Source organism: Albidovulum litorale (assembly GCF_025751495.1).
Classification (GTDB): Bacteria; Pseudomonadota; Alphaproteobacteria; order Rhodobacterales; family Rhodobacteraceae; genus Albidovulum; species Albidovulum litorale.
Genome location: NZ_JAOWKZ010000001.1, coordinates 255,920 through 309,847, shown reverse-complemented (window position 1 = coordinate 309,847; position 53,928 = coordinate 255,920). Strand labels below are relative to the sequence as shown.

Sequence of the window (53,928 nt, the reverse complement as noted above, 5' to 3'; positions counted from 1 at the left end):
GGGGCGCGAGAAATAGACATGCTCGAAGATACAGAACCGCGATTTGGCAGACCCGAAGGGGCGGGAGCTTTCGACCTTGCCCTTCGAGATGACGACCATCTCGCCCGGCTCGATCTCGCGCACAAACTCGGCGCCGATGATGTCGAGGCCGCATGTCTCGGACGACAGCGCATAGCCGTCGTCACCGACCTTGCCCAGAACCAGCGGTCGCACGCCGAGCGGGTCTCGCACGCCGATCAGCTTGGTGCGCGTCATGGCGATGACAGAGAACGCACCCTCAACGGCGCGAAGGGCGTCCTTCATCCGTTCGGGGATGTTCTTCTGGATCGACCGCGCCATCAGGTGGATGATGCATTCGCTGTCCGACGAGGACTGGAAGATCGAGCCACGCTCGATCAACTCCTTCCGGAGTTGCGTCGCGTTGGTCAGGTTGCCGTTATGGGCTACCGCGCAGCCGCCCATGGAGAACTCGCCGAAAAACGGCTGAACGTCGCGGATCGCAGTCGCGCCCTTCGACCCGGCCGTGGAATAGCGGACATGACCGATGGCGAGCGAACCGGGCAGTGTGGCCATCACGTCTGCCTTGGTGAAGTTGTCGCGCACATAGCCGAAACGGCGGGCATTGTTGAACCCGGTTTCGGGATCATAAGCGACGATGCCGCCCGCCTCCTGCCCGCGGTGCTGAAGCGCATGCATGCCAAGCGCCACGAAATTCGCGGCATCGGTCACGCCGATCACGCCGAACACACCGCACTCCTCCTTCAACTTGTCGTCGTCGAAGGGGTGGCTCAGGAATGGGCGCATGGGCCTTGTCTCCGAATCCGGTACAGGGGATTTGGCCCCCATTTAGAGGCTCGTGCCGCCTATGTCACGCCCATGTCACAAAAGACCGGGCGTGACAGGCCAGGATTCTCAGTTGGCGGTGGTCGGTGCCGTCTCGGTGGGCGCGCCGCATGCGCCGACAAGCTGCTGATAGCGCTCGGTGATCCAGCGCGGTGCGTCTTCCGGCATCTCCTCGTTCAGGCGATCCTGGAACGTGGCGAAAACTTCGGCGGAACGGGATTTGTCGACGACCGGGATGGTGGAGTCGACCAGAACCCGTTCATAAACCACGAAGGCGACAGCAACGAGGAGGATACCGCGCAGCACCCCGAAGAGGAAGCCAAGCCCCTGATCGAGGCCGCCAAGCGCCGAACGCTGGACCGCCGAGGAAAAGAGCGGCGTGAAGATCGACATGACGATCAGCGCCACCGCGAAGACACCGCCAAAGGCAGCGATGATCGACAGTTCGCAGCTGTCGCCGAGGAACTTGTCCAGAACCGGGATTTGCTGGATCAGCGGTTCTGCCTGGGGTGCGAAGATAAAAGCCACGACAGCCGCTGCGACCCAGCCTGCAATGGCCAGAACCTCGCGCACGAAACCACGCCCATAGGCGAGGATCGCGGATATGAGAATGATTGCCGCAACTACGGCATCAACGATCGTAAAGCCTTCCATGCCCTCGCTCCTTGCGTTCAGCCTGCCGCGAACATGTCGCCGACAAACGTTATGAGATCGGGCATCTTTCGTACCCGCATCCCGCCGCCCCCGGTGATCTTGCTTCTTTCTGGCGCGATCGCCTGTGAGAAACCAAGTTTTTTTGCTTCTTTCAATCTGTTTTCTGATTGTCCTACAGGACGCAGGGCTCCGGAAAGACTGATTTCACCAAAAATCACCATGTCTGGCGGAAGTGCAACATCTTCGCGCGCCGACAGAAGCGCCGCCGCGACCGCCAGATCAGCCGCCGGCTCGGTGCTGCGCATGCCGCCAGCGACGTTCAGAAAGACGTCGAGCCCGGCAAAGGGGATGCCGCAGCGTGCCTCCAGAACCGCGAGGATTGTGGAGATGCGGCCCGAATCGAGACCGACAACCGTTCGGCGCGGCGTGCCGAGCGGCGAGGGCGAGACCAGCGCCTGAATCTCCGTCAGAACCGGTCGCGTGCCTTCGATGCCGGCGAAGACCGCCGAGCCGGGGCTGGCCTGCCCACGGTCTGAGAGGAAGAGCGCGGAGGGGTTGGCAACCTCGGCCAGTCCGGCGCCAGTCATTTCGAAGACGCCGATTTCGTCGGCCGGGCCGAAGCGGTTCTTGACCGCGCGCAGGATGCGGAACTGGTGGCCGCGCTCGCCCTCGAAGTAAAGCACGGTATCGACCATATGTTCGACCACACGGGGGCCAGCGATCTGGCCTTCCTTGGTGACGTGGCCGACGAGGATAACAGAGGTGCCGCGTTTCTTGGCGAAACTCACCAACTCGTGGCAGGCGGCACGGACCTGCGCGACAGAGCCCGGAGCACTGTCCACGTTGTCCGCCCACATCGTCTGGATCGAATCGATGATCGCGAGGTCGGGCCTGACGGTGTCGAGTGTCGTCAGGATGTCGCGCAGGCTGGTCTCCGCGGCAAGCTGCACCGGCGCATCAGCCAGCCCCAGCCGCTGGGCGCGCATGCGGACCTGAGCCGATGCTTCCTCGCCCGAGACATAAAGACACGAAAGACCCTGCCGGGCGAAACTGGCGGCGGCCTGCAACAGAAGCGTCGATTTGCCTATGCCGGGATCGCCGCCGACAAGTATAGCGGAGGCGGGAACCAGCCCGCCGCCAAGCACGCGGTCCAGCTCGCCCAGACCCGATGCCGCGCGTGGCGGAGGAACCTCCTTGGTCGCGAGGGTGGTCAGTGCGATCTGCCGTCCACGCGCCGCGCCCAGCGTCTTCGATGTTGGACCGGCCGTAAGCGGCGTTTCCTCGACAATGGAATTCCACGCGCCGCAGGCATCGCAGCGCCCGGTCCATTTCTTGTGGACCGCGCCGCATTCGGTACAGGTGAAAGAGGGGCCTGATTTCGCCATGTGCATTACCTGCCCGAAGCTGCGTTACTCGGCAAGGCCGATAGAGGAACCCGCGTCAGCGGTTATTGGGCGGCATGCGTTCGTGTTCGGTCCGAAAAGAGATTGCCAAAGACGCCAGAATGCAGGCCGTAAAAAGATAAAGCCCCCAGGCGGTTTCGACCCGGCCCACGCCTACGCCCTTGGCCAGCACGATATAAAGCGAAATCAAAAAGATATCGGCCATTGCCAACCGTCCAAGCTGGTGCAGGACCCCGAGAATGCGCGGCGAGGCGAGGCGGAACTGTACAAGTGCGAGACCGATCGTTTTCATATAGGGCGCAAAGATTGCCAGGAAGGTGACGACGAGCGCCAGCACTACATCCTTCTCCCAGAGCGCTTGCAGCCCGGTCACGACCGAGATCGAGTCGAGGTCGAAGAACGGCAGCAGGCCTGCACGCAGAAGCGGCGCGAACCACGACACGGGAAACAGGACAAGCAAAGCAAGGTTGGCGGCACGGATCATGGCGCAATGGATACATGGCGTGTCACGGCGGACAAGGCCCAGTATTACCAATTCCGGTGCCGGGATCGCCGTTTCCGCAATATGACCATTGTCAACCAGAGCCAGAAGCATAGCCAGGCGAGGGCAGCGGCGACGACATGAATCAGGCCGAACTCGAATACGCCCCGAGCGATTCCGAGGATGGCACCGATTGTCACGCCGAGATTGAACAGAAATGCTGCCCCCGAGAATAGTGCGCCGACAAGGAAGAGGCTGCCACCGATCGACCGTTCGGTGGCTTGATGTGCCCGGCGCATACCGATCAACACACCAAGCAGGGGTGGGACGCAGAGGATAGCGAACAGGATGTAAAGGGCGCTTACCGCACCCTGAGCCGAAGTCATCACTGGTCTCCAGCCCTAAAAAGATTGAAAGGATAGGACCAGACTAGGTACAACCTGGGGGAGTGTCAAACCCGCCGATGGCAAACCGTATCAGCGTACGGCGGCAATAGGCCCTTCGGCGCGGCCGTGCGTGAACTGCTGCACGTAAGGGTCTGGTGTTGTCTCCATTTCCGCGATGGGTCCGGTCCATTGAATGACCCCGTCATGCAGCATCGCCACGCGGTCGGCAATGGCGCGGACCGAGGACATGTCATGGGTGATCGTCATCGCCGTCGCACCCATCTCGGTCACGATCTCGCGGATCAGTTCGTTGATTACGCCTGCCATGATCGGGTCGAGGCCCGTTGTCGGCTCGTCGAAGAAGATCACTTCGGGATCGGCAGCGATGGCGCGGGCAAGGCCCACACGTTTTTGCATGCCGCCCGAAAGTTCAGCCGGGAAAAGGTCGGCCACGTCCGGCTTCAGTCCGACGCGGCGTAGTTTCTCGATGGCAATCTCGCGCGCTTCATCCTTCGGTCGCTTCAGCGACCCGCGCAGCAGGCGGAAGGCGACGTTCTGCCAGACGGGCAGGCTGTCAAAGAGCGCACCCCCCTGAAAGAGCATGCCGAAGCGTGCGAGGAAAGCGTCGCGGGCGGCCTTTTCCACATCCTCGCCATCCAGGAGGATCGTGCCGCTGTCTGGATGAACAAGGCCAAGGATGCATTTGAGAAGAACCGATTTTCCGGTACCGGACCCGCCGATGATCACCATGCTTTCGCCCGAGGGCACGATCAGGTTCACCCCGCGCAGAACACGGTTCTTGCCGAAAGCCTTGTGGACGTCCTGAAGCTCGATCATGCGGAGAAAAAGACCTCCGTCAGGATGTAGTTGGTGGCAAGGATCAGGACGGAGGCCGCGACGACCGCGGCCTTGGTGGCCCGGCCCACGCCTTGTGCGCCACGGCCCGAATTCATGCCGTAATAGCAGCCCATGAGCGCCACGATGAAGCCGAAGGCGGCCCCCTTCCAGAGGCCCGAGACGATGTCCCAGACTTCCAGAAACTCGCGGGTATTCTTGAGGTAGGTGGCGGGGTTGAAACCCAGCCGGTTCACGCCGACCAGATAACCGCCGAATATGCCGATGCTGTCGCCGACTGCGACCAGAACCGGCACCGCTAGGGTGGCGGCCAGAACGCGCGGAACTGTTAGGTATTTCATGGGGTTGGTGGACAAAGTTGTCAAAGCGTCGATCTGCTCGGTCACCTTCATCGTGCCAATCTCGGCCGCGATGGACGACGCCACGCGCGCGGCCACCATCAGCCCGCCCAGCACCGGCCCCAGTTCTCGCACCATGCCGATGGCGACGATGGAGGGCACCACCGCCTCGGCCGAGAACCGCGCGCCGCCCGCGTAGATCTGCAGCGCCAGCGCACCACCCGTGAAGAGTGCTGTCATGCCTACGACAGGCAGGCTGAACCAGCCGATTTGCATCAAGGCCGCGAGGAACTCTTTCGGGTAAAAGGGTGGACGCACGAGGTGACTGAGCGTTTCCCCCGCAAAGATCGCCATCCGGCCGAGCATGGCCAGACTACTGAGTACGAGACGACCGAGAGCCGCGACAGGGGCGAGTATGCTCATGCGCCGGTGCCCGTGTAGCTGCGCTCGTACCGGTTGCCGAGAGAGGTCAGGATTTCATAGCCGATGGTCCCGGCGGCGTCCGCCAGTGTATCGACGCCCTGGGCGCGGCAGAGGATGTCCAGAACCTCCGGTGCCCGGTCCAGATGGGTGACATCTACCCCCATCATGTCCATCGACACACGGCCCACCAGCGGGCAAGGCGTATCGCCCGCGAAGACCCGCGCGCGGCCCGTCATGGCCCGGATCAGGCCATCGGCATAGCCGGCTGCCAGAGTGGCGATACGGGATGGTTCACTCGCGGTCCATGCGTTGCCATACCCCACTGTCTCGTCGGCCGCGACATCGCGGATCTGGATCACAGGCAGTGACAGGTGAACGACCGGCTGCGCACCCGCAAAGGGCAGGCCGCCATAAAGGCCGATACCTGGCCGGGTCATGTCGAAATGGTAATCAGGTCCAAGCAGGATTCCACCGGTCGCCGCCAGTGAGCGGGCCACACCCGTGTCGTCGGTCATGCGGCGGAAGGCGGCCAGTTGGGCTGCATTCATCGGGTGATCTGCCTCATCGGCGCAGGCGAGGTGCGACATGATCAGACGCGGTCCGTCGGCAATGAGGTCGGCGGACAAAGTCCGCCATTCCGCCTCTTCCATACCCAGCCGGTTCATGCCGGTATCGAGCTGGATGCCGAAGGGATGGCCGGGCAGGGCCGTCCGGTGCCGGGCAACCTGTTCAGGTGAGTTCAGGAGCGGGATGAGAGCATGATCCGCTATGGACGCCGTATCCCCCGCCATATGGCCTGAAAAGACGTAGATTTCAGGCCCCTGCCCAAGGGCCCTGCGCAGAATGGCGCCCTCTTCGGAAAGCGCCACGAAAAACCGGCGCGCGCCCGCCTTTGCAAGGGCCGGTCCCACCCGGCTCGCACCCAGCCCATAGGCATCGGCCTTGATGACCGCTCCGGCCTCGGTATGGCCTGACGCATGGGCGAGCGCCCGCCAGTTGGCGACAATCGCGTCGAGGTCGATGGTGAGTTTTGATCCGGCCATAGGCGACCTTTTCGCAGGCGCGCCGGAACGAGGCAAGCGCAGTTTCGCCCACCTCAGGGAATGTCTAAGTTTCGCCGGAGCCGCTGCCACATCTTCTCACCGATCAGGCAGTCATAAGGTGTGCTTGCTTGCGCGAGGATCAGCCGTTCGGGCGCAACGCCCGCGATTTCAAGCACAAGTTTGCGGGTCACGGCAGCGGCAAAGTCGGGCCAGTCGCGCACCGGCAGAACAAAAGCGCCCGGACCGCCGACGACGCATTCGGCGTAGTAGACGTCCAGATCGTCAATCCTCCACATCGCCGTGCCCGCATCAAAGGTCATCAGCGGCAATCCGTTGATGACGATGCCCGCGGCCAGAACCTCGTCCCGCGCCTTCGTCACCAGGCCGCCCTGATTGTTTGGCCCGTCGCCAGATATGTCGATGACGCGGCGCATCCCTTCAAACCGGTTCGTTTCGAGAAGGAAGACCCCGTGGCGCAGGGCTGAAGAGATTGACGTGCGACTTTGTGTTACCGTCTTTTGCTGTTCAAGTGTCGTTGCGAAAGCATCGAGATCGGCGCGGCTTTCGATAAGTGCCCAATCCTGCACTACGTTGTGGCGGTATTCCCCCGCCCATTCGACATAGGCCAGCGCAATCCGCCCGGTCAGCGACCGATTGAGGGCAGCGGCGACGCTGTCGCTGCGCAAGGCTTCGGCGTAACCACGCCGTTGCAGTTCCAGTTCGGCGGGCGACATGGAGCGGGAGACATCGACGAGGAGAAGAAGCTCAAGATCGACCTCCTCCGCCCAGGCGGGCAGGGCGAGGAGAAACAGGAGGAGGAAACAGCGCATGGGCAAGCGTCGCAAGGCGCCGCCTGCCTGTCCAGTCACAAACGGTTGGGTCAGAAATCGCCGCTGCCCTGCTGCCATGGCTTCACCAGATTGCCGAAGCGGGTGAAGCGGCCTTCGAAGCTGAGTTCCACCGTGCCGATCGGCCCGTGACGCTGCTTGCCGATGATGACCTCGGCCTTGCCATGGACCTGTTCCATGATCTCCTGCCAGGCGGCCATCTTCTCAAGCTCATGATCTCCGGGCTTTTCGCGTTCCTTGTAGTACTCGTCCCGGTAGACGAACATCACGACGTCCGCGTCCTGCTCGATGGAGCCGGATTCCCGCAGGTCCGACAGCTGCGGCCGTTTGTCGTCGCGGCTTTCAACCTGACGGCTGAGCTGCGACAGGGCCACGACAGGCACACTAAGCTCCTTCGCCAAAGCCTTGAGACCCATGGATATTTCGGCAATCTCCTGCACCCGGTTGTCGCCCTTGCCGGTGCCGCGCAGAAGCTGGAGATAATCGACCATTACAACGTCTAGCCCATGGGTCCGCTTCAGGCGGCGGCAGCGGGCGGTCACCTGACTGATCGGCAGGGCCGGCGTGTCGTCGATATAAAGCGGGCAGGTCTCCAGCGCCTTCGCAGCCTCGACGAAGCGGCGGAACTCGGCCTCGGTCATGTCGCCGCGGCGGATCTGTTCCGACGGCACTTCGGAGGCTTCCGACAGGATACGGGCGGCAAGCTGTTCGGCTGACATTTCCAGCGAGAAGAAGCCGACAACGCCACCCTGAACCGCGCCTTCGCTTCCATCGGGTTTCTTGCCCTTCTTGTAGGCCTTGGCGATGTTGAAGGCGATGTTGGTCGCGAGCGAGGTTTTCCCCATCGACGGGCGGCCCGCAAGGATCAGAAGGTCGGACGGGTGAAGACCGCCCAGCTTCTTGTCGAGATCGGCAAGGCCCGTGGAGACGCCCGAGAGCCCGCCATCCCGCTGATAGGCGGCGAGCGCCGACTGCACGGCCTCGGTCGTGGCCTTCAGGAAGGATACGAACCCTTTTTCGACCGTGCCCTGTTCGGCCAGCGTGTAAAGCCGCTGCTCGGCCTCGGTGATCTGGTCCTTCGGATCGTTGTCGACCTCGATCGTCTTGGCACGGTCGGTGATGTCCTGGCCAAGCCGCATCAGCTCGCGGCGGACGGCCAGTTCATAGATCATCTGCGCATAGTCGCGCGCGGCAAAGGCCGAGATGGCAGCGCCGGCGAGCCGGGCCAGATAGGCCGGCCCGCCAAGCGCCTTCAGCCCCTCGTCTTCCTCCAGAAAGCCCTTCAGCGTCACCGGCGAGGCGAGCGCGTTCTTCTGGATGCGCGCGACGGCGATCTCGAAGATGCGCTGATGGACAGGTTCGAAGAAATGCTCGGCCTTCACGAGCGCGGCGATCCGGTCGTAGATGTCGTTGTTGGTCAGGATCGCGCCAAGAAGCTGCTGCTCGGCCTCGATATTATGCGGAAGCGTATCGTTTTCCGGTTGCGGCCGCACCGCACGGATCGTCGCCACGTCGTTCATTTGGTCCCCCGTTTATGGCCAAGGGATATGCGCGATCGGAAACGGCCATGCAAATTGTATATTGCTGTGGATGGCCTGTGGAAAAGCGCTGCTCCCCTATATTCTGCGGCTATGGGGGCAAGGCTGTCAATATCTACGGTCGGTGCGCCGAAGGTTTGCGGCAACGTCTGGACGTTTCCGCTACGTCAGGCTTTCTTGCGCGCTTCCTGCCAGGGGCGGGGATTGGTGAGGAAGGCTTCGACCTCATCCATCGTCGCGGAATCGAAGCTGTTCGATTCGCGCGCCTCGGCCAGAACGTCCCACCAGGTGCAGAGATGATGCAACGAAACGCCGTGGTCGCCGAGCGTCTTTACCGTCTCGGGAAAGATGCCGTAATAGAAGATGACAGCGGTGTGAGCGCAGGTCGCACCAGTATCGCGGATCGCGTCGACGAAACTCAGTTTCGAGCCGCCATCGGTCGTCAGATCCTCCACCAGCAGCACCCGCTGGCCTTCGCTCATGGCACCCTCGATGCGCGCGTTGCGGCCGTAACCCTTGGGTTTCTTGCGCACATAGGTCATCGGCAGGGCCAGCCGCTCGGCGACCATGGCGGCAAAGGGAATGCCGGCCGTCTCGCCACCCGCAATGTTGTCGAACGCCTCAAATCCCGCCTCGCGCATCACCGTGACAGCGAGGAAATCCATCAGAGTGGAACGGATGCGGGGATAGGAAATCAGCTTGCGGCAGTCGATATAGGTGGGCGAAGGCAGGCCGGAGGCCAGAATGAAGGGCTCTGCCGCATTGAAATGCACCGCCTTGATTTCAAGAAGCATCCGCGCGGTCAGGCGGGCGATCTCGTCTTTCGGGGGGAAGGAGGAGGGGATCATGTCTGTCCTTTCGCGGGGCCCTCGTCGTGCGCCTGCGGCGTCTCCTCGGGTCCGACGAGTGCTGCAGGCGACGAGGAGGATGGTCAGGGCGCGATGCGCCAGTGGAGCGGGAAGCCGGGATCGAAGACGGTGACGGGTCCGGCACCGGTGTCGATCTTGGCGGGGTAGGTGACCGCGTCGCCCTTTTGCAGGGTGATACGGGTTTCGTTTGGGGCAATGCCATAGAAGGCAGCGCCATTCAGCGAGGTGAAGGCTTCGAGCCTGTCGAGCGCGCCTTCCTCCTCGAACACATGGGCGAGGATCGACATCGTGTTCGTCGCGGTAAAGCAGCCGGCGCAGCCGCAGGCATGTTCCTTCAGGTGATCGGCATGGGGAGCCGAGTCTGTGCCGAGGAAGAACCGCGCCTCGCCGCTCGTCGCCGCTTCGCGGAGTGCGAGGCGGTGATGCTCTCGCTTGGCAACCGGCAGGCAGTAATAATGCGGCTTGATGCCACCAGCGAGGATGTGGTTGCGGTTGATGATCAGGTGATGGGTGGTGATCGTAGCGCCAAGGTCGTCGCGCTGCGACCGCGCATAGTCCACGCCGTCCTTCGTTGTGATGTGTTCCATCACGACCCGCAGGCCCGGAGTGGCGCGGCGGATCGGGTCGAGGACGCGGTCGATGAACACCGCCTCGCGGTCGAAGATGTCGATGTCGCTGTCGGTCACCTCACCGTGGACGCAGAGCGGCAAGCCGATCTCGGCCATCTTTTCCAGCACCGCCCGAACCCTGTCGAAATCGCGAACGCCGGATTGCGAGTTGGTCGTGGCGCCTGCCGGGTAGAGCTTCACGGCTTTTACCAGACCGCTCGCATGGGCGGCGGCGACATCGGCCGGGTCGGTCGCCTCGGTCAGGTAGAGCGTCATCAGCGGCTCGAACGTCATGCCGTCGGGCAGGGCGACCATGATCCGGTCGCGATAGGCGGCGGCGTCCTTTGCCGTAACCACCGGCGGCACGAGGTTCGGCATGATGATCGCACGGGCGAAATGGCGTGCGGTTTCGGGCAGCACGGCCTTCAGCATCGCGCCATCGCGCAGGTGCAGGTGCATGTCGTCGGGACGGCGGAGCGTGAGTGTCGTGGTCATGGCCTGCCCCTACACTGTCATGCGGCCGGTTTCCACCATCTCGATACGGGCGCGCCGCAGATTCTTGACGTTTGCGGGATGGAGAGGCGCACGACACGCTCTCCGAAAGTTGTGCGGTTGGTGGGGCAGGCCGTGATATACTGATCGTGTCGGTGCCGCCCGGTTGTCCGGGGCGAGGCTGACGCGCTTCGGCGACCGACTGGCGCTGCCCGATGGCAACGCGGAGGAACGGCCATGACCAAGACGATTGGAAACCCCTTGTCCTGGGGGACGCGCATTCTTGGTGCAGCAGGGCATGACATCGGCGAGGTGGCGCGTGAACTGGGCGGGGCGCATGCCGCCGCGCCTCAGGTGCAGACCATCGGTGTCGAGGATATCCGCGCAGCGTTGCGGCAGGGCGTGTCGGACTTTGCCGCGCTGCGCACCGATGTCATCGGTGCCTGCCTTTTGTATCCGATCATCGGGGCCTGCCTGATCTGGGCGGCGTTTCACAACAGCATGCTGCCGCTGATCTTTCCGCTGGTCTCGGGATTCGCACTGGTCGGACCTGCCGCGGCAGTCGGGCTTTACGAGATGAGCCGCCAGCGGGAAGCCGGACGGCCGACGAGTTGGTCCGATGGGTTTGCCGTACTGCAATCCCCACGTTTCGGGGCGATCCTCGTGTTGGGCATCGCGCATTTCTTTGTCTTCTTTATGTGGATGCTGACCGCCTATTTCATCTTCCAGATGACGATGGGCCCGGACATTCCGGCCTCGGCGGGCACCTTCCTGTCCGAGGTCCTGACCACCGGTCCCGGCTGGGCGATGATTGCGCTTGGCCTGCCGATCGGGTTTCTCTTCGCGCTTCTCGTGCTTGCGACGAGCGTCGTCTCGTTTCCCCTGCTCATCGACCGTCCGGTCGGGCTGCCGGTCGCGGTTGTGACATCGGTCGAAGTTGCGAGAAAGAACCCAGTCACGGTCGCGGTCTGGGGCGGCATTGTTGCGGGGATGCTGGTTCTTGGTTCCATTCCCCTGCTTCTGGGTCTTGCCGTCGTGTTGCCCATTCTCGGCCATGCGACGTGGCACCTGTACCGGCGCGCAGTGTCTCCCGCCTGACCGGCAGGAGACTTTTCGCCGATAGAAGGGGCGGGTGCATCGTGGGCAGTTGCGCCCTGTCATGTCATGGCGCAGACTGCGATGGCAGGGGCACAGAATGATGCCTGGTATTGAGGCGCAGCCATGAAATCCATCGTTCCGCTTGTTTTTCTGATGCCGCTGGTGGCCTGCACACAGGACCCCGGCTTTACCGGCGTGTCGGGTGTGCGCGAGGCGACACCGGCAGAGGTCGCATCCTGCACCTATGTCTCGGACATCCGGTCTACACCCGGCGCCTATGGTGTGCTGGCCGGTCCGGCAGTCAAATATGCGCGCAACCGCATCCTGGCCGATGCGCGCGAGGCCGGGGCGAACACCGTCGTCTTTGACCCGGTATCGCCTGGAGCCGAGATATATCAACTCCACGCGGTCGCCTACCGGTGCTGACGAGAACCGGTTACTTGTTGACACCGGTTACTTGTTGACATGGGGCGCGGGCAGACGCAGGCCCGCGACCGCAAGATCCTGTTCCAGTTGCGCCGACCGGGACCGGAATTCGGGGGAGTTCAGCCGGATGGCTGCGTTGCGGCTCAGCAACGCCGCAAGGTAGATGCGTCCATCGGCAGTCAGCTTGCGGAAGAGGTTCTCCAGATAGGGCCGGTAGTTGCGGCGCGCCCGGTAGAAGATACGGAACAGGCGCTCGTCAAAGCTTCTGGTCGCCGCCGCCGCGAGGACCGAGGGTAGAATCCGCATCTCGACCAGCGACTGTCCGATATCGCGACCAAGGTTTCGGCAGGGCAGCAGCGTGACATGCGGACGCACGAAGAGGGCCGCATGCATCGCATCGAGGTTCTGTTCCGGGTCGTAGATGACAAAGACTGCGGCCGCGCCCTCGATCATGTTCGGCGCAAATCCGTAACGGTCGGTGAAGGATGTGCGCCACATATGCGGAAACCGCGGATCCCAGCCGGCAACACGCGGATCGAGTGTCGCCTGAGGCTGCACCGCGATGACGACAGCGCCAGGTGCTACGACAGAAAATGCCGCCGCCGCATACCCGGCCATTCCAGCGCCGTAAAAGACGACGTCATCGAACTGATCAAAGAAATCGCCGTCATCCAGTCGATCAAACAGCGCGAAGACAGAGGGGTCGCGATACCAGGTATCGCTTTTGGCGACGATGCACAGATGTGACCAACCGCGATCGCGCGCGACGTGATAACCAAGCGGCAATTGGTCGGCGTTCAGCCGGTTAATGTCGGTGATCGTTTCAAATGTCACTAAGAGCGTCGGGCCGTTATCCGTGAATATGGCGGCGTGAGAGGCGCCGAGTTTTTTAAAAAAACCGGCCCCTTCACCAAGAGTGCGCAACCGTCCAACCCAGTCGGCATGCGACTCGGACCGGGAATCACTCATATGAGTTCCGTCACTAGGAAAAGCCACTACAGTCACCCCACCAATGATTCGATATGGGAGCCGAACGGCTTTTCAGGCAAGATTTACGTAAGGGAAACGCTGATTTTGTTAATAATTTTCTGAATGACTGTTTCTGCGGCCGCGGTAATTTGGCGATGCGTTTTGAATCTGTTTCCCGTCCGTTCTGGTCGTCTGGCTGTTACGTGGTGCCGAAAAAGAATCGGTGACCATCTTGCCTGCGTATTCAGCCGAGAAATTTCGATCAATTTTACGTAGATTGCGTGCGTTAGCCGCTCTCTTATAAGGAGAGCTTTAAGGAGGTTGTGATCAAACGTCTTCTGAGATGTCCGCCGTTGCCGAGATCCGTGGCCAGAGGCTCTTCGCGGCCAGTACTGCGCCCGCCGCCAGCAAGCCCAGCATGACCGATGCCGTCGTCATCCCGGCCCAGGCACCCAGCCAACCGGCAAGCGGATAGGTGATCAGCCAGCAACCATGGGACAGGGCGAAATGCGCGGCAAAGAGCGCAGGCCGTTCCGGTGCCTCTGCCGAGCGGCGAAGAAGCCGACCGGTCGGTGTGAGGATTGCTGAATAGAGAAAACCGCTCGCTGCCATCCAGATCATGTAAAGGCCCCACGTGTCGGGCCCGAAGGCGGGGGCAAGTGCGAGGACGATAGCCCCGAAAATCAACGCTGCCGAAAGCCCGCCCGCGCCGGCCAGCATGACCGGCCGGTCGGGAAGCTGGTCCAGCACACGCGGCAGCACGATCGCCGCCAGTGCCGATCCGGCCCCGAACACCGCCATCGCGAGGGCGACGTCGGCCTTGCCGCGCCCGAACAGGTCCCCCACGATCACGGCGGTATTGACGATCATCATCGCGCCGCCCGCCGCTGCCGCAAGCGTGAGCGCCAGAAGCCCGCGCAGGCGTGGCGTGGCAAGATATGTCTCTATCCCGGTGAAGATCCGCCGCTGGGTGCTGGCCTCGGCCCGTTTGGCAGGGCGCGGCGGGTTCGCCCACCAGACGAGCGCGGCGGAGCCGAGAAAGCCGAGTGCGGTACCGAAGAAAAGCGTGTTGCTCGCGACGAGCATCAGAAGCACTGCAGCCAGCGCCGGGCTTGCGATGTTTTCGACATCCTGCGCCAGCCGAGACAGCGAAAGGGCGCGGGTATACGTCCGTTCATCTGGCAGGATGTCGGGAATGGTGGCTTGAAATGTGGGCGTGAATGCCGCCGATGCGGCCTGCAACACAAATACGAGGGCGTAGATCTGCCAGATCTCGGTGACGAAGGGCAGGATAAGCGCCACGCCCGCCCGGATCACATCGAGCGCCACAAGCAATTCGCGTCTCGGCAACCCGCCAAGGACGGCATTCGCCACCGGTGCCAGCGTTACATAGGCCACCATCTTGAGCGTCAGTGCGAAACCAAGGACCAGCCCGCCCTGCGCACCGGCGAGATCATAGGCCAGAAGCGCCAGCGCGATGGTCAGAAGACCAGTGCCGAGCAGTGCGGTCACCTGTGCCGCGAAAAGCCGGGCAAAGCCCTTGTGAGCGAGGGGGGCTAAGAAATCCATGTCAGGCCCGGCGCAGGGCGGCTGTCAGTACACCCATCCCGATCAGGGCCGTGCCGCCCCCTCGGTTCAGCCAGAGCCGCGTTTCAGGCCGCCTGATCCGGGCCCGCATCCGGTCGGCCAGCAGCGCATAGGCCAGCGCGTTAAGCGCTGCGAGCGTTACGAAAGTCGCGATAAGGATCGCGAACTGAGGGGCAAGGGCGGCTTCGGGGCGCAAGAACTGCGGAACAAAGGCGATGAAGAAGGCGATGGATTTGGGGTTGAGCGCCGTGACAGCGGCCGCATGGCCAAAGACGCCACGCGCGGGCAGTTCGGCCTTCGTGTCGATGCCAAGCCCTCCGGTCGGACGGGTGCGCCAAAGCTTGATGCCGAGCCAGACCAGATACGCTGCGCCAATCCATTTCAGCACCGTGAAGAGCGTGGCCGAAGCCAGCACGAGAGCGCCAAGACCGGCGAGGGAAGCACTCATCGCGACGAAATCGCCCAGTGCCACGCCTGCGACAGTGGCCAGCGCCACCCGGCGCCCCTGCGTCAACGCATAGGTCAGGACCAGCATGATGGTCGGTCCGGGGATGATCAGCAGAACCGACGACGCCGCCACGAAGGTCAGCCACAATTCGATCGACATGCACGTTCTCCCGCCTGGCGTCTGTGACTGCACCGAGCCATGCCGCCGCCAAACTGTCAATTGCCGCCGGATCCTTTGCGGTCTATTGGTCGCACTTCCCCACCCTAGGTCGCCCCTTGACCGCGCTCCCGAGGCCCACCAGCATGGTCGCGCCGTAAAGGAGCCCGTTGTGACTGCCATCCCAGCAACCATCGATGACGTCGAAACCCTGCTTGCCGGGCAGGACTACATCGCCGCCCGTCCGCTCGCTACTGTCGTATTCCTGGCGCTTAAACTTGGGCGGCCGCTCTTTCTGGAAGGTGAGGCGGGGGTCGGCAAGACCGAGATCGCCAAGGCCATCGCCTCAGGGCTTGGGCGGCGCCTGATCAGGCTGCAATGCTACGAAGGGCTCGATGCCGCCTCGGCCGTCTGCGACTGGAACTTCGCCGCCCAGATGATCGCGATCCGTACCGCCGAGGCCGGGGGAACCGCCGACCGCGATGCACTCCGGGCAGAGCTTTTTACCGAGGACTATCTGATCGAACGCCCGCTTCTGGCGGCGATGCGGCCCCAGCGGGGCGGCGCGCCAGTCCTGCTCATTGACGAACTGGACCGCACCGATGAACCTTTCGAAGCATTCCTGCTGGAGGCGCTCTCGGATTTTCAGGTCACGGTCCCCGAACTCGGCACGATTCATGCGCCCGAACCGCCCATCGTCATCCTCACATCCAACCGCACGCGCGAAGTGCATGACGCATTGAAACGGCGCTGTCTTTATCACTGGGTCGACTATCCAGATTTCGGCCGTGAAATGGAGATCGTCCATGCCCGTGCACCGGAAGCCACCGAAACACTCAGCCGCGAAGTGGTGGCCTTCGTGCAAAAACTGCGCGGCGAGGATCTGTTCAAGAAACCCGGCGTGGCGGAAACGATCGACTGGGCGAAATGCCTGCTCGCGCTCGACGTGATCGCTCTCAGCCCTGAGGTCATCGCCGATACGCTTGGCGCGATCCTGAAATATCAGGACGACATCCAGAAAATCGCCGGATCTCCCGCGAAGAAACTGTTGGACGAGGTCCGCGCTGAGCTCACTCCGGCGCAGTGATGTGCCACTCGGTCCACTTTCTGTCTGGAAATACTCCGGGAGTGCGGGGGCAGCGCCCCCGTGTGCCGACATATGGCTGAGGCATTGCCGCTCGATATCCCCGAGGACGGCAAACTTGCCGCCAATATCACCCATTTCGCCCGGGCGCTCCGCAAGGCGGGGCTGAAGGTCGGCCCCGGCCGTGTGGTCGACGCGATCCGCGCGGTTGAGGCGGCCGGGTTTACCGACCGACAGGACTTCTACTGGGTTCTTCACGCCTCTTTCGTCTCGCGCCCCGAAGATCGCGCGGTTTTTGCCCAGGTCTTCCGGCTCTACTGGCGCGATCCGCGTTATCTGGAACACATGATGAGCCTGATGCTGCCCGCCATCCACGGCGTACAGGAGGAGCGGCTTGCTAGACCGGCCGAAAAACGCGCGGCCGAGGCTTTGCTGGATGGCGCCCACCGTGATCTGCCCGAAGTTTCGCGCGAAGACGACGGCGAGACGGAGATCGAGATTGACGCCACCGCGACCGCATCGGCCGAGGAACGTTTGAAAACGCTCGACTTCGAACAGATGTCGGTGGCCGAGATTGCCGAGGCGAAGCGCATGATCGCGCGGCTGTCGCTGCCGGTGAAACCTCTCGCCTCGCGCCGCACGCGGCCTGCCATGCCGGGGGCGCTGGCCGACTGGCGGCGGACCATGCGCGCGGCGATCCGCCGTGGTGGCGAGTTCCGTGACCTGTCGATGAAGGCAAGGCGTGAACGCTGGCCCAATCTGGTGGTCCTGTGCGACATCTCTGGCTCCATGTCGAACTACAGTCGTATGGTGCTGCATTTCCTTCACGCCGTGGCAAACCGGAAAGGCGCGGGATGGGCGAAGGTGCATGCCTTCACCTTCGGCACGCGGCTGACCAACATCACCCGGCATCTGGCCAAGCGCGATGTTGATGCGGCCCTCGCCGCCGCCGGTGCCGAGGCGCAGGACTGGCAGGGTGGCACAAGGATCGGCGCCTGCCTGCATGAATTCAACCGCGACTGGTCGCGCCGGGTGATGGGGCAGGGGGCGGTCGTGCTTCTGATCTCCGACGGGCTCGACCGCGACCCTGCTGCCGATCTCGCGCGGGAAACGGAACGGCTGCACCTCTCGGCCCGCCGCCTGATCTGGGTCAACCCCTTGCTGCGCTGGGATGGGTTCGTTCCGAAGGCGCGGGGCATTGCGGCCATGCTGCCCCATGTCGACAGTTTCCGCGCCGGCCATTCGGTTGCCTCACTGGAGGCGCTGGGCGCGGCCATCGCGGCGTCCCACGACAACGGAGAAAAGGCGCGTCTGATGCGCTTGATCGGCGGATAGACGCCTGTTCATGTTTCATCGCTGGAGCGTGAAGGGAACTCGGTGCCGCCTTCGTGCATTAATCCACGACATATATTGTAACCAGTGGGAGATTGGCCCATGCGCCGAACCTGGAACACGACCACCGCGCTGATCACCAGCGTTTCGCTTGCCCTGCCGCTGCCGGTCCGGGCGCAGGAAGCATCCGTGCCGCAATTCATGTGTGCCGATGGCAGCGATGTGCCCTGCATGACCGGTGTGCCGGAACTGCCCTCAGCGGACATGATCTGCGAGGACGGGGCGGAACTGCCCTGTGCGGGCGGCGCCTTTGCCGTTCCGAGGGACGCGATGATCTGTGCCGATGGCGCCGAATTGCCATGCGTCGAGGGCGTCGCCGCGGGAGTGAAGCCGGAAATGGTCGATGTTCTGGCCACGATGCGTGCCAGCGCAGAGGCCGAGAGGGCTGCTTTGGCGGATGCTGCGGTTGTGCCGGAGGCAGAACCAGCCGAGGTCACGGATGCCGAACCCGCCGCGACCGAAGAGGTCGCGGCCGAAGCTGTTGTGGAAGACGCCGTCCCAGCAGGCGAGACTGACTCTGCTGAAGAGGTGGCCCCTGCCGAAGAAACTCCGAGCGAACAGGTCGCGACGGAAACCGCGCCGGCTGATGCGGGCGGTGAGGCTTCCGCTGACGAAACCGCGCTTTCCGAGGCGTTGGCGGCAGAAGCCGGTGTTGCGGAACCAGCGGCGACCGAAGACACGACGACCGCAACTGAAGCCACGGCAAGCGAAGCGGTGACGGATGAAGCGGCCCTCGCTGAGGCGCTGGCGGCCGATTCCGGCGGCACCGCGGAGGAACCGGCCTCGGAAGCGAGCGCAGCCGATGAGTCGGCACCGGAGGAAACGGCCGTTGCAGAGCAAACACCGGAGACCACTACCGAACCCGAGGTTGTGCCGGATCTTCCGGTCCAACCCGATGCTGCCTCGGGCGAGGCGCCCGTCGCCGCCGCGACCGAGATCACCGAGGATGCGGAGGCCGAGGCCACCGTCACCGAGGAAGTGGTGACTGAGGAAACTGCTCGATCCTCAGACGAGGATTTCGCCAACAAGGTCAACGAGACCGCCGCCGCACCCGCGATCGCCGCGAAGGATGACGATGATGGTCTCTCGAAGGGAGAAAAAGCAATTCTTCTTGGTCTTGGTGCTGTCGCGGTCGGTGCGCTGCTGTCAAACAACCGAAAGGTGGAACTGAACTCGGGCGACCGGGTCGTCGTGACGCGCGAGGACGGTTCCTATCAGATCATCAAGGATGACAACGCGCTTCTGCGTCAACCGGGATCGACGGTCAGGACTGAGACCTTCAACGACGGCTCGACCCGGACGACGGTCACGCGGGCGGATGGGTCGAAGATCGTGACGATCCGCGATGCTGAATACCGCGTGCTGAGGCGCGCCCATGTGGCCGTCGACGGGACCGAGACGCTGCTGATCGATGACACCGCCATGGTGGCGCCCGTGGTGGTTTCCGAACTGCCGCCGCCTGCCGTGCAGCCGGTCTTTACCTCTGATGCCGATGAGGATGCCCTGCGTGCGGCCCTAGAGCGACAGGCGGCTCTCGACCGGCGCTTCTCGCTCGCGCAGGTGCGCGACATCGCCGAGGTTCGGGCACTGGTCCCCGTAATCGACCTTGACGCAATCACGTTCGAGACAGGCTCGGCCGCAATCCGGCCGGATCAGGCGAAATCGCTCGCCCGTCTCGGGCGGTTGATCCAGTCCTATGTCGCCGATGATCCGCGCGAGGTCTTCCTGATCGAGGGTCACACCGATGCAGTGGGTTCGGCGGCCTACAACCTTGCCCTCTCGGACCGGCGCGCGGAATCGGTGGCTCTTGCCCTGACGGAATATTTCGCGGTGCCGCCGGAAAACATGGTCGTGCAGGGATACGGAGAGCAGTTCCTAAAGATCGAGACGCAGGATGCCGAGCGTGCCAACCGGCGGGCGAGCGTGCGGCGGATCACCGATCTTCTGCGGCAGGCAGCGAACTGATCACCTTGCAATGCGCAAGCTTCGGGTCGCGCGGGATGCTCCGCGCGGCCCATTTTTATCGGGAAGTCTGAAACGGAGGTCCGGATGAAACTGAATTACGAGTCGGTGGACAGCGATCTGGTCCGCGCCCTGCGTGCGGGCGGACCCGATGCAAATGGTCAGCCTGCCGAGCGCGGCGCGATCTCGGACGGGCACGGCACACCCTGCCGACATTGCCTCGGCCATGTACCCGCGGGTGGCGAATACCTCATCCTCGCCCATCGGCCTTTTCCCGAATTGCAGCCTTATGCCGAATGCGGGCCGATCTTTCTGTGTGCAGAGGACTGCAAGGCGTTTTGAGGCGAGGGGGTACCCGCGATCCTTTCGGTCAGCCCGGATTTCCATCTGAAAGGCTATTCGGCCGACTGTCGGATCGTCTACGGAACCGGGAAGGTCCTACCGAACGGCGAGATCGCGGCCTATGCGACGGAGCTTCTGTCCAGCCCGGGTATAGCCTTTGTTGATGTGAGGTCGGCCCGCAACAATTGCTTCCAGCTTCGCATCCGGCGCGCGGTGTGATCTGATTGCGGCCCCGTTCGGGGCCATTCCCCTACCTCGCCCCCTTTCTGGCAAAAGGGGGCTCAGGCGCCTCCGGCGGGAGTATTTGTGCCAAGAAGAATGGATGCGGAGTTTTGCCACTGGCGGGACGCGGGGTGCGGAGCCATATTGAGGCCGGGAGGAGAGGCCATGGATCGCGCCGAACACGACAGGATTCCGGAAATCGCGCTCGACTGGCATCGCGCCGGGAAGGGGGCGGTGCTGGCCACGGTGATCGAGACATGGGGCTCGGCGCCACGCCCCTTGGGATCGCAACTGGTGGTCTCAGGGGCGGGCGAGATGATGGGTTCGGTCTCGGGCGGCTGTGTCGAAGGTGCTGTGGTGGAGGAGGCGCGGGCTGCTTTGGCCGATGGCCGGTCAAGGGTTCTGACCTTTGGTGTGAGCGACGATGACGCCTTTGCAGTAGGCCTCGCCTGCGGCGGTCAGATACGGGTTCTCGTGGAGCCTGTCGGTTCCGTTCTGCCCGACGAGATGCTGTCCGATATCGTCATGGCACGGGCCGGGCGGCTGCCGGTCGCCTATGTTGTTCATCTGGACGGCTCAGCGCGTCGGCTGGAGCCGCGCGACGGGGCCTTCGCTAACCGGTTCCGGGCGGACAAATCGGGTGTCGAGGGCGACGAGTTCGTCCATATCCAAAACCCGCCCTTACGCATGATCGTGGTTGGTGCGGTCCATATCGCTCAGGCGCTTTTGCCGATGGCACGCGCCTGCGGTTATGATCCCGTCCTGATCGACCCGCGCGAGGCGTTTGGGTCCGATGCGCGGTTTCCGGGCGAAGTGATCAGCCATGACTGGCCCGACGAGGCGATGGCGGCGGTCGGGCTCGACCAGCGGACAGCGGTGGTGACGCTGACCCATGATGCTAAGCTCGACGATCCGGCGATCATGGCGGCCCTGCGGTCCGAGGTTTTCTATCTCGGCTGCCTCGGCTCGTCCCGGACCCACGCCAAGCGCGTGGCGCGGCTGGAGGAGGCGGGGTTCTCCGCTGCCGAGATTGCGCGCATCCATGCACCGGTCGGCGCCGATATCGGGGCTAAGTCGCCCGCCGAAATTGCGGTCTCGGTCATGGCGGAGATTACCCGGGTGCTGAGGCGGGGAGCATGAGGTTCGGGCCAGTTGCCCTGAACGCGGCCGAGGGTGCAGTGCTGGCCCATTCGCTGATGGTCGGTGGGCGCAAGCTGGGCAAGGGGCGGGTGCTGACGGCGGCCGATCTGGCGGGGATTGCTGCCGAGGGGTTTTCCGAGGTTACGGTTGCCCGGCTCGACCCGGGCGATGTCGGTGAGGATATGGCGGCGGCTCGGCTGGCTTCCGCGCTGTTGCCGGATCCGGATGCAGCCGGGCTGCGCTTCACATCGCCCCATGCCGGGCGCGTCAATCTGTATGCGGTGGGGTCGGGGATCGTCGACCTGGACGTGGACGCGATCCATGCGCTGAACCGCATCGACGCCGCGCTGACTTTGGCCGTGCTCGCACCCTATACGCGGGTGACAGAAGGGATGCTGGTCGGCACGGTGAAGGTCATCGCCTATGCCGTTGCGGGTACGGCGCTGGAGACAGGCTGCCGGGTGGCGTCGGGTGCGGTACGTGTGCGCCCGGTGGTGCGGCGCTCGGCGGGGCTGATCCTGACGGAGCCTGCCGGCGACAAGCTGGCCGAGAAGGGGCGCGAGGCGGTCGCTGGGCGCCTCAGGTCGCTCGGGATGGATCTGGCTGAGGTGGTGGTGGCGCGTCATGACGTTACCGCTGTCGCCGAAGCGCTCGGGCGGCTGTCGGGAGAGATGGTGCTGATCCTGACCGGGGCCGCGACATCGGACCTCTATGACGTGGCCCCCGAGGCGGTGCGGCGCGCAGGCGGCAGCGTGGCGCGGTTCGGGATGCCGGTCGATCCGGGGAACCTTCTGTTTCACGGCACGCTGAACGGGCGGCCGGTGATTGGCCTGCCGGGCTGCGCCCGTTCGCCCGCGCTCAACGGGGCCGACTGGGTGCTGGAACGGCTCGCCTGCGGGCTGAAGGTGACGGATGACGACATCGCGGCGATGGGGGTTGGGGGGCTATTGAAGGAAATCCCGATCCGGCCCCAACCGCGCGAGGGGCGGCGGGGCCGGGACGCTTTCGGCGGGAATGGTCAGGACTAAGGAAATGGCACGGTTCCGGTCTGAAGTTATACCCGGCTGCGCGGTTCTCAGCGTCTGATGGGCCAGACCGGGTTAGACAATGCTTGTTTGACCTGAGCAAGGATTCGACTCGTTGAGCCGGATCCTTGCGCAATGATCGTTGTTCGTTTCTCAGGCAAACTCCGCGCGCAGCGCGTCCAGAATTTCCGCCCAGCCCTTTTCATGATTGTATTTCATCTCTTCCGAGAGGAACTTCACATGGGTCAGGGTCACCCTCGTGCCGTCCGCCTCGGGTTTCAACGTCACCGTTACGGTCGATCCGTCGGTTGAAAAGGGCGATTCCCAAGTGAAGACGATCCGCTCGTGCGGGGTCAGGTCTAGGTAAGTTCCGGCATGGGGGATCTGCCTGTCGCCTGCTTGCATGAGGATGTCGAAACGCCCGCCGACGCGGGGATCGTTTTTGGCCTTCGGGATCGTCACATCGGCATCGGGGCGCATGAAACGTGACAGCATCGCGGGGTCGAGCCATGCGTCGTAGATGCGTTTCGTATCCGCCTTGATCAGGCGGGAAACGGTGAGGCGCAGGTCGATGGTAGCATCAGTCATTGTCGTTCTCCTCGGTTAGCAGCGAATTCAGGGCGTCGAGCCGCATCTCCCAGATCGAGCGAAGCTCGCGGAACCAGCGGTCGATTTCGGCCAGAGGTTCCATGCGAACCTCGATGATGTGTTCGCGCCAGGCGGTGCGGCGGCTGACGAGACCGGCGGCTTCCAGAACCTTGATGTGCTTTGAGACGGCATTGAGGCTCATCTCAAAACGGGCCGCGATTTCGGTGACACGGGTCGGGCCGTCCTGAGCGAGCAGCGTCAGGATGGCCCGCCGCGTCGGGTCGCTCGCGGCTTTCAGGATATCGGTCAGGGGTGTCGATTCTCGTTCAACCATATGGATGAATTATGCCAGTCAACGCTATCAGTCAACCAAAAAGTAGAATGACATAATCAAAAAAGATCTTTTGAAATGCGGTGTTCTCAGAATCCGAAAGCCGTGCTTAAGTGGCGAAAAGCAAGATTTCAGGGAGGACTTGATGACGAAGGTCACGATGACCGTGAACGGGAAAGCCGTGTCCGGTGAGGTTGAGGGGCGGACGCTGCTGTCGTCCTTCCTGCGCGAAGGGCTGGGCCTGACCGGAACCCATGTGGGCTGCGACACAAGCCAGTGCGGCGCCTGCGTGGTGCATGTCAACGGCAAGGCCGTGAAGTCCTGCACCATGTTCGCAGCAGATGCGTCCGGGGCAGATGTGCGCACCATCGAGGGGATGGCAAATCCCGATGGCTCGCTCGGGACCGTCCAGCAGGCGTTTCAGGACCATCACGGGCTGCAATGCGGTTTCTGCACGCCGGGCATGGTGATGTCGGCGGCGGCGCTTCTGGCCGAGAATCCGAAGCCCTCCGAGGCTGACGTGCGGAATTACCTTGAGGGCAATATCTGCCGCTGCACCGGGTATCACAACATCGTCAAGGCTGTCCTCGCCGCGTCCGGTCAGGACGTGTCGAAGATCGCGGCCGAGTAAGGGAGGGGATAACATGCCAAAGGATCACGGGATTGGCGCCAGTTCCAAGCGCCGCGAAGATATCCGTTTCCTCACCGGGAAAGGGGTCTATACCGACGACCTGAACCTTCATGGACAGGCCCATGCGGTTTTTGTCCGCTCCGAGGTGGCGCATGGCCGCATCGTGAAGATCGACACGTCCGGTGCGGCAGGAATGCCGGGCGTCCTTGCCGTCTTCACCGGCGAGGATTTCAAGGATGTCGGCGGCAATCCGGCGGGCTGGCTGATCAACTCGCGCAATGGCGAGCCGATGCGCGAACCGAAGCGCCCCGTCCTTGCCCATGGCAAGGTGCGCCATGTCGGTGATGCCTATGCCGCCGTGGTGGCGGAGACCTATGACCAAGCGAAGGATGCGGCCGAACAGCTGGCCGGCGATAGCGAGATCGAGGAATTGCCCGCGATCATCGACATGGCCGGCGCGCTCGCCGATGCGTCGAACCGCGTCCACGACGAGATCCCCGACAACCAGTGCTACGACTGGGGTTGGATCGAGGACAACCGCGCAGCGGTGGATGAGGCGATCAAGAATGCGCCGCATGTCACGACGCTGGAATTGGTGAACAACCGGCTGGTTCCGAACGCGATGGAACCACGCGCGTCGATTGGCGAGTATTTCCCCGGCACCGGCGACTACAAGCTGACCACGACGAGCCAGAACCCGCACCTGACGCGTCTTCTTGTGGCGGCTTTCGTGCTAGGTATCCCGGAGAACAAGCTGACCGTGGTTGCGCCCGATGTGGGCGGCGGCTTTGGATCGAAGATCTACCATTACGGTGAGGAAGCGCTCGTGCTGGCGGCGGCGAAGAAGCTCGCCCGGCCGGTGCGTTGGACGGCGGAGCGTTCGGAAAGCTTCCTGTCGGACGCCCATGGCCGCGACCATGTGACGAAGATCGAACTGGCCTGCGAAAAGGACGGCACCTTCATTGCCTTCAGGACCGAGACGATGGCCAATGTCGGGGCGTATCTGTCGAACTTCGCGACCGTGACGCCGACCTTCCTGCACGGCACGCTAATGGCAGGGCCCTACAAGGTGCCGCATGTCTATGTGAACGTGAAGACGGTCTTCACCAATACCGCACCGGTCGATGCCTATCGCGGTGCCGGACGGCCCGAGGCGACCTTCTCGCTGGAGCGGGTCGTCGACAAGATGTGCCGCGAACTGGGGCTTGATCCGTTCGAGGTGCGGCGCAAGAACCTGTTGACCAAGGACATGTTCCCCTACACGACGCCTGTGGGCCTTGCCTACGACACGGGCGACTATCATGCCACGCTCGACAAGGCGATTGAGATGGCGGACGTGGCGGGGTTCGAGGCGCGCCGTGCGGCCTCTGCCGCCAAGGGCAAGCTGCGTGGCATGGGGCTATCGACCTGGATCGAGGCCTGCGGCATTGCGCCGTCGCATCTCGTCGGTGTGCTCGGCTCCCGCGTCGGGCTTTACGATGCAGCGACCGTGCGGGTGAACGCGACCGGCAATATCAGTGTGATGACCGGCGCGCACAGCCATGGTCAGGGGCATGAAACCGTCTTTGCCCAGATCGTGGCCGACAGGCTCGGCATCCCGGAGGCTTCAGTTGAAATCGTTCATGGCGACACGTCGAAGATCCCGTTCGGCATGGGTTCCTACGGTTCGCGGTCTCTCGCGGTCTGCGGCTCGGCCATGAACCGCGCGGTCGACAAGATCATCGCCAAGGGCAAGAAGATCGCCGCACATATGCTGGAAGCCGCCGAGGAGGATATCACCTTCGAAAACGGCAGCTTCAGCGTGGCGGGGACCGATAAGGCCAAAACCTTCGGCGAGATTGCGTTCTCGGCCTATGTGCCGCACAACTACCCGCTGGAGACGCTGGAACCGGGGCTGGAGGAAACCGCCTTCTACGATCCTGCCAACTTCACCTATCCGGCAGGCGCCTATATCTGCGAGGTGGAGGTTGATCCCGACACCGGCAAGGTCGAGGTCGCGGCTTTCCACTGCGCCGACGATTTCGGCAATGTCATGAACCCGATGATCGTCGAAGGCCAGGTCCATGGCGGCGTCGGGCAGGGGATCGGTCAGGCCCTTTGCGAGAACACGTCCTATGACGGCAACGGCCAGCTTCTGAGCGGGTCCTACATGGACTACGCCATGCCGCGCGCCGATGACGTGCCGTTCTACAATGTGGACCATTCCTGCCAGACGCCATGCACCCACAACCCGCTCGGCGTCAAAGGCTGCGGCGAAGCGGGTGCCATCGGGTCGCCGCCTGCAGTCGTCAATGCCGTGATCGACGCGCTTCAGAGCGGCGGGCACAAGGTGGATCATATCGACATGCCAGTCAGCCCCTCGCGGGTCTGGGCGGCGATGCAGGGCTGAGGGAGGAAACCATGTACGCATTCGATTTCGAAAAGCCCACGACCATCGCCGACGCCGTGAAGGCGCTGGGGCGCGAGGACGCGCAGGCGCTGGGTGGCGGGCAGACCCTGATCCCCTCGCTGAAGCAGCGACTCGCGGCACCGTCGGTGTTGGTAAGCCTCTCTGGCATCAAGGAAATGCAGGGTGTCTGCACCGGCGATGACGGATCGCTCTGCATCGGCGGGGCGACGACCCATGCAACCGTGGCGAAGGAGGCGGCGGCGAAATACCCCGCACTGGCCGCACTTGCGAGTGGGATCGGCGATCCGGCGGTTCGGAACAAGGGCACGATCGGCGGCTCACTTGCCAATAACGACCCTTCGGCCTGCTATCCGGCGGCGGTCCTCGCCTCGGGCGCAACGATCGTGACCAATGCCCGGAAGATCGCGGCGGATGACTTCTTCGAAGGGCTTTTCGCCACCGCGCTGGAGCCGGGCGAGATCATCACCGAGGTTCGCTTCCCGATGCCCGAAAAGGCGAACTACCAGAAGTTCGACCAGCCCGCCTCGCGCTTTGCCCTGACTGGCGTATTCGTCGCGAAATATGCGGGTGGCGTCCGGGTTGCCGTCACTGGCGCTTCGGAGGAAGGCGTTTTCCGCTGGAGCGAGGCTGAAGCCGCCCTGTCGGGCAGCTTCTCAACCGACGCGGTGAAGGGGTTGAGCCTGAGCGCCGACGGCATGATCGGCGATCTGCATGGAACGCCTGCCTATCGCGCCCATCTGGCGAAGGTGCTTACGGCGCGGGCGGTTGCGGCCTCCTGAGGCTGCCTTTCGTCGAGCCGCATATGACCAAAGTAAGGCCGGGGGCGATCCCCGGCCTTTTTCTATGCCGAAAGAGAGGCAAAAACCGCACTCAATCGGTCCGCCTCATCTTCGGTTCCGAAGGGCGTGTTCAGGATGAACATGCCGGACCCGACCATGCCGTGTCCCTCCCGGGCAGGCGGAAAGCGCACCTCATGCCGCAAGGCCTTGGGATAGGAAGCGCGCTCCAATTCGGCCAGCATCGCCACATGCGCGCCGCTCGTCAGGATCGGATACCAGAGCACAATCACGCCGACATTCCACTTGGCATGAACCTTGGCGATCAGCGCGGGCAGGGCGGTGTAGTCGGTCTTCACCTCATAACTCGGGTCGATCAGCATCAGCCCCCGGCGTGGTTCAGGCGGGGTCACGGCCAGCGCCATCTGCGCCCCGTCCTCCTGCCGGATATGCGCACCGAACGGCTTCATCACCTCGCGCAACGCAGTGACCTCGCGGGGATGAAGCTCTGCCAGATGCATCCGGTCGCCATCGCGCAGCGAGAGCGCCGCGACAAGGGGAGAGCCGGGATAGGCCGTCGACCCGTGATGCGCCGAGACGCCTGACAGGACACGGGAATAGGGGTGATCTTCCGGAAACTGTCCGGCCAGCTTCCCGATCCCTGCAAGGGCTTCGCCGGTCTTCGCCGCTTCCGGCGCAGCAAGATCGTAGAGGCCACGTCCCGCATGGGTCTCGATATAAGTCAGGGGTTTTGCCTTGCGGGTCAGGTAGTCCAGCATCACCGCCAGCAGCGCATGTTTGTGCACGTCGGCCAGATTACCCGCGTGATAGATATGCTGATAGGAAAGCATCCGGCCCCTCGCGTCTGACTACCGCTCGGGCGTATCCCATTCCGCCGGCGGCACGTCCCTGCGCCTTAGCCTGAGAGCGAGGCCAACCGCAACGCCTACACCTATGGCCACCGTCAGATCAGCGACGAGGGTAAGGACCAATGTGAGGATCAGCATGATCCGGTCCGATCTGCGCGCGCGTGCATAATGCCCCCACTTCTGTGGCTCGCTCATGTTCCAGGCTGTGAGGATCAGCAGCGCGGCCAGCGCCGGCATTGCGAGGTAACCGGCGAGCGGGGCGGCGGCGATCACGAAGATCAGGATGGTCAGCGCGTGGATGATCCCGGCCACCGGCGTTCGCCCTCCTGCCCGGATATTCGTCGCCGTACGCGCGATTGCACCGGTTGCCGGAAGACCGCCCATGAATGCGGACCCGATATTGGCGAGGCCTTGTGCCAGTACCTCGGCATTTGGCCGGTGACGCGTATCCGTCATGCGATCCGCCACCATGGCTGACAGAAGCGATTCCACACCGGCAAGAAAGGCGATGACGAAGGCCGATGGAAGAAGCGTGGTCAGGCGGTCGAGCGTGATCTCGGGTAGCGACGGCAGAGGTAGGGATTGCGGCAGCGCCCCGAAACGGTCGGAAATCGTGTCGACGGGCAGATCGAAGAGGACGACTGCAGCCGATGTCAGCGCCACCGCGACGATCAGGCCCGGCGCCTTCGGCGCGGCGCGCCGGAATACGACGATCAGGACCATCGTCAGAAGCCCAAGGCCAAGCGTGACAAGGCTGAGACTGTCCCGGGCCTGCCAGAGAACGGGGAGTTTTTCGAGAAAATCGGCGGGAACCGAACCCGTCTGAAGCCCGAGAAGATCCTTCATCTGACTCGTCGCGATGATCGCGGCAATGCCGATCGTAAAGCCGTTGACGACCGCTTCGGGAATAAACGCGATCAGGTTGCCAAGCCGCAGCGCCGCGGCGATCAGGAGCAGGGCACCGGCCATCAGGGTGGCAATCAACAACCCGTCATAGCCATGTTCCGCGATCACCGCATAAACGACCACAATGAACGCGCCGGTCGGTCCGCCGATCTGCACCCGGCTGCCGCCGAAAGCGGAAATCAGGAAACCGCCGATGATCGCTGTCACCAGCCCCTGCGCCGGGGTGGCGCCCGATGCTATGGCGATGGCAATGCTCAGGGGCAGGGCCACCATGGCCACGGTCAGTCCGGCGGTAAGATCGGCGAGGAAGAGCGACCGGTTATATCCCCGGAGTGTAACAATGAGTTCCGGGTGCATCGACGCGTCCCTGACTGCCTCGTTCTTCGGTGATCCTAGGACCGGACCAGCCAGATTGCGAGTGACGCACGTGCAACGGTGACGAATTATCCGTTTACGATGTTCACAAACGAAAACGCCCCCGCAATTCGCGAGGGCGTGCAATCGTTCTGCTGATCCGGCTTATTTCGGGCCGATCATCATCACCATCTGACGGCCTTCGAGTTTCGGCATGTTTTCGATCTTGCCGATCTCCTCGACATCCGCCGCCACCCGTTTCAGAAGTTCCAGACCCAGTTCCTGGTGCGCCATCTCGCGGCCGCGGAAGCGCAGGGTGACCTTCACCTTGTCGCCGCCTTCGAGGAACTTCACGACCGAGCGCATCTTGACGTCGTAGTCATGCGTATCCGTGCCCGGACGGAATTTGATTTCCTTGATCTCGATGATCTTCTGCTTTTTGCGCGCCTCGGCCTCTTTCTTCTGCTGTTCGTATTTGAACTTGCCGAAGTCCATGATCTTGCAGACCGGCGGCACCGCGTTCGGTGAAATCTCAACGAGGTCCAGGCCGGCCTCTTCAGCCATTTGCATGGCGCGGGCGGGCGTGACGACTCCGACGTTTTCGCCCTCGGCGCCGATCAGGCGAATCTCGGGGGCACGAATGCGGTCATTGACGCGGGGTCCCGTATCGCGTTGCGGCGGGGCGTTGTGCGGTCTGCGGGCTATGGTGGCGCTCCTTCTGTCGTGGCCATTGCAAGTGGCGGGCAAACTAGTCGTCCGGGGAGGCCGATTCAAGCCGGATTCGGGTGCTTTGTATCGAAGCGCTTTTAACCGGTGATTGTTTCTGCCATAGCGACGCAGCAACTGAGGCGATCCTGTATCTTGAGGGATGACAAAATGAACCGGAATATTCTGATTGCTGCTGTCGTGCTGGTCCTGGCCGGCGGCGGGTACTGGTACTACTCCTCGGCCCAGAAAGCGGCTGAAGAGGCGGCTATGGCCCAAAAGGCAGCCGAAGAGGCTGCGGCTGCTGCCAAGGCCGCCGAGGAAGAAGCTGCTGCCAAGGCGGCTGAAGAGGCCAAAGCCGCCGAGGAAGCTGCCGCGGCCGCTGCCGCAGAAGCTGCCGCTGCCGCCGAGGCCGCCGCTGCCGAAGCCGCTGCTGCCGCCGCAGGCGCAGCCGATGCCGTGGGCGAGGCTGTTGAAGCTGCGACCGAAGCTGCCGGTGAGGCCGCTGACGCTGCCGCCGAAACCGCGTCTGAGGCCGCCGACGCTGTTGCCGACATCTTCGATCCGGCGAACTTTGACGCCGATGCCGTCAATGCCGCGATCGACGGTTCAACACTTGACGACGCGACGAAGACCACGCTGAAAGCCACGGTCGATGCCGCCAAGGACAGCCCGGAACTGCTCGGCGCAGCGCTCGATCAGGTCAAGGCTGCGCTCGGCCTCTGACCCTGACGGCAGAAAATAAGAACGCCGCGCGAACCGGGTTCGTGCGGCGTTTTTTTGAAAAAAAATTTAAGACCGTCTTGCCTCAGGGGGCGGTTGTCAGATCCCGTCCCCAACGAAGGCTTTCTCGACCACGTATTCCTGCGGTTCAGAATTCGCACCCTCGCGCAGGCCGAACCCTTCCAGCACCGCCTTCACATCGACGTTGAACGCGAGCGAGCCGCAGACCATCGCCCGGTCGGTGGCCGGGTCCATCGGTGGCAGGCCAAGATCCTCGAACACCTTGCCCGAGGTCAGGTTGTCGGTGATGCGGCCCATCTTCGGGCTCTCTTCCCGCGTTGTCGTCGGATAGTAAAGCAGCTTGCCTGCCACCATCTCGCCGATCAGCGGATCGTCCTGAAGGCTTTCGACCAGTTCCCGGCCATAATCCAGTTCCGCCTGTTCGCGGCAGGTATGCATCATGATGACCTGATCGAACTTCTCATAGGTCTCAGGATCGCGCATGAGCGAGGCGAAGGGCGCGATGCCGGTGCCGGTCGCAAGGAACCACACCCTTTTGCCGGGCAACAGCGCGTCATGAACGAGCGTGCCCACGGGTTTCGGGCGCAGGATGATCTCATCACCGGGCTGGATATGCTGAAGCTTCGATGTCAGCGGCCCGTCCGGCACCTTGATCGAATAGAATTCCAGCTCATCGTCCCAGGACGGCGAGGCGATGGAATAGGCGCGCAACAGCGGTTTGCCGTTATCGCCGAGAAGCCCGATCATCACGAACTCGCCCGAGCGGAAGCGCAGGCTCTGCGGCCGCGTTACGCGGAAGGAAAACAGCCGGTCGGTCCAGTGCTGGACCTGCGTCACGGTCTGGGCGTCCGGTAGCGTACGGACGGGTTTGGCGGTGGCTTCGTTCACTGTGTTCAAATCGTTCATGTTGCTTAGGGGCGCGCGTTGCCCGCCCATCCTTCTATTCAGGTTTTGGAATGGGGGAAACCCCGCTGTCAGGCTTTCAGCCGCGACCGATAGTCATGGTCGGCCCAGTCGGCACGGAAGATCCACTGGTCCTGCGGTTGGCGTGCGGCCAGATCGTCGGAGATCTCCACTTCGTCGAAACCGCAGCGCCGCGCCATCGTGAATTGATCGGCAAGGACATGGCCCTTGGCCCGCAGACGCCCGGAATAGCCGCGCGCACGAAGGTGCCGCGCGAGGGTAAAGCCCCGACCATCGGCCGAGGAAGGGAAGGCGACGCGGATCAGGTCCACGCCGTCGAATGCCGCAGGAAGCGCATCGGGGCTGGTATCCTGTGCAATATCGAGCGCATTCGCGCCCGCGTAGTCATCGGCGTGAAAGCCGTCGTCGCGCACGATCACGCTCATGCTGCATTCTCCTTCTGATCGTCCTGCGGTACGGGGCCACGGACGGCCTTTCCGTTCACGAAGTGAATGCCGCATTCCTGTTTCTGCGTTCCGCGCCAGCGTCCTGCGCGGGGATCTTCACCTTCCTTCACCGGGCTGGTGCAGGGCGCGCAGCCGATCGAAGGATAACCCTTCGCCACCAGCGGGTGGCGCGGCAGGTTGTTGTTGACGATATAGTCCTCAAGGTCCTCGCGCCCCCAATGGGCCAGCGGGTTGACCTTGATGCGCCGGTCTTCCTCATTCTCGAAGAAGTCAAGCGCGGCGCGGGTGCCTGCCTGAAAGCGTTTCCGCCCGGTGATCCAGCCGTCGAAGCCCTGAAGCGCACGTTCCAGCGGCACGACCTTGCGCAAGGCGCAGCAGGCATCGGTGCTGAACTGGTGCAGAGTCCCGTCCGGGTCTTCGAAAGCCGTATCCCGCCGGTCAGCGCGGATCGTGCGCACGTCCGTGAGGTTCAGCTTGTCCGCCAGTTCGCGCTGATATTCCAGTGTTTCGAGGAACAGCATCTGGGTGTCGATGAAGATGACGGGCGTGCCGGGGGCCACGACCGAGACTAGGTGCAGAAGCACCACCGATTCCGCCCCGAAGGAGGAGACGAGCGCCACGTTGCCCAGTTCCGGATCGAAGAGCGCGCGTTCAAGGACCGCTGTCGCCGAATGATGGCGATAGCGGTCGTTGAGCGTGGCCACTCGGCTCGCAATCGAGGGCAAGGGTGCCTCAAGCGGCATCGCGGGCAGCCTCGGCGGGATAGAGTGCGGCCTTGAACGGCTCCGCCCCAAGGCGGCGATAGGCTTCAAGGAAGGTCTCGGACGCGTCCTCGCGAACCTCGATATAGGCGCGCAGGAGGCGCTCGATGGCGGGCACGATCTCATCGTAGGCAAAGCCGGGGCCCGCGCGTTCGCCGATCACCATATTCTCGGTGTGATCGCCGCCGAGCGTGATCTGGTAATTCTCCACGCCCGCACGGTCGAGGCCGAGAATGCCGATATGGCCGACATGGTGATGGCCGCAGGCGTTGATGCAGCCCGAAATCTTGATCTTGAGCTGGCCGATTTCCTCTTCCAGACCGATGGCCTTGAAATGGGTGCTGAGTTCCTGCGCGACCGGGATCGAACGCGCCGTGGCCAGCGCGCAATAATCCATGCCGGGGCAGGCGATGATGTCGGAGACGAGCCCGATATTCGCGGTTGCCAGCCCTTCGGTCTTCAGCGCCGCATGAAGCGCCGGCAGGTCCGATTTGTGGACATGCGGCAGGATCACGTTCTGTTCATGGCTGATACGCAGCTCGCCATGGCCATAGGTCTCGGCCAGATCGGCCAGAAGCCGCATCTGGGCCGAGGTCGCGTCGCCGGGGGTTGCGCCATGCGCCTTGAGGGACACGGTCACGATGGCATAGCCGGGGGCGCGGTGTTCGGTCAGGTTGGTGTCTGTCCAGGAGCGGAAGACCGGGTCGCTGTTGCGTGCGGCCAGATAGGCGTCTTCCGGTACGTTGCGGAAGGCCGGGGCGGCGAAGAAGGTTTCGATTTCACGCAGCACATCTGCGCTGACGCCGCCGAATTCCTGCTTGGTGACCTTGAAACGTTCGCCAACGGCGTCACGGAACTTCTCCATGCCGTTTTCAAAGACGGTGATCTTGATCCGCGCCTTGTACTTGTTGTCGCGGCGGCCCATCAGGTTGTAGACCGAGACGATGGCTTCAAGGTAGGGCAGCAGATCTTCCTTCTTGACGAAGGGCTTGATGACCTGACCGACCATCGGCGTGCGACCAAGGCCGCCGCCAACCAGCACCTCATAGCCGGTCTGGCCGCCGCTACCGCGGACGATGCGCAGGCCGATATCGTGCGACTTTGTCACGGCGCGGTCGTTCGGCGAGCCGGTGACGCCGATCTTGAACTTGCGCGGAAGGGCCTGGAATTCCGGGTGGTCGGTCGACCATTGGCGGATCAGTTCGGCCGTCGGGCGCGGATCCTCGATTTCATCAGCGGCGGCGCCGGCGAAATGATCGGCGGTGACGTTGCGGATGGTGTTGCCCGAGGTCTGGATCGCATGCATCTGCACATCGCCCAAGGCGTCGAGCATGTCGGGCACGTCGGTCAGTTTCGGCCAGTTGTACTGGATGTTCTGCCGCGTGGTGAAATGGCCATAGCCCTTGTCCCAGCGCTCGGCGATCATCGCGAGCTGGCGCATCTGGTCGGCTGACAGTGTGCCATAGGGGATTGCCACCCGCAGCATATAGGCATGCAGTTGCAGGTAGAGCCCGTTCATCAGGCGCAGGGGTTTGAATTCATCCTCGGTCAGCGAACCGTCGATGCGGCGCGCGACCTGCGCGCGGAACTGCGCGTTGCGTTGACGGATGAAGGCCTCGTCGAAGTCGTTGTACTTATACATGACGGGTCTCCTGCTTGCCGTGCGCGTAGTTCGAAGGGCCGCGGGTGCGGAACGCTTCGCGGAAATGGATGGGTTCGGGGCCGGTGGCGCCCGGTTTCGCCTCGGCGAGATAAGCGCCGACGATGATATTCTTCTGGCTTTCGGCCTTCAGAAGGCGCAGTTGGGCATGCGCCTCGTCCTCGATCAGCTCGGCCTCGGCATGGTCACGGCTCCAGCGGTCATCGGCGGTCAGATAGACGACATCGCCTTCGATCAGCGCATTCGCGGTGACGACTTTCGGTGTAAAGGCGCGGGCCATGGGTGAAGTCCTTTCGGGTCGGCGGGGCCGTTCGGGTGATTTCTTGGATCTAATATAGGAAATTTTCCCAATATTCCGCCAGATACCCTTGCTAATAAGGACATATGTTCTGTATCGATGTCGAAAAGGAACCAGCGTTTCGGATTCGAAGGGAAAAACGAATGTCAGTCCGTTTGGATGAGATGGACAGGAAAATCCTCGGCGAGTTGCAGGAGGATGCCTCCCAGTCCCTGGATGAAATTGCCCGCAAGATCGGGTCCTCGAAGACCCCGGTCTGGAACCGCATCCGCAAGATGAAGGAGGCCGGCGTGATCGGCCGTCAGACGGTACTTCTGGATGCCGATGCTTTAGGGCTGGAGGCTTGTTTCTTTGTCCTGATCCGCACGTCGGAACATGAGGCGGACTGGCAAAAGAAGTTCTTGCGTACGCTGCGCAATCGCCCCGAAGTGCTGGAGGCGCACCGGCTGGCGGGCGATATCGACTATATCCTCAAGGTCCGGGTCCAGAATGCCCGCGCCTATGACACCTTCTATCAGGCGCTGATTTCCGAGGTGAAGATATATAACGTCACCGCACTTCTGAGCATGGAGGAGATCAAGTCGACGACGCTTCTGCCGCTGTGATGACGCCGGGGGTTTCACACCCCGTCGTCCATTGGTTCTCGAACCAATGGCGCATCAATGGACGACCCCGTGGAGTATTTTTAGAAAGAAAGTGACGGAATCAGGCTCGGACAATGAGCCGTTCGAGCCCGTGGAAATGGTAGAGATTGGCATAGCGTGGTGAGGCGGACAGTCGGAGCTCGGGCAGGCGGTCGAAGAGGATCGGCAGGGCGGTTGTCAGTTCGAGACGCGCCAGAGGTGCGCCGACGCAGAAATGCAGGCCCACACCGAAGCTGAGATTGGCTTTGACCGGGCGGGAAGGGTCGAAACGCTCGGACCGGTCCCATTGGCGCGGATCGCGGTTGGCGGCGGCCAGAAGGCAGCCGACCTCATCGCCGCGCCGGAACGTGTGACCGGCGACCTCGATATCCTCGTAGGCGTGGCGGGTGAAGAGATGCAACGGCGGGTCGTGGCGGAGGATTTCCTCCACCGTGGCGTCGACGGAGTCCCGTGTCAGCGCATCCGATCCGAACCCGTTTTCAAGCAGTGCCTTTACGCCATTGCCGATTGTGTGGACCGTCGCCTCGTGGCCCGCGTTCAGAAGCAGGATGCAGGTCGTGATCAACTCGTCGATAGATAGCTTCTCGCCTTCCATCTCGGCGGCGATGAGATGGGTGATGAGATCGTCAGCGGGTTTCGCGCGGCGTTCCTCGACATAGGCGCGCAGGAAGGCCACGAAGGCCTCGGTCGCGGCGACTGCGCTCTCTTCCATCGCCCGGTCGCGGCGGGCCTGATACATGCCGACCATAGCGTTCGACCAGGTCAGCAGATCGTCGGCGCGATCCTCGGGAACGCCCAGAAGGCGGGCGATGACGATCACCGGCAGTTTCTGGGCGAAATGGGTGATCAGGTCGAATTCGCCAACCGGGAAGGCGTCGATCAGGTCATGGGTCAGCGTCGCGATTTCGGGTTCCAGCGCAGCGATCCGGCGTGAGGTAAAGGCGCGTAGAACCAGCGAGCGCAGCCGCGTGTGACGCGGCGGTTCCAGTTCCAGCATCGAATGCGCTTCGACCGCGTAAAAGGGTTTCACGTGGTCGGGCACCGCTGCCCGCTTCTCCTCGGGCACTTCACGCCCGAAGCGGCGGTCGCGCAGGATGGCGCCGACCGTGGTGGCCGAAGTGGCGCAGATCAGGTCGTAGTCCTGCCAGTGAAACAGGGAACCGGTCGCCCGCGCGCGGTCGTAAAACGGGTAGGGGTTCTGCACGAAGACGTCGTCCGTCGGCGACTGGTTGAGGCTTTGCACCGGCAGGACCTGTCAGGCGGCGTCAAGAGCGGTGATGATTCCGCCAAAATCCGCAGCCTTCAGGCTCGCCCCGCCGACAAGCGCCCCGTCGACATTCGAGACGGCAAAGATCTCGGCCGCGTTTGAGGGTTTGACCGACCCGCCATAGAGCAGTCGGAAGCCCTCGGCATCGTCAAAGCGTTCGGCCAATTGCCCGCGCATGAAGTCATGCACCTCGGCGATTTGGTCGAGTGTCGGCGTCCGACCGGTGCCAATGGCCCAGACCGGCTCATAGGCGATGACGGTGTTGGAAGCCGTCGCTTCGTCGGGCACCGACCCGGCCAACTGGGTTCCGATCACGGAAAGGGTCTGACCCGCATCGCGTTCGGCTTCGGTCTCACCCACGCAGATCACCGCGACCAGCCCGGCACCCAGCGCGGCTTCGGCCTTGGCGCGGACAAGAGCGTTATCCTCGCCATGATCGGCGCGGCGTTCGGAATGGCCAAGGATAACGTGACTTGCCCCCGCATGGGCAAGCATTCCGGCCGAGATATCGCCGGTATGCGCGCCGGAAGCGTTCTGGTGACAATCCTGTCCGCCGACCATGATGGGGCCGCGTTCGCTTGCGGCCATCCGCGCGATAAGCGTCGCGGGCGGGCAGATCAGCACCTCACAGGTCGGGGCGGCGTGCGCAGCCGCCAGCGCGCGAATTTCGGCAAGGCTGTCACCGGTCCCGTTCATCTTCCAGTTTCCGGCGGCAAGCTTGCGGCGCATCGGCGAAGTTCCTCCTGTTGTCTCCGAACCAAGGTCTAGCAATTGCGGGAACGCGCGGAAAGGGGTTGCAGTTGACCCAGCGTCAAGGCATGGGGGCAACCTGTAGTTGAGAGGCGGCGATGATCCCGAGAATTGACGCAAAGTCCCTGTTCGACCGTGATCCCGGCGCGGTCGATGCTGTCAGGCGCGGCGTATCTGACCCGGGTTTCCTCGTTGTCCACAACACCCCGATTTCACCTGCGCGGATCACCGCGCTGATTGCGGGCTACCGGGAATTCTTTGCGCTGCCCGCCGCTGAAAAGGCGCGATACGACATGGCGCGGACCGGATCGAACCGGGGCTGGGGTGCGCCCGGGTCTGAACAGGTCGATCCCGAGGCAAATCCCGACTACAAGCAGGTCTTCGACTGCGGGCTGGAGCTGAACCCTGCCGATCCGCTGGCTGCGTCGGGCCTGCGCTGCTACGCGCCGAATCTCTGGCCGTCCAAGCCCGCCGGGTTCGCATCCGCCCTTCAATGCTATTACCGGGAGGCCTGCGCCTTTTCCCTTGGCCTTCTCAGTGCCATTGCCGAGGCGATTGGCGAGGACGCGGACTATTTCGCTGACAAGTTCACCCGGCCGATGGCGCTTCTGCGCGGCAACTACTATCCTGAACGTCCCGCCTGGGCGACCGAGAAGGATTTCGGCATCGCGACCCATACCGATTATGGCTGCCTGACGCTTCTGGCGACCGACGGTTCGCCCGGGCTGGAGGTCAGGACGCAGGGCGGCGGCTGGCTGCCGGTCAGTGCACCGCCGGGCGAATTCATTATCAATTTCGGCGAGATGCTGGAGATGTGGACGGCGGGCCGGGTCCAGGCGACGCCGCACCGGGTCAGCGGTACGCAGGAGGAACGGATCTCCGTGCCACTGTTCTTCAACCCCAACCACGATGCCAATGTGGCGCCCATAGGGTCGGGTCGGGTGATCCGGGCGGTCGATCACCTGCAGAAGCGGTATGATGAGACCTATGTTCACCTTCAGACGCGGAGCGCAGAGCCTGCAAACTGATGTCGGGCCGCCTACAATTCGGCAAGCGCGGACCGGGCCAGATCGCAGGCCATCCCGGAATCATCCAGAGCTGCATCGGGCAGCCGCCAATAGGGCATGGCTGTGGTCTTCTTGCCGTCGCGGGAATAGGTCCAGCGGGTCCAGCCCTCTGCCGTCATCCGGCCGGCGAAGCTGCCCGCCCCTTTCAGCCAGATGGAGCCGTCCGAATGCAGGATCGCAAAGATCGTGCCGTCGCGATACAGACAAAGGCCACCCATCATCTTGCGAGTGGTCAGGGGGGCGAGCCCATCGAAAAGCTCCAGTGCGAAGGCAATATCGGCCTCCGAGACGCTCATGCGCCCGGCATGTCCTTGAACTTGATCGATTCGCCGCAGCCGCAGGCTTCGGATACGTTGGGATTATTGAACTTGAACCCGGCCTCCAGAAGCGAGGTCTCATAGTCGATCTCGGTCCCGAAGAGGAACATCTGCGCCATCGGTGCGATCATCACCCGCGCGCCGTCCTGTTCGACGACCTCGTCATGGGGTGCCGCTTCGGCCGCGAACTCCATCGTGTATTCCATGCCCGCGCAGCCGCCCTTCTTGACGCCGAGCTTCAGCCCATAGGCGCCATCCTTTGCCATAAGCCGCGTGATCTGCGCGACGGCGCGGGGGGTAAGCGTCACCGGGGATTTGCCGGGAATGCCGAACATGGTCTGGTCTCCGTTTCCTGCCCCCAATCTAGGGTGCGGTGCGGGCAATCTCAAGCGGGGGCAGGGCGGTCATCAACCAGACGGTTGCATAGGAGAAGAGAAGCGCCCAGCCGAAAGAGGCGAGCGTGCCGATGATGACGTATTCCCCCGCGCGCTGATCCTCTGACGTGGTCTCGAACCTGAGGACCGATTTCGCGGCGATCAGGAAGCCGATGCCGACGGGCTGGCCGACGAGGACGAGAAGGAAGATCAGCCCGCGTTCCAGAAGGCCGATCAGCTTGCCGCCATTGGTCAGGCCCTTCGGTACATCCTCGGCCCAGGGCTGCATCAGGAGACCCACCGCGAACCCGCCCGCGCGGGTGGCGAGGATCAGCCCGGCGGCGAGGGTCATGAGCGTCGGCGGGAAGGTCAGCCCGGCCCAAAGCCCTTCAGCGACAAGCGCGGGGGCGAGGAAGGAGATTGCGCCGAGCGTCACAAGATGCGCGCACTGGTCCGCAACAAAGCCCTTCAGTCCGTCCGGTGCGAAACTGCCTTTGGCCAGGTCTATGGCGATATGAACGACTGCGAGGACACCAAGCTGCCAGGCGTCGATGCGGCCTGTGGCGGCGGCTGCAATCGCCAGAACGATCAGCCCGTGCAGCAGAAGGACATGCGGGCGCAGCTTGTTCTCCGCAATCCAGCTGGTCTGAAACACGAAATCGGCGAGGACATGGGCAAAGAGGAGCGTGGCGAAGGTTTCTATCATAATTGGCGGCTCCAGGTCTTTCTCCAATCGTGTTCCAAAGCCGACAATGCGTCTTTAAGCGTTCTGGCGCCAGCACCTTTCAACCGGTAGCTGACGGCCTGGGGCGTGATCGACAGGCGACGTGCGATCTCTGTCGCCGGAGGCGCGGATGGATGCAGTAAGTGCGCGGTCGCCTCGGCCTGTTCCGGGGACCATCGCGCCATACGTTCGTCGATCAGCATGACGGACGCCTTTTCCGCACCCGAGAGACGAGGGGTCTCCGTAGCACTGTGGCCGGTTTCTTCGCCCATCATGAACAGGGTCTCATCGCGGCGCATGGCGTCGAGCCCGCGCCCCGAGGCCTCGAATGCCGGGCCGGACGCGTCGCGCAGGTCCACGGTACCGAGGTTGTTGACGGTGCCGATGCCGATGGAAATGCGTGTGCCCAGCGCCTCGGGGTCCGCGAGCAGGCCTGCGAGCAGCGTCACAGCCCAGCGCAATGCAAGGTCCGGTTCCGGGGCCAAGGCCTGCCATCCGTCGCCGCGGTGGCGGGTGAAGCGGACGTTTGCTTCTGTCCAGCCGTCCCAGCGGATGCCGGGGGGAAGCCCGCCTGAGAGCAGGTTCATGGTGTGCTCAACCCGCTTCTGTGATGCGCGGGTGGAACCGATCAGGTCGCCAGTGAGGATCGCGAAGAGCGTGTCCGAAGTCATGATGGTTCATCCTTCGGATAAAGTCTATAGGCTTTATTTTAAAATATCAAGTCAAAATGCTTGTTCACATGAATCCCAATTCCAACCGAGCTTCGTCGGACATCATGTCCATGCCCCATTGCGGTTCAAAGGTCATCTGGACGTCGACTTGTTTGACACCGTCCAGTGGCTCCACCGCGTCGGCGACCCAGCCCGGCATCTCGCCTGCCACGGGGCAACCGGGCGCGGTCAGGGTCATGGTGATGCCGACCTCGTTCTCGGGCGAGATGTCGATCGTGTAGATCAGGCCGAGGTCGTAGATATTCACAGGAATTTCAGGGTCATAGACAGTCCGGCACGCCTCCACCACGCTGTCGTACAGCGGGTGGTCCGTGGTCGAGGGCTTGATGAGTGGCGTGCCCTCGATCGGGTCCTTGTTCTCGGCGGTCATGAATATCTCGCTTGGTTCCTGAGCGAATATATAGGGAATTCCGCGCCGAGGTCCATAGCCGGGGATAGGGCCCCACGGAGTGTCTGCACAGCGTCGGCAAACCGTATGGCACGCGTATGGCATCCGTCCCGACACTGTCCCGCCGCGGGGGCATCCCGTCGCGAGACAACGGATGGCTCTGCCTCAGGTCGGATGTGCAAACTGCTTTTCGTGCTTGGCGGGGCGCTTCGAGCCTGGAGCGGCCCTCATCCAAAACAACCGACACCGGCGATTGTCATGGGCCAGAGACCGGCTATTTGCTTCTCGGTGTTATTTTGCGATGGAAAATTCGCCATCAGCGGTGCCTTTCCCATCGGCTTTGAAATCTGCCCGCACCCGCACTTTCTTGCCGCATTTGTCAAAAGTCCAAATCTCAGACCAGCGGCCCTGCTTCAGCTTTCTTTTGGATGTGAACACCACCTTTTCGTGTACTGCCGTGACTCTGGTGTCGACGAGTTTGGTATTATTGCAGGATGCGGGTCTCTGAATGAACGCGACGGTTGCCGCCATTTCCCAAGACTGAACCGCGAGAGCGGGAGAAAATTTGGTGTATGAGTTTCCTGGTACGACCTCTTCGATTTCTGCAAGTTGCTGTTCGAGAGATCTGCCCGCGACAGGAAACGCCGAAATGATCAAGAAGGCCGCGACGACAAAGCCTCTAAGCGCGCGTTCGATCAACCTGGATGTTTCACCGTGAGCTACAATTTTTGCTGACTGAGCCGACATCTTACCTCTTCCGGCTGCTACATATACTCAAAATCTATCAGACTGCGGCAAGGTCAGCGCTGACCAAGATCAATGGAGCGCACGAAGACGGAACCTAAACAGGGGTCAGGGTATCTGCCGACAATGTCTGCTTTCCGGACGTGTCTCTGTTTAACCGAACGCCGCCCGAGCCGCAGGCCAGCCTTCCAAACCGTCGCGCGCTCGGCTAAGAGGCGCGGCCATGACAGAGCGTTTTTCCTTCTCCCTTCACGCCACCGACGGCAAGGCCCGGACCGGCACCATTTCGACCACGCGGGGCGAGATCCGGACGCCGGCCTTCATGCCAGTAGGAACGGCCGCCACCGTCAAGGCGATGCTTCCCGAAAGTGTGCGCGCCACGGGGGCGGATATCCTTCTGGGCAATACCTATCACCTGATGCTGCGCCCGACGGCCGAGCGCATCGCCCGCCTCGGCGGGTTGCACAAATTCATGAACTGGGACCGGCCGATCCTGACCGACAGCGGCGGCTTTCAGGTGATGAGCCTCGCGAGCCTGCGCAAGCTGACCGAGGAGGGGGTGCGGTTTTCGTCACATATTGACGGGTCAAAGCACATGCTGAGCCCGGAACGGTCGATGGAGATCCAGAAGCTGCTGGGCTCCGACATCGTCATGTGTTTTGACGAATGCCCCGCGCTTCCTGCGACGGAGGAGGCTGTGGCGGATAGCATGCGCCTGTCGATGCGCTGGGCGCAAAGGTCGCGCGATGCCTTTGGCGACCGGCCCGGCCATGCGCTCTTTGGCATCATGCAGGGCGGTGTCACGCGTGAACTTCGCGAAGAAAGCGCTAAGAAACTAAAGGAAATCGGCTTTGACGGCTATGCCGTTGGCGGACTGGCCGTGGGCGAGGGGCAGGAGGCGATGTTCTCCGTCCTCGACTACGCGCCGGGCTTCCTGCCGGAGGACAAGCCGCGTTATCTGATGGGTGTCGGCAAGCCCGACGATATCGTCGGCGCGGTCGAGCGCGGCATCGACATGATGGATTGCGTGCTGCCCTCGCGGTCGGGCCGCACCGGGCAGGCCTGGACCCGTCGCGGGCAGGTCAATATCAAGAATGCCCGCCATCAGGACGATCCACGCCCGCTGGATGAGGATTGCACCTGCCCGGCCTGCCGCAGCTATTCCCGCGCCTATCTGCACCATGTCTTCCGGGCGGGCGAGATGATTTCCGGGATGCTTCTGACCTGGCACAACCTGCATTACTATCAGGAGTTGATGCAGGGGCTGCGCGAAGCGATCGCCGCTGGCGGCCTTGATGACTTCGTTCGTCGGTTTCACGCGCTCAGGACTGAAGGCGATATCGAACCGCTGTAGCAGCGATCCCTCAGCCGTGGGTGAGATAAATCGACATCTGCTTCAGTGTCTCATGGACCGACGGCGCCAGGTGTTCAACGTCTCGCGTCAGATCGTGCAAGCTCGTCAGATCCTCTGACAGGGTGGCAAGTTCCGCGTCCGTTGGTTCGCGGTCACTGCGGGCGAACCCGCCCATGGATCGGGTCCCATTACGAGCGATGGCCGTGACGGCGCCGTAGTTCAGCCCGTGTTCGGCGGCACGCTTCAATACGCCTGCATCATCCTGATCGGCGAGGTCGCTCCAGCGGATGGTCCCGGTATTGGAAAAGCCCCAGCGCACAACCGGGTCAAGCAGAACCAGCCCGAGCCGGGTATAGGTGTCGAGCCAGGACTTTTCGTATGATTGGAACATGTAACGGGGCGCCGTGAAGGTGACATGCAAACCGACCGCGAAGCCTGCCGGCCACGCCGCATGCAGCTTCTCGATAAGCTCGCTGATCTTTTCCTGGCTTGGCATCGCGCCTTCAAGGTTAGTGTGGCTTTTCTCACCCAGGTTTCCATGGCATACCCACGCCAAGGACACAACTATTAGGCGCATGAGCGCATCGTGCGTTTGAAGAGAATATTGGCAGGAAGATCACACGATGTCAGGAGTGCAGCAGGGAGGCGAGTTTTCGTTTCTTGCTCCTGCAGGCTACTACATAGCGCTTCGGGTCGGGTTCGCCTTTCCGATTGCTGAACACAACGCTTTGCCGAAAGGCTGGATAGACCGGTACACGCAGCAGGGTTTTATGCCCTATGACCCGGTCATGCGTTGGCTTTACGAGAATTCCGGCTCGATCCGCTGGAGCGAGATCGACCTGCCGGATCCGCGTCGTGTGATGATCCAGGCGCGTCGTCACGGACTGCTGTTCGGAGTTGCGATTGCCTGCGCGCCAACCGGGCCGGAAGGGCAACGCAGCTTCGGGTCTTTCGCACGGTCCGATCGCGAATTCGAAGATGAGGAAATCGCGGTCTTACAAGCAAAGCTTCGTCGCCTGCATGAGGCGACAGCGCCGCCGACAAATCTGACCCGCGCCGAACTGGAGGCTTTGTCCATGGTGCGTGACGGTCTACTGCTGAAAGAAATAGCAGTGCGCCTGTCGGTTACCGAAGGCGCGATCAAGCAGCGTCTGAAAAACGCGAAGGCCAAACTTGGCGCGAAGACCTCCAGCCAGGCGGTTTCGGCCGCCGTTGGCTATGGGCTGATCTGATCTATCCGAAGTCTGATTTGCAGCACTTGGTTATGGTCGATGTCGTGGTTGCCGCAGCGTCAAATACACTTTATAGGCGTTTTTTGTTTTATAAGTTCGCCATTCAGGATTTATCAACCATGTTCCATGGTGCTCTAATTGCCCTGCCAAATAGGAGGGGCACACTATGGAAAACATCACCTTCACCCTGTCTGACCTGCACATCCACGGCACTGCGTTCTTCGACTATCTGAAGCTTCGCAAACAGTTCTTCGTGGATACCCTGCGCTGGGACATTCCCCATAACGATCATTTCGAGATGGATCAGTACGACAACCCGCTTGCCCATTATTCGCTGGTCCTGCGCGATGGTGTGGTGCTCGGCGGCATGCGGGCGATGTCCACAACCTCGCATTGGGGGGAGCACACCTATCTGGTGCGGGATGCGGTGGCCGGGAAACTGCCCAATATCCCGAAGCAGATCTATGGGTCCGAAGTGGATAACCCGGAGGTCTGGGAATGCACGCGACTGGTGATCTCGGAAGAGCTGACACAGCAGCATGACCGTGTGCGCTGCCTTTCGCTCATTCTCGACGGGATGGCAGAAACCGCGCGCCAGCATGGTGCGTCGGAACTGATGTCGCTTACGCGGGCTTCGCTGGTCCGGTCGCTGCGGCAACTTGGCTGGCAATGCGACCGGGTCGGTGAGGCCTACAGAAGCCCCGATGACGGCCACCGCTATGCGGTTCTCAGCATGCCGACGAGTAAAATGACGGAGGCGGAGTTCGTTCACTGACGGGTTTCACGAGAAACGAACCCGGCATTGGCCGGGTTCGCTGTTATCTTCAGACTATATGTTGTGACCCCGTGACGCCGAGTGTAAACGTCATGGCGGCGCAGTTGATATCGGTCATCGAATACGGATTGGGCAGAGCGTTGCTGTGATCCGTCAGAAAATCGCCGTTTGTCCCGGGGTCGAACGCAAGCGCCGTGATCGCCGTTCGTCGCGCGTTGATTGCATGGTTGCTGTCGTCGCGCGGCGTAGTGGAAAAAATCTGCTATTATCGCAATTGCGATTGCCTGATCGCCTTGTTCTCGTCACTGTGGCGCGACATCGTGAAACCCGCTCTGTGAAGGCATGGTTGAACCCATACGCGCCTCTGACTAGATATAGCGCGGAACGGAGAGGGCCGGGTGCCGCCGAAGACCGGGGCCGGTGTCCTCTTGCGAAGAACAGGAAGTGTTAATGACTGATCAATTGGCCCCCAGCTACCCGGTATTGCCGCTGCGCGATATCGTGGTGTTCCCGCATATGATCGTGCCACTGTTCGTGGGGCGTGAAAAATCGGTGCGGGCGCTGGAAGAGGTGATGCGCGAGGACAAGCAGATCCTCTTGTCGTCGCAGATAGACCCGACGCAGGACGATCCGACCGAGGATGGCATCTACAAGGCCGGTGTTTTGGCCAATGTGCTGCAGCTTCTGAAGCTGCCTGATGGCACGGTGAAGGTGCTGGTCGAAGGCAAGAGCCGCGTGCGTATCACCGAGTTCCTGTCGAACGACGCTTATTTCGAGGCGGCGGCCGTGCCTTTGGCCGAACTGCCGGGCGACAAGGACACCGTCGATGCGCTGCTGCGTTCGGTGGCCGAGGAATTCGAACGTTACGCGAAGATCAAGAAGAATGTGCCGGAAGAGGCGCTGCAGGCGGTTGCCGAGGCGCGCGAACCGGCGCGGCTGGCTGACCTTGTCTCCGGCCATCTCGGCATCGAGGTGGACCAGAAGCAGGAGCTTCTGGAAACGCTCGACGTCGCTGAGCGGCTGGAAAAGGTTTACGGCCTGATGCAGGGCGAAATGTCCGTTCTTCAGGTCGAGAAAAAGATCAAGTCCCGCGTCAAGACGCAGATGGAGCGCACCCAGCGCGAGTACTACTTGAATGAGCAGATGAAGGCCATTCAGCGTGAGCTTGGCGATGGCGAGGAAGGCCAGAACGAGATCAACGAACTGGTCGAGAAGATCAAGGAGACCAAGTTCTCCAAGGAGGCCCGTGACAAGGCCGAAGCGGAACTGAAGAAGCTGAAGTCGATGTCGCCGATGTCGGCCGAGGCCACCGTTGTCAGGAACTACCTCGACTGGCTTCTGAGCCTGCCATGGGGCGTGAAATCCCGCGTCAAAAAAGATCTGCGCAAGGCGCAGGAGGTGCTGGACGCCGATCACTACGGGCTTGAGAAGGTCAAGGAACGCATCGTCGAATATCTCGCGGTGCAGCAGCGTTCCGTGAAGATGAAGGGCCCGATCCTCTGCCTCGTCGGTCCGCCGGGCGTCGGCAAGACCTCGCTCGGCAAGTCGGTCGCGAAGGCGACGGGGCGCGAATTCATCCGCATCTCGCTTGGCGGCGTGCGCGATGAAAGCGAGATCCGAGGCCACCGCCGGACCTATATCGGCTCCATGCCCGGCAAGATCATCCAGGCCCTGAAGAAGGCGAAGACCACGAACCCGTTGATCCTTCTCGATGAGATCGACAAGATGGGGCAGGACTTCCGGGGCGATCCGGCCAGCGCGATGCTTGAAGTGCTTGATCCGGAACAGAACAACACGTTCATGGACCACTATCTGGAGGTCGAATACGACCTCTCGAACGTGATGTTCCTGACCACGGCGAACTCCTACAACATGCCCGGCCCGCTTCTGGACCGGATGGAGATCATTTCGCTCGCCGGTTACACCGAGGACGAAAAGCGCGAGATTGCCAAGCAGCACCTCATTCCGAAGCAGATCAAGAACCACGGTCTGCGCAAGAAGGAATTCACGCTGGGCGACGACGCGCTGCAGGAGATGATCCGCACCTATACCCGCGAGGCAGGGGTGCGGAACCTTGAACGCGAAATCTCCAAGCTGGCCCGGAAGGCGCTGACGAAGATCGTCCGCAAGGATGTCGAGACCGTCGCGGTTACCGAAGCGAACCTTGAGGATTTCCTCGGGGTGAAGAAGTTCCGCTACGGGCTGGCCGAGAAGGAAGACCAGATCGGCGTCGTGACCGGCCTCGCCTGGACGTCGGTCGGGGGTGATCTTCTGTCCATCGAGGCGCTGAAACTGCCCGGCAAGGGGCGGATGAAAACCACCGGCAAGCTTGGCGACGTGATGAAGGAATCGATTGAAGCGGCCTCCAGCTTCGTTCGGGCGATCAGCCCGGAAATCGGTGTGAAACCCCCGGTTTTCGAGACGATCGACATTCACGTCCACGTGCCCGAAGGCGCGACGCCCAAGGACGGTCCGTCCGCCGGTGTCGGCATGGTGACCTCCATCGTGTCGGTCCTGACCCAGATCCCGGTCCACAAGGACATCGCGATGACGGGTGAGGTGACGCTGAGGGGCAATGTGCTGGCCATTGGCGGGCTGAAGGAAAAGCTTCTGGCAGCACTCCGGGGCGGGGTGAAGACCGTGCTAATCCCGGAGGAAAACGCCAAGGACCTGCCGGAAATTCCGGACAACGTGAAAGAGGGGCTGAAGATCATCCCCGTATCCCACGTCCGCGAAGTGCTGAAACACGCGCTGGTGCGCACGCCCGAGCCGATCGTCTGGGATGCCGAGGCCGAGGAAGCAGCGGCGAAGGCAGCACTTGCCGAGCAGAAAGGCAGCGCGGGCGCGACCGCGCACTGACCGTGTAAGCAGATCAAGATTGAGGGGCGCGCCTTTCCGGGTGCGCCCTTTTTGCTGCGGGTACGGCCTTCATTCGAGGCGATCAGAATGGACGTGGCGCGACCCCCGGATGCCCGCTATGGTCGCCGAAACTTCAGGGCAGACAGAGCGCGACATGGCCACGAAAGAGAAGCCCCGCAAACAGATGTCAAACCGGTCTAAGAAACCTGTTATAGCCCTTGTCAGCGAGGCGCCCGATGACGATGAGGATGACGTATCTGTTGCATCGAACACCGGTTCTGACGATGCAGTCGTGCTGCGCAGGAAAGACCTGTTCGACAAGGTGATGGACGCCACCGGGGCAAAGAAGCGGGACGTGAAGCTGATCGTGGAGGCGACGCTGAAAGTGCTCGGCGACAGCCTGTCAGCGGGTGAGAATCTAGCCCTTGCTCCCCTCGGAAATGCCAAAGTCACCCGGCGCAAGAACCTTGGCTTGGCTGAAACGTTGACGATCCGACTGAAGCGCACGACCGCTACGGGGGACCGGCCCGGCATACCCGAAGACCAGGGCGATTAAAGCGTTTCGAGTTTCGGTTGAAATAAAAACCATCAGAATTCGAACGAAAGAGGTTCGAATTCTGATTCAATGTAAACTCGAAACGCTATAGGGCCCGGATTGGCGGGCGCTGTCGCAGATTCACCATCACGGCCATTTTAGTCGGGTGCTCGCGTTATGGTTGAGGTTGACAAATTCAGATATTTTTGACGGTAGTTGTGACGGGGGCGAAATACGCGGAACGCTGCGGGATGATCGCCGGGAAGAATTCGCATCTTTTGGGGACGGTTCAGGATGAGGTCATTCGCATCTCAGCCGGGGTGGTTGCCCAATGACCTTCGATCTTTGTCGGGAACAAAGTGCTCAGTTGGAATATCTGACGGAGCTTGATGAAATCGGGGCCGGCGCGGTTTTGTGCCTTCGGCGCTGGTGCGATGGACCTGCCGGGCGGGATGCGGTGACGCATGACTTTACTCAAACGCTGGGCGACGCGGCCGGGCGTGAGGCGGTCGGTTGTTTCGAGACGTTGTGCGAAATTTGTTTTCAGCACGGAGAGCGACCGCTCATCTGCCACCAGACGGGCTGCGGAGTGCTTGGCAAAGATGAGTTGTTTTTCGCGGATTTCATCGTCACCGCAAGCGAAGGCGCACACGACGTGTCGATGAAGATTGCATCGGGAATTGTGCGGCCTGACTTTGCACCCTCACTGGCAACACTTGCCGAGGCGTTCGGCCTTGCCTTGCGTCGCATGGCGCGGGGTCCTCACGTCTACGCTCCTTTGAAGGACCTTCACTGATTTCGCATCGGCTCGGTCTTGGGATTGCGCCGCCGCACATTGGCGCAATGCTCTTGCACAGGCGCGCGAATGCGGCTAGGAACCGCGCCGAACGGGTGATTAGCTCAGTGGTAGAGCGCTTCGTTCACATCGAAGATGTCAGCGGTTCAAATCCGTTATCACCCACCATCCCCCTTCTGACCTGCAACGATCGCGTGCTTAACGGCAAATCAAGTCGCGCGCGCTGAGATCGGCTCCGGTTCCGAACCGCCGGGAGAGTGCCGCCGTGCCGATAGAATTCAGATATTTCAAACCGTTTTCGCTGACCTGGCTCGCCTCGGCCCTGCCGCTTGCTGCCGGGCTGTTCATTGCGTTTGAGCCGGTTCACCACCTTGGCGATTGGACACGCGCCATCAGCACAACCTTTGGCGGCACCTCACCCTATCTGCTTATCAATGCCGGCCTTGTCGGGATCGGGTTGAGGGGGGCGGTCCGGCCCTGATACGGGCTGCTGTTAAATGGCTTGCGGCGAACATTCTCTCGTCGCCGCTTGGCTCTGATCTGCACGGGTCTGCACGCCTGACGAACGAGCAGGGCATGGAGTGTCACCATAAGCATGGCATCTGTGTCGGGCTTGAGAGCCTGGGGGCTTGCCCCATCCGGCGCGAGCGGCTAAATGCTGGCCCAACGGGTCGTTAGCTCAGTTGGTAGAGCGCTTCGTTTACACCGAAGATGTCGGCGGTTCGAGCCCGTCACGACCCACCATTCTCTCAGAACGTGATCCGAAACCATGCGCCGGGCTGGCGGTCGGTCAGTTCTATGCCTGCACCATGCGCCGACAGCAGGCTTTCGGCGATGGCAAGCCCCATGCCGGTGCCGTCCGCTTCGCGGCGCGTCGTGAAGAAGGGTTCAAAGATGCGGGCGCGGTTGCCCTCGGCGATTCCTGTTCCGTCGTCGCCGACCTCAAGGATCGGGCCGCCTTCCGCGATTGTGGTGTTCAGATGAAGGGTTCTTGCTCCGTGTTGGGCCGCGTTGGCGGCGAGATGGCCGAGCACTGCCGACAGGGTTGGTTCCGGCAGTGGCAGGGCAGGTCCGTTGCCGCAGGTTTGGAAGCTAAGCCCGCCATGATCGGCCTGAAGGCGGGGCAGGATCGCGGCCAGTGTCGTATCGCCCGGGGCAGCAGGTTCACGCGCGGCGGCGACGGTTCGAAGGGCGGCAAGCAGCGCTTCCATCCTTTGCGTGGAGCTGGTGATCGCGGTGACGAGGCGCCGGTCTTCGGCAGAGAGGTCCGCGTCCGCCAGAAGTTCCGCGGCCCCACGGATCGCAGACAGCGGTGCCTTGAATTCGTGGGTCACATGATCGGTATAGGATCGGATCGTCGTGGCGCGGTTCCGCAAGGCCGAGGCCATATCCAGCACGCTTTCGCCCAGATCGCGCAGTTCGGGCGTGCCGTAATGGGGCAGGGGGTGGAGGGCGTCGGCCTCGCCTTCCCTGAGCCGGTGGGCGCGGTCCGCCAGGGCCGTGACGGGCCGCAGGATCAGCCGCCACAGGAGGAAGGCCAGAAGTGCGGTCACCAGCACCACCGCGACGAAGACCAGAAGCGCGGCCGGGCGCGGTCCCAGGATCGGAGCGAGCACCGGCATCGCCAGCAGTCCCGCGACGCCTGAGGCCAGAACGCCCGCCAGCGCCCCGCCCAGCACCATCAGGAGCGGCGGCCGCCATTTGCGGCTTATCCTTTCGCGCATGGCCCCATCCTGATGCCGATCCCGTGCAGGGTCTCGAAGGGGTCAGCGCAGCCCGCGTCAGACAGCTTGCGGCGCAGGTTGCGGAAATGGCTGTCGACGGTCCGGTCGGAGACCGCGCTGTTGGCGCCATAAAGCGCGTCAGCCAGTTGGCGGCGGGTGACGACCTCCTCCGGCCGCCGGATGAGACGCGAGAGCAGCGCATGTTCCGTCGCTGTCAGCTTCAGAGCATCGCCCGCGACCCGGCAATCATAGGCGGCGGGGTCAAGCTCGATGACGCCGTGACGCATCAGGCGCGGCTCCACAGGCCCGTGGCCTGCGCGTTTCAGGATGGCGCGGATGCGGGCCACGACCTCGCGCGGCGAGAAGGGTTTCGTGACGTAATCGTCGGCGCCGAGTTCGAGGCCGAGGATACGGTCGATCTCATCATCCCGCGCGGTCAGGAAGAGGATCGGCACCTGCGATGAGGCGCGCAGACGGCGGCAGACTTCCAGCCCGTCCATCTCGGGCAGGCCGATATCGAGGACGATGAGATCGGGCCGGGCCGTGGCCGCCGAAGCGAGCGCGGCCCGCCCGTCCGACGCGGCGACGGTGGCGTAACCGGCCCGTTCAAGCGCGATGCGCAGAACCTCGCGGATCTGCGGGTCGTCGTCAGTAACGAGGATTTTCGCCTGCATCTGGTCCCGGATCTGCCATTTCGGTTGCCGCAAGGTAGCGCCGTATGCGCCAGGACCGGAACCCCCAATCGCGCCATCCCGCGATCTGTGGCCCCTCCGCGATCGGATAGCCTGAACAATGGCCCGTCGCGGCTTGCGGATCGGCTGCCCGCAGGGCGGCGGCTGCGTCGGGACCGAGATCGCAGATGTAGTAGTAATCAATCGCGTCCGTCTTCTGGCCGAGATTGTACGCGGCGATGAGATGGGCGAAGTTGACGAAGGCCGAGGCATAGAGCGTGGCGGCCAGCAGGCCTGCGTTGATGCCGACCAGCCAGCCATTCGACCGCGCGCGGACGATCTGCCAGACGACAGTTATCAGCCCCGCCGCCACGAGCGCCATCCAGATCGCGGCATAGGCGCGCAGATAGGTCAGGCCGTAGCTGCCCACATAAAGATCGAGCCGGTAGAGGGACGAGACCACCAGAAGCACGTTCTGGCCGATCCACAGAAGAAGCAGCGCGCGCAGGATGCGGTGATCCGCGGCAAAGCGACGACAGGCAAGCGCAAAGGCCCCGGCCAGAAGCGCCGTCGCCACCAGCGGATAGGCACCGCGATGAGCGTATTCGGCGTAGGTCATCCCATCGGGCAAAGCGGCGCCCGACCAGAGATAGGTGAGGTCCATCACGGACTGGGCGGCGAAGATCAGGTTGAAGAGGATCAGCGACCGGGTCACCGACGCCGGGTGGAAGAGTGCCCGGCCTTCTGTTGAGAGCGGGATTGCGGACCGTGATGAACGCCGGAATGGTTGTTCCAGCCCCGCGCAGAGACGGTTCCGCCTGAGGAGCGGCCAGAGTGGCATGGCGATCAGCGCCCAGAAGAGCGGGCGGGTGCTGCCCAAGAGGGTTTCGACCAGCCAATCGCCGCTTTCGACCCCCCAGCGTTCGGCAACCGGGTTGGCGGCGATCAGGAGTGTGATGAAGATCAGGCCCGCGACCAGCGGCAGCGTCCAGTCACGGGCGAGGGTGTGCCAGCGGGGCCGGGTGGTGGAAGATGTCGCGATTTCCGCGGCCTCACGCAGGGACGCACCCGGAAGCAGAAGGGCGAGCCGCCCGGTCAGCGCGGGCAGGTCCGGCAAGGTGGCCCGGTCGCCCAGCATAAGCCGCGCCGCGATGGCAAGGCTGCCACCGATGAGAAAGAGAAGCGAGAGTGCCTGCACCGACTCGGCTACCGGAAGCGCTACAAGGAGAAACGCTCCGCCCAGCCGGGCAAGTTCGCGCGCAGGCGCCGGATGGGGGGAGAGGCCGAGAATCGCCAGAAGGCAGGCGGCGGCGAAGAGGGGTAGCGACAGACCCGCCGCGTGACCCCAGAAGAGCCAGTCGGCAAAGGTCACGAGGGCGAGCAGGACGGGCCAGACGATCCGCCTGTGACCCGCATCTGCGCGCGGTTCGGAATGTCGGCGGGCATTGGGGGCAGGGGCCTCGCCTTCATCGATCGCTGCAAGCCACCAGGCGTCGCGTTGAAGTGATCGGGGCACACCCCGCAACTCAAGCTCTGGCATTCGTTTTCCCTTTCACTGCCCGGGTTTCTGGTTGCCTTCTTTGCTAATTCGCGCCTCGTGCAGCTTCGCCTGCCCGGTTCAGCAGAAATTCAGCAGGAACCCTGATTCCGGCGCGGTTCCGGGTGATGCGGAAAACCCGCCAATGTCCGCTTGACGGGGCCGCGCGGGATGCCTATTACGCATCCCACGCTCGGGCGGCGATCCGGGCGGGTGGACACGCGGTTGTAGCTCAGTCGGTTAGAGTACCGGCCTGTCACGCCGGGGGTCGCGGGTTCGAGCCCCGTCAACCGCGCCACCACCCGGATCGCCCGAGAGCGTGCCACGCGCGGTTGTAGCTCAGTCGGTTAGAGTACCGGCCTGTCACGCCGGGGGTCGCGGGTTCGAGCCCCGTCAACCGCGCC

At 62.7% G+C, this 53,928-nt stretch carries 58 protein-coding genes, 4 tRNA genes and 1 pseudogene (1 of these 63 running past the window's edge); 26 read left to right on the top strand and 37 right to left on the bottom strand.

Going from position 1 to position 53,928, the window contains the following annotated elements:
* The 12 genes from purF to pyrC form a co-directional block, all read right to left on the bottom strand.
* Positions 1 to 804: the 5' portion of an amidophosphoribosyltransferase gene (purF, locus tag OEZ71_RS01550; protein WP_263738163.1), read on the bottom strand. It extends 660 nt beyond the left edge of the window; 804 of the gene's 1,464 nt are visible here — the first part of the coding sequence; its start codon is at positions 802 to 804; its stop codon lies off the left edge, out of view.
* A 108-nt stretch (positions 805 to 912) separates the two neighbouring features.
* Positions 913 to 1,497 (bottom strand): CvpA family protein, encoded by a 585-nt coding sequence (locus tag OEZ71_RS01545; protein WP_263738162.1) that lies wholly within the window; start codon positions 1,495 to 1,497, stop codon positions 913 to 915.
* 17 nt (positions 1,498 to 1,514) lie between these two features.
* Positions 1,515 to 2,882 carry a DNA repair protein RadA gene (gene radA, locus OEZ71_RS01540; RefSeq protein ID WP_263738161.1) on the bottom strand — a complete coding sequence of 456 codons (1,368 nt, stop codon included), beginning with the start codon at positions 2,880 to 2,882 and terminating at the stop codon, positions 1,515 to 1,517.
* Positions 2,883 to 2,937: 55 nt separating this feature from the next.
* On the bottom strand, positions 2,938 to 3,384 hold the full coding sequence (locus OEZ71_RS01535) for a paraquat-inducible protein A (RefSeq protein ID WP_263738977.1): 447 nt from the start codon (positions 3,382 to 3,384) through the stop codon (positions 2,938 to 2,940).
* Positions 3,385 to 3,428: 44 nt separating this feature from the next.
* Entirely contained in the window at positions 3,429 to 3,767 is a 339-nt protein-coding gene (locus tag OEZ71_RS01530) for a hypothetical protein (protein ID WP_263738160.1), read from the bottom strand.
* Between the two features lie 90 nt (positions 3,768 to 3,857).
* Positions 3,858 to 4,604 carry an ABC transporter ATP-binding protein gene (locus OEZ71_RS01525; RefSeq protein ID WP_263738159.1) on the bottom strand — a complete coding sequence of 249 codons (747 nt, stop codon included), beginning with the start codon at positions 4,602 to 4,604 and terminating at the stop codon, positions 3,858 to 3,860.
* Complete coding sequence (locus OEZ71_RS01520) at positions 4,601 to 5,383, bottom strand: MlaE family ABC transporter permease (protein WP_263738158.1); 783 nt, start codon at positions 5,381 to 5,383, stop codon at positions 4,601 to 4,603. Before OEZ71_RS01520 ends, OEZ71_RS01525 begins: the two co-directional genes overlap by 4 nt.
* The gene (gene alr / locus OEZ71_RS01515) at positions 5,380 to 6,426 is read right to left on the bottom strand and encodes an alanine racemase (protein ID WP_263738157.1); all 1,047 of its coding nucleotides are present in this window, start codon (positions 6,424 to 6,426) and stop codon (positions 5,380 to 5,382) included. Before alr ends, OEZ71_RS01520 begins: the two co-directional genes overlap by 4 nt.
* Before the next feature lie 53 nt (positions 6,427 to 6,479).
* On the bottom strand, positions 6,480 to 7,256 hold the full coding sequence (locus OEZ71_RS01510; protein ID WP_263738156.1) for a DUF1194 domain-containing protein: 777 nt from the start codon (positions 7,254 to 7,256) through the stop codon (positions 6,480 to 6,482).
* Positions 7,257 to 7,306: 50 nt separating this feature from the next.
* On the bottom strand, positions 7,307 to 8,794 hold the full coding sequence (locus OEZ71_RS01505) for a replicative DNA helicase (RefSeq protein ID WP_263738155.1): 1,488 nt from the start codon (positions 8,792 to 8,794) through the stop codon (positions 7,307 to 7,309).
* 185 nt (positions 8,795 to 8,979) lie between these two features.
* A complete protein-coding gene (locus OEZ71_RS01500; protein WP_263738154.1) occupies positions 8,980 to 9,660 on the bottom strand; it encodes an orotate phosphoribosyltransferase in 681 nt (226 codons plus the stop codon).
* Between the two features lie 83 nt (positions 9,661 to 9,743).
* Complete coding sequence (gene pyrC, locus OEZ71_RS01495; RefSeq protein ID WP_263738153.1) at positions 9,744 to 10,784, bottom strand: dihydroorotase; 1,041 nt, start codon at positions 10,782 to 10,784, stop codon at positions 9,744 to 9,746.
* 234 nt (positions 10,785 to 11,018) lie between these two features.
* Between pyrC and OEZ71_RS01490 the strand changes: the two genes are divergently transcribed.
* A complete protein-coding gene (locus tag OEZ71_RS01490) occupies positions 11,019 to 11,879 on the top strand; it encodes a DUF2189 domain-containing protein (RefSeq protein ID WP_263738152.1) in 861 nt (286 codons plus the stop codon).
* Positions 11,880 to 12,002: 123 nt separating this feature from the next.
* Positions 12,003 to 12,305, top strand: coding sequence for a hypothetical protein (locus tag OEZ71_RS01485; RefSeq protein WP_263738151.1), 303 nt, complete (start codon positions 12,003 to 12,005; stop codon positions 12,303 to 12,305).
* Positions 12,306 to 12,332: 27 nt separating this feature from the next.
* Here OEZ71_RS01485 and OEZ71_RS01480 read toward each other — a convergent pair whose 3' ends face one another.
* The 3 genes from OEZ71_RS01480 to OEZ71_RS01470 form a co-directional block, all read right to left on the bottom strand.
* Complete coding sequence (locus OEZ71_RS01480; RefSeq protein ID WP_263738150.1) at positions 12,333 to 13,139, bottom strand: phosphoadenosine phosphosulfate reductase; 807 nt, start codon at positions 13,137 to 13,139, stop codon at positions 12,333 to 12,335.
* A gap of 462 nt (positions 13,140 to 13,601) precedes the next feature.
* Positions 13,602 to 14,843: an MFS transporter gene (locus tag OEZ71_RS01475; protein ID WP_263738149.1), complete on the bottom strand. Its 1,242-nt coding sequence runs from the start codon at positions 14,841 to 14,843 to the stop codon at positions 13,602 to 13,604.
* Position 14,844: 1 nt separating this feature from the next.
* Positions 14,845 to 15,468 (bottom strand): LysE family translocator, encoded by a 624-nt coding sequence (locus OEZ71_RS01470; protein WP_263738148.1) that lies wholly within the window; start codon positions 15,466 to 15,468, stop codon positions 14,845 to 14,847.
* Positions 15,469 to 15,637: 169 nt separating this feature from the next.
* Here OEZ71_RS01470 and OEZ71_RS01465 point away from each other — a divergent pair, with 169 nt between their 5' ends.
* The 6 genes and pseudogenes from OEZ71_RS01465 to OEZ71_RS01440 all read left to right on the top strand — a co-directional run bounded on the left by OEZ71_RS01465 (position 15,638) and on the right by OEZ71_RS01440 (position 22,635).
* The gene (locus OEZ71_RS01465) at positions 15,638 to 16,552 is read left to right on the top strand and encodes an AAA family ATPase (protein ID WP_412175594.1); all 915 of its coding nucleotides are present in this window, start codon (positions 15,638 to 15,640) and stop codon (positions 16,550 to 16,552) included.
* Between the two features lie 72 nt (positions 16,553 to 16,624).
* Positions 16,625 to 17,884 carry a vWA domain-containing protein gene (locus OEZ71_RS01460; protein ID WP_263738147.1) on the top strand — a complete coding sequence of 420 codons (1,260 nt, stop codon included), beginning with the start codon at positions 16,625 to 16,627 and terminating at the stop codon, positions 17,882 to 17,884.
* A gap of 99 nt (positions 17,885 to 17,983) precedes the next feature.
* Entirely contained in the window at positions 17,984 to 19,906 is a 1,923-nt protein-coding gene (locus tag OEZ71_RS20225) for an OmpA family protein (RefSeq protein ID WP_318527789.1), read from the top strand.
* Positions 19,907 to 19,990: 84 nt separating this feature from the next.
* Positions 19,991 to 20,464, top strand: a pseudogene (locus OEZ71_RS01450) (DUF1203 domain-containing protein).
* 168 nt (positions 20,465 to 20,632) lie between these two features.
* Positions 20,633 to 21,607, top strand: coding sequence for an XdhC family protein (locus OEZ71_RS01445; protein WP_263738146.1), 975 nt, complete (start codon positions 20,633 to 20,635; stop codon positions 21,605 to 21,607).
* A complete protein-coding gene (locus OEZ71_RS01440) occupies positions 21,604 to 22,635 on the top strand; it encodes a molybdopterin-binding protein (RefSeq protein WP_263738145.1) in 1,032 nt (343 codons plus the stop codon). Before OEZ71_RS01445 ends, OEZ71_RS01440 begins: the two co-directional genes overlap by 4 nt.
* Positions 22,636 to 22,785: 150 nt before the next feature.
* On the opposite strand, the gene OEZ71_RS01435 is transcribed toward OEZ71_RS01440, so the two are convergent.
* On the bottom strand, positions 22,786 to 23,220 hold the full coding sequence (locus OEZ71_RS01435; RefSeq protein ID WP_263738144.1) for an SRPBCC family protein: 435 nt from the start codon (positions 23,218 to 23,220) through the stop codon (positions 22,786 to 22,788).
* Complete coding sequence (locus tag OEZ71_RS01430) at positions 23,213 to 23,554, bottom strand: ArsR/SmtB family transcription factor (protein ID WP_263738143.1); 342 nt, start codon at positions 23,552 to 23,554, stop codon at positions 23,213 to 23,215. Before OEZ71_RS01430 ends, OEZ71_RS01435 begins: the two co-directional genes overlap by 8 nt.
* A gap of 142 nt (positions 23,555 to 23,696) precedes the next feature.
* Here OEZ71_RS01430 and OEZ71_RS01425 point away from each other — a divergent pair, with 142 nt between their 5' ends.
* The 3 genes from OEZ71_RS01425 to OEZ71_RS01415 are packed head-to-tail and all read left to right on the top strand — an operon-like array spanning position 23,697 to position 27,371.
* A complete protein-coding gene (locus OEZ71_RS01425; protein ID WP_263738142.1) occupies positions 23,697 to 24,182 on the top strand; it encodes a (2Fe-2S)-binding protein in 486 nt (161 codons plus the stop codon).
* A 13-nt stretch (positions 24,183 to 24,195) separates the two neighbouring features.
* On the top strand, positions 24,196 to 26,571 hold the full coding sequence (locus OEZ71_RS01420) for a xanthine dehydrogenase family protein molybdopterin-binding subunit (RefSeq protein WP_263738141.1): 2,376 nt from the start codon (positions 24,196 to 24,198) through the stop codon (positions 26,569 to 26,571).
* Between the two features lie 11 nt (positions 26,572 to 26,582).
* Positions 26,583 to 27,371 (top strand): FAD binding domain-containing protein, encoded by a 789-nt coding sequence (locus OEZ71_RS01415; protein ID WP_263738140.1) that lies wholly within the window; start codon positions 26,583 to 26,585, stop codon positions 27,369 to 27,371.
* A gap of 62 nt (positions 27,372 to 27,433) precedes the next feature.
* Here the strand turns inward: OEZ71_RS01415 and OEZ71_RS01410 are convergent, their stop codons facing one another.
* From OEZ71_RS01410 to infC, 3 genes are all read right to left on the bottom strand, one after another.
* Positions 27,434 to 28,219, bottom strand: coding sequence for a 23S rRNA (adenine(2030)-N(6))-methyltransferase RlmJ (locus OEZ71_RS01410; RefSeq protein ID WP_263738139.1), 786 nt, complete (start codon positions 28,217 to 28,219; stop codon positions 27,434 to 27,436).
* A gap of 18 nt (positions 28,220 to 28,237) precedes the next feature.
* Positions 28,238 to 29,500, bottom strand: coding sequence for a SulP family inorganic anion transporter (locus tag OEZ71_RS01405; protein WP_263738138.1), 1,263 nt, complete (start codon positions 29,498 to 29,500; stop codon positions 28,238 to 28,240).
* 162 nt (positions 29,501 to 29,662) lie between these two features.
* Positions 29,663 to 30,340: a translation initiation factor IF-3 gene (gene infC, locus OEZ71_RS01400; protein ID WP_263738137.1), complete on the bottom strand. Its 678-nt coding sequence runs from the start codon at positions 30,338 to 30,340 to the stop codon at positions 29,663 to 29,665.
* Positions 30,341 to 30,373: 33 nt separating this feature from the next.
* Here infC and OEZ71_RS01395 point away from each other — a divergent pair, with 33 nt between their 5' ends.
* Positions 30,374 to 30,928 (top strand): hypothetical protein, encoded by a 555-nt coding sequence (locus tag OEZ71_RS01395; RefSeq protein WP_263738136.1) that lies wholly within the window; start codon positions 30,374 to 30,376, stop codon positions 30,926 to 30,928.
* A 96-nt stretch (positions 30,929 to 31,024) separates the two neighbouring features.
* Here OEZ71_RS01395 and OEZ71_RS01390 read toward each other — a convergent pair whose 3' ends face one another.
* The 5 genes from OEZ71_RS01390 to OEZ71_RS01370 all read right to left on the bottom strand — a co-directional run bounded on the left by OEZ71_RS01390 (position 31,025) and on the right by OEZ71_RS01370 (position 35,017).
* Entirely contained in the window at positions 31,025 to 31,852 is an 828-nt protein-coding gene (locus tag OEZ71_RS01390; RefSeq protein ID WP_263738135.1) for a ferredoxin--NADP reductase, read from the bottom strand.
* A gap of 68 nt (positions 31,853 to 31,920) precedes the next feature.
* Positions 31,921 to 32,295, bottom strand: a complete 375-nt coding sequence (locus OEZ71_RS01385) for a DUF934 domain-containing protein (protein WP_263738134.1) — start codon at positions 32,293 to 32,295, stop codon at positions 31,921 to 31,923.
* Positions 32,292 to 33,059, bottom strand: a complete 768-nt coding sequence (locus OEZ71_RS01380; protein WP_263738133.1) for a phosphoadenylyl-sulfate reductase — start codon at positions 33,057 to 33,059, stop codon at positions 32,292 to 32,294. Before OEZ71_RS01380 ends, OEZ71_RS01385 begins: the two co-directional genes overlap by 4 nt.
* Positions 33,049 to 34,719, bottom strand: a complete 1,671-nt coding sequence (locus OEZ71_RS01375) for a nitrite/sulfite reductase (protein WP_263738132.1) — start codon at positions 34,717 to 34,719, stop codon at positions 33,049 to 33,051. Before OEZ71_RS01375 ends, OEZ71_RS01380 begins: the two co-directional genes overlap by 11 nt.
* Complete coding sequence (locus OEZ71_RS01370) at positions 34,712 to 35,017, bottom strand: DUF2849 domain-containing protein (protein ID WP_263738131.1); 306 nt, start codon at positions 35,015 to 35,017, stop codon at positions 34,712 to 34,714. The genes OEZ71_RS01375 and OEZ71_RS01370 overlap by 8 nt, the downstream gene beginning before the upstream one ends.
* Positions 35,018 to 35,178: 161 nt before the next feature.
* On the opposite strand from OEZ71_RS01370, the gene OEZ71_RS01365 reads away from it, so the two are divergent.
* Positions 35,179 to 35,640 carry an Lrp/AsnC family transcriptional regulator gene (locus OEZ71_RS01365; protein ID WP_263738130.1) on the top strand — a complete coding sequence of 154 codons (462 nt, stop codon included), beginning with the start codon at positions 35,179 to 35,181 and terminating at the stop codon, positions 35,638 to 35,640.
* 100 nt (positions 35,641 to 35,740) lie between these two features.
* On the opposite strand, the gene OEZ71_RS01360 is transcribed toward OEZ71_RS01365, so the two are convergent.
* Together OEZ71_RS01360 and tpiA are read right to left on the bottom strand one after the other, a co-directional pair.
* Entirely contained in the window at positions 35,741 to 36,922 is a 1,182-nt protein-coding gene (locus tag OEZ71_RS01360) for a cytochrome P450 (RefSeq protein ID WP_263738129.1), read from the bottom strand.
* 12 nt (positions 36,923 to 36,934) lie between these two features.
* Entirely contained in the window at positions 36,935 to 37,675 is a 741-nt protein-coding gene (gene tpiA, locus OEZ71_RS01355) for a triose-phosphate isomerase (RefSeq protein ID WP_263738128.1), read from the bottom strand.
* 119 nt (positions 37,676 to 37,794) lie between these two features.
* On the opposite strand from tpiA, the gene OEZ71_RS01350 reads away from it, so the two are divergent.
* Positions 37,795 to 38,724, top strand: coding sequence for an isopenicillin N synthase family dioxygenase (locus OEZ71_RS01350; RefSeq protein ID WP_263738127.1), 930 nt, complete (start codon positions 37,795 to 37,797; stop codon positions 38,722 to 38,724).
* A gap of 11 nt (positions 38,725 to 38,735) precedes the next feature.
* Here the strand turns inward: OEZ71_RS01350 and OEZ71_RS01345 are convergent, their stop codons facing one another.
* The 6 genes from OEZ71_RS01345 to OEZ71_RS01320 form a co-directional block, all read right to left on the bottom strand.
* Positions 38,736 to 39,059 carry a TfoX/Sxy family protein gene (locus OEZ71_RS01345; protein ID WP_263738126.1) on the bottom strand — a complete coding sequence of 108 codons (324 nt, stop codon included), beginning with the start codon at positions 39,057 to 39,059 and terminating at the stop codon, positions 38,736 to 38,738.
* Positions 39,056 to 39,415, bottom strand: coding sequence for a HesB/IscA family protein (locus tag OEZ71_RS01340; protein ID WP_263738125.1), 360 nt, complete (start codon positions 39,413 to 39,415; stop codon positions 39,056 to 39,058). The genes OEZ71_RS01345 and OEZ71_RS01340 overlap by 4 nt, the downstream gene beginning before the upstream one ends.
* 28 nt (positions 39,416 to 39,443) lie before the next feature.
* The gene (locus tag OEZ71_RS01335) at positions 39,444 to 40,160 is read right to left on the bottom strand and encodes a DUF3307 domain-containing protein (protein WP_263738124.1); all 717 of its coding nucleotides are present in this window, start codon (positions 40,158 to 40,160) and stop codon (positions 39,444 to 39,446) included.
* Positions 40,157 to 40,849, bottom strand: coding sequence for a hypothetical protein (locus tag OEZ71_RS01330; RefSeq protein ID WP_263738123.1), 693 nt, complete (start codon positions 40,847 to 40,849; stop codon positions 40,157 to 40,159). Before OEZ71_RS01330 ends, OEZ71_RS01335 begins: the two co-directional genes overlap by 4 nt.
* 64 nt (positions 40,850 to 40,913) lie before the next feature.
* Positions 40,914 to 41,279 (bottom strand): SUF system Fe-S cluster assembly protein, encoded by a 366-nt coding sequence (locus tag OEZ71_RS01325; protein ID WP_263738122.1) that lies wholly within the window; start codon positions 41,277 to 41,279, stop codon positions 40,914 to 40,916.
* Between the two features lie 309 nt (positions 41,280 to 41,588).
* The gene (locus OEZ71_RS01320) at positions 41,589 to 42,044 is read right to left on the bottom strand and encodes a hypothetical protein (RefSeq protein ID WP_263738121.1); all 456 of its coding nucleotides are present in this window, start codon (positions 42,042 to 42,044) and stop codon (positions 41,589 to 41,591) included.
* A 220-nt stretch (positions 42,045 to 42,264) separates the two neighbouring features.
* Here OEZ71_RS01320 and tgt point away from each other — a divergent pair, with 220 nt between their 5' ends.
* Complete coding sequence (tgt, locus tag OEZ71_RS01315) at positions 42,265 to 43,395, top strand: tRNA guanosine(34) transglycosylase Tgt (RefSeq protein ID WP_263738120.1); 1,131 nt, start codon at positions 42,265 to 42,267, stop codon at positions 43,393 to 43,395.
* Between the two features lie 10 nt (positions 43,396 to 43,405).
* Here tgt and OEZ71_RS01310 read toward each other — a convergent pair whose 3' ends face one another.
* On the bottom strand, positions 43,406 to 43,891 hold the full coding sequence (locus OEZ71_RS01310; RefSeq protein WP_263738119.1) for an autoinducer binding domain-containing protein: 486 nt from the start codon (positions 43,889 to 43,891) through the stop codon (positions 43,406 to 43,408).
* Between the two features lie 127 nt (positions 43,892 to 44,018).
* Between OEZ71_RS01310 and OEZ71_RS01305 the strand changes: the two genes are divergently transcribed.
* The 9 genes from OEZ71_RS01305 to OEZ71_RS01265 all read left to right on the top strand — a co-directional run bounded on the left by OEZ71_RS01305 (position 44,019) and on the right by OEZ71_RS01265 (position 50,336).
* Positions 44,019 to 44,627 (top strand): helix-turn-helix transcriptional regulator, encoded by a 609-nt coding sequence (locus tag OEZ71_RS01305; RefSeq protein WP_263738118.1) that lies wholly within the window; start codon positions 44,019 to 44,021, stop codon positions 44,625 to 44,627.
* A 166-nt stretch (positions 44,628 to 44,793) separates the two neighbouring features.
* Complete coding sequence (locus tag OEZ71_RS01300; RefSeq protein WP_263738117.1) at positions 44,794 to 45,402, top strand: acyl-homoserine-lactone synthase; 609 nt, start codon at positions 44,794 to 44,796, stop codon at positions 45,400 to 45,402.
* Between the two features lie 194 nt (positions 45,403 to 45,596).
* The gene (locus OEZ71_RS01295) at positions 45,597 to 45,740 is read left to right on the top strand and encodes a hypothetical protein (RefSeq protein WP_263738116.1); all 144 of its coding nucleotides are present in this window, start codon (positions 45,597 to 45,599) and stop codon (positions 45,738 to 45,740) included.
* Positions 45,741 to 45,852: 112 nt separating this feature from the next.
* Positions 45,853 to 48,261, top strand: coding sequence for an endopeptidase La (lon, locus tag OEZ71_RS01290; RefSeq protein ID WP_263738115.1), 2,409 nt, complete (start codon positions 45,853 to 45,855; stop codon positions 48,259 to 48,261).
* Between the two features lie 154 nt (positions 48,262 to 48,415).
* The gene (locus tag OEZ71_RS01285; protein ID WP_263738114.1) at positions 48,416 to 48,817 is read left to right on the top strand and encodes an HU family DNA-binding protein; all 402 of its coding nucleotides are present in this window, start codon (positions 48,416 to 48,418) and stop codon (positions 48,815 to 48,817) included.
* 310 nt (positions 48,818 to 49,127) lie between these two features.
* Complete coding sequence (locus OEZ71_RS01280) at positions 49,128 to 49,592, top strand: hypothetical protein (protein ID WP_263738113.1); 465 nt, start codon at positions 49,128 to 49,130, stop codon at positions 49,590 to 49,592.
* A gap of 93 nt (positions 49,593 to 49,685) precedes the next feature.
* Positions 49,686 to 49,760, top strand: a tRNA-Val gene (locus tag OEZ71_RS01275).
* 97 nt (positions 49,761 to 49,857) lie between these two features.
* Positions 49,858 to 50,073, top strand: coding sequence for a hypothetical protein (locus tag OEZ71_RS01270; protein ID WP_263738112.1), 216 nt, complete (start codon positions 49,858 to 49,860; stop codon positions 50,071 to 50,073).
* Between the two features lie 187 nt (positions 50,074 to 50,260).
* Positions 50,261 to 50,336 (top strand) — tRNA-Val (locus OEZ71_RS01265).
* Between the two features lie 5 nt (positions 50,337 to 50,341).
* On the opposite strand, the gene OEZ71_RS01260 is transcribed toward OEZ71_RS01265, so the two are convergent.
* From OEZ71_RS01260 to OEZ71_RS01250, 3 genes are read right to left on the bottom strand one after another with little or no spacing between them, the layout of a single operon-like run.
* Positions 50,342 to 51,316 (bottom strand): ATP-binding protein, encoded by a 975-nt coding sequence (locus OEZ71_RS01260; protein ID WP_263738111.1) that lies wholly within the window; start codon positions 51,314 to 51,316, stop codon positions 50,342 to 50,344.
* A complete protein-coding gene (locus OEZ71_RS01255; protein WP_263738110.1) occupies positions 51,301 to 51,990 on the bottom strand; it encodes a response regulator transcription factor in 690 nt (229 codons plus the stop codon). The genes OEZ71_RS01260 and OEZ71_RS01255 overlap by 16 nt, the downstream gene beginning before the upstream one ends.
* A complete protein-coding gene (locus OEZ71_RS01250; protein ID WP_263738109.1) occupies positions 51,965 to 53,527 on the bottom strand; it encodes a DUF4153 domain-containing protein in 1,563 nt (520 codons plus the stop codon). The genes OEZ71_RS01255 and OEZ71_RS01250 overlap by 26 nt, the downstream gene beginning before the upstream one ends.
* Before the next feature lie 218 nt (positions 53,528 to 53,745).
* On the opposite strand from OEZ71_RS01250, the gene OEZ71_RS01245 reads away from it, so the two are divergent.
* Both OEZ71_RS01245 and OEZ71_RS01240 read left to right on the top strand, forming a co-directional pair.
* Positions 53,746 to 53,822: transfer RNA gene (locus OEZ71_RS01245), tRNA-Asp, on the top strand.
* A 30-nt stretch (positions 53,823 to 53,852) separates the two neighbouring features.
* Positions 53,853 to 53,926 (top strand) — tRNA-Asp (locus OEZ71_RS01240).
* Positions 53,927 to 53,928: the final 2 nt, after the last annotated feature.

What these genes read in the sequence shown, in the direction of transcription:
- OEZ71_RS01545 (WP_263738162.1), bottom strand. Translation starts at nt 1,497, where the DNA reads ATGGAAGGCTTTACGATCGTTGATGCCGTAGTTGCGGCAATCATTCTC.
- radA (WP_263738161.1), bottom strand. Translation starts at nt 2,882, where the DNA reads ATGGCGAAATCAGGCCCCTCTTTCACCTGTACCGAATGCGGCGCGGTC.
- OEZ71_RS01535 (WP_263738977.1), bottom strand. Translation starts at nt 3,384, where the DNA reads ATGATCCGTGCCGCCAACCTTGCTTTGCTTGTCCTGTTTCCCGTGTCG.
- OEZ71_RS01530 (WP_263738160.1), bottom strand. Translation starts at nt 3,767, where the DNA reads ATGACTTCGGCTCAGGGTGCGGTAAGCGCCCTTTACATCCTGTTCGCT.
- OEZ71_RS01525 (WP_263738159.1), bottom strand. Translation starts at nt 4,604, where the DNA reads ATGATCGAGCTTCAGGACGTCCACAAGGCTTTCGGCAAGAACCGTGTT.
- OEZ71_RS01520 (WP_263738158.1), bottom strand. Translation starts at nt 5,383, where the DNA reads ATGAGCATACTCGCCCCTGTCGCGGCTCTCGGTCGTCTCGTACTCAGT.
- alr (WP_263738157.1), bottom strand. Translation starts at nt 6,426, where the DNA reads ATGGCCGGATCAAAACTCACCATCGACCTCGACGCGATTGTCGCCAAC.
- OEZ71_RS01510 (WP_263738156.1), bottom strand. Translation starts at nt 7,256, where the DNA reads ATGCGCTGTTTCCTCCTCCTGTTTCTCCTCGCCCTGCCCGCCTGGGCG.
- OEZ71_RS01505 (WP_263738155.1), bottom strand. Translation starts at nt 8,794, where the DNA reads ATGAACGACGTGGCGACGATCCGTGCGGTGCGGCCGCAACCGGAAAAC.
- OEZ71_RS01500 (WP_263738154.1), bottom strand. Translation starts at nt 9,660, where the DNA reads ATGATCCCCTCCTCCTTCCCCCCGAAAGACGAGATCGCCCGCCTGACC.
- pyrC (WP_263738153.1), bottom strand. Translation starts at nt 10,784, where the DNA reads ATGACCACGACACTCACGCTCCGCCGTCCCGACGACATGCACCTGCAC.
- OEZ71_RS01490 (WP_263738152.1), top strand. Translation starts at nt 11,019, where the DNA reads ATGACCAAGACGATTGGAAACCCCTTGTCCTGGGGGACGCGCATTCTT.
- OEZ71_RS01485 (WP_263738151.1), top strand. Translation starts at nt 12,003, where the DNA reads ATGAAATCCATCGTTCCGCTTGTTTTTCTGATGCCGCTGGTGGCCTGC.
- OEZ71_RS01475 (WP_263738149.1), bottom strand. Translation starts at nt 14,843, where the DNA reads ATGGATTTCTTAGCCCCCCTCGCTCACAAGGGCTTTGCCCGGCTTTTC.
- OEZ71_RS01470 (WP_263738148.1), bottom strand. Translation starts at nt 15,468, where the DNA reads ATGTCGATCGAATTGTGGCTGACCTTCGTGGCGGCGTCGTCGGTTCTG.
- OEZ71_RS01460 (WP_263738147.1), top strand. Translation starts at nt 16,625, where the DNA reads ATGGCTGAGGCATTGCCGCTCGATATCCCCGAGGACGGCAAACTTGCC.
- OEZ71_RS20225 (WP_318527789.1), top strand. Translation starts at nt 17,984, where the DNA reads ATGCGCCGAACCTGGAACACGACCACCGCGCTGATCACCAGCGTTTCG.
- OEZ71_RS01445 (WP_263738146.1), top strand. Translation starts at nt 20,633, where the DNA reads ATGGATCGCGCCGAACACGACAGGATTCCGGAAATCGCGCTCGACTGG.
- OEZ71_RS01440 (WP_263738145.1), top strand. Translation starts at nt 21,604, where the DNA reads ATGAGGTTCGGGCCAGTTGCCCTGAACGCGGCCGAGGGTGCAGTGCTG.
- OEZ71_RS01435 (WP_263738144.1), bottom strand. Translation starts at nt 23,220, where the DNA reads ATGACTGATGCTACCATCGACCTGCGCCTCACCGTTTCCCGCCTGATC.
- OEZ71_RS01430 (WP_263738143.1), bottom strand. Translation starts at nt 23,554, where the DNA reads ATGGTTGAACGAGAATCGACACCCCTGACCGATATCCTGAAAGCCGCG.
- OEZ71_RS01425 (WP_263738142.1), top strand. Translation starts at nt 23,697, where the DNA reads ATGACGAAGGTCACGATGACCGTGAACGGGAAAGCCGTGTCCGGTGAG.
- OEZ71_RS01420 (WP_263738141.1), top strand. Translation starts at nt 24,196, where the DNA reads ATGCCAAAGGATCACGGGATTGGCGCCAGTTCCAAGCGCCGCGAAGAT.
- OEZ71_RS01415 (WP_263738140.1), top strand. Translation starts at nt 26,583, where the DNA reads ATGTACGCATTCGATTTCGAAAAGCCCACGACCATCGCCGACGCCGTG.
- OEZ71_RS01410 (WP_263738139.1), bottom strand. Translation starts at nt 28,219, where the DNA reads ATGCTTTCCTATCAGCATATCTATCACGCGGGTAATCTGGCCGACGTG.
- OEZ71_RS01405 (WP_263738138.1), bottom strand. Translation starts at nt 29,500, where the DNA reads ATGCACCCGGAACTCATTGTTACACTCCGGGGATATAACCGGTCGCTC.
- OEZ71_RS01395 (WP_263738136.1), top strand. Translation starts at nt 30,374, where the DNA reads ATGAACCGGAATATTCTGATTGCTGCTGTCGTGCTGGTCCTGGCCGGC.
- OEZ71_RS01390 (WP_263738135.1), bottom strand. Translation starts at nt 31,852, where the DNA reads ATGAACGATTTGAACACAGTGAACGAAGCCACCGCCAAACCCGTCCGT.
- OEZ71_RS01385 (WP_263738134.1), bottom strand. Translation starts at nt 32,295, where the DNA reads ATGAGCGTGATCGTGCGCGACGACGGCTTTCACGCCGATGACTACGCG.
- OEZ71_RS01380 (WP_263738133.1), bottom strand. Translation starts at nt 33,059, where the DNA reads ATGCCGCTTGAGGCACCCTTGCCCTCGATTGCGAGCCGAGTGGCCACG.
- OEZ71_RS01375 (WP_263738132.1), bottom strand. Translation starts at nt 34,719, where the DNA reads ATGTATAAGTACAACGACTTCGACGAGGCCTTCATCCGTCAACGCAAC.
- OEZ71_RS01370 (WP_263738131.1), bottom strand. Translation starts at nt 35,017, where the DNA reads ATGGCCCGCGCCTTTACACCGAAAGTCGTCACCGCGAATGCGCTGATC.
- OEZ71_RS01365 (WP_263738130.1), top strand. Translation starts at nt 35,179, where the DNA reads ATGTCAGTCCGTTTGGATGAGATGGACAGGAAAATCCTCGGCGAGTTG.
- tpiA (WP_263738128.1), bottom strand. Translation starts at nt 37,675, where the DNA reads ATGCGCCGCAAGCTTGCCGCCGGAAACTGGAAGATGAACGGGACCGGT.
- OEZ71_RS01350 (WP_263738127.1), top strand. Translation starts at nt 37,795, where the DNA reads ATGATCCCGAGAATTGACGCAAAGTCCCTGTTCGACCGTGATCCCGGC.
- OEZ71_RS01345 (WP_263738126.1), bottom strand. Translation starts at nt 39,059, where the DNA reads ATGAGCGTCTCGGAGGCCGATATTGCCTTCGCACTGGAGCTTTTCGAT.
- OEZ71_RS01340 (WP_263738125.1), bottom strand. Translation starts at nt 39,415, where the DNA reads ATGTTCGGCATTCCCGGCAAATCCCCGGTGACGCTTACCCCCCGCGCC.
- OEZ71_RS01335 (WP_263738124.1), bottom strand. Translation starts at nt 40,160, where the DNA reads ATGATAGAAACCTTCGCCACGCTCCTCTTTGCCCATGTCCTCGCCGAT.
- OEZ71_RS01330 (WP_263738123.1), bottom strand. Translation starts at nt 40,849, where the DNA reads ATGACTTCGGACACGCTCTTCGCGATCCTCACTGGCGACCTGATCGGT.
- OEZ71_RS01325 (WP_263738122.1), bottom strand. Translation starts at nt 41,279, where the DNA reads ATGACCGCCGAGAACAAGGACCCGATCGAGGGCACGCCACTCATCAAG.
- OEZ71_RS01320 (WP_263738121.1), bottom strand. Translation starts at nt 42,044, where the DNA reads ATGTCGGCTCAGTCAGCAAAAATTGTAGCTCACGGTGAAACATCCAGG.
- tgt (WP_263738120.1), top strand. Translation starts at nt 42,265, where the DNA reads ATGACAGAGCGTTTTTCCTTCTCCCTTCACGCCACCGACGGCAAGGCC.
- OEZ71_RS01310 (WP_263738119.1), bottom strand. Translation starts at nt 43,891, where the DNA reads ATGCCAAGCCAGGAAAAGATCAGCGAGCTTATCGAGAAGCTGCATGCG.
- OEZ71_RS01305 (WP_263738118.1), top strand. Translation starts at nt 44,019, where the DNA reads ATGTCAGGAGTGCAGCAGGGAGGCGAGTTTTCGTTTCTTGCTCCTGCA.
- OEZ71_RS01300 (WP_263738117.1), top strand. Translation starts at nt 44,794, where the DNA reads ATGGAAAACATCACCTTCACCCTGTCTGACCTGCACATCCACGGCACT.
- lon (WP_263738115.1), top strand. Translation starts at nt 45,853, where the DNA reads ATGACTGATCAATTGGCCCCCAGCTACCCGGTATTGCCGCTGCGCGAT.
- OEZ71_RS01285 (WP_263738114.1), top strand. Translation starts at nt 48,416, where the DNA reads ATGGCCACGAAAGAGAAGCCCCGCAAACAGATGTCAAACCGGTCTAAG.
- OEZ71_RS01280 (WP_263738113.1), top strand. Translation starts at nt 49,128, where the DNA reads ATGACCTTCGATCTTTGTCGGGAACAAAGTGCTCAGTTGGAATATCTG.
- OEZ71_RS01260 (WP_263738111.1), bottom strand. Translation starts at nt 51,316, where the DNA reads ATGCGCGAAAGGATAAGCCGCAAATGGCGGCCGCCGCTCCTGATGGTG.
- OEZ71_RS01255 (WP_263738110.1), bottom strand. Translation starts at nt 51,990, where the DNA reads ATGCAGGCGAAAATCCTCGTTACTGACGACGACCCGCAGATCCGCGAG.
- OEZ71_RS01250 (WP_263738109.1), bottom strand. Translation starts at nt 53,527, where the DNA reads ATGCCAGAGCTTGAGTTGCGGGGTGTGCCCCGATCACTTCAACGCGAC.